Source organism: Mesorhizobium sp. M0340 (genome assembly GCF_040321535.1).
Taxonomy (GTDB): Bacteria; Pseudomonadota; Alphaproteobacteria; order Rhizobiales; family Rhizobiaceae; genus Mesorhizobium.
Map to the genome: position 1 here is coordinate 334,362 of NZ_JAMYRR010000004.1, position 55,246 is coordinate 389,607.

Consider the following 55,246-nt stretch of genomic DNA (forward strand, 5'->3'; position numbering starts at 1 on the left):
CATCGCCTGAAGGACATTGCGGTCGCGAACGCCACGGCGGCTTAGGTGAATGTCGACCATTTGGTTGCGGGCATGGGAGAGATCGAGCATTTTTTGCTCCTCCTACGGGCCTCCGCCACAATCGCCCAAGCTGCTCAAACGGCACTTTGGCCAGTCGATGTCCCCGGGGCCTCGGCAGTCCCCTTGGATTCATGCAATGCGGTGCATCTTCCTAACCGTTGGCAAGCCCCGAGGTTCCTCAAAAGACCGACCCGCTTTTTATCGGGCGAGGCGGATTGCAGGATCGGCGAGCGGGAGCTGGCCGTGCCCGCCCAAACTTATTTCGAGGCAAATCCTTTCTCCGAGGCGACGCCACTCCAGATAACGACGGACGAGGGTATTCCGGAGGCATTTCCATGAACGACGAGGCCCGCACCACTGCGCAAACAACCGGCCTTGACCAGATGAATCTGATGGACCGCTACTGGCGCGCCGCGAACTACATTTCGGTTGGCCAGATCTATCTGCTCGACAATCCGCTCTTGCGCGAGCCCTTGCGGCCCGAGCACATCAAGCCGCGGCTGCTCGGCCATTGGGGCACGACGCCCGGCCTCAATTTCATCTATGTGCATCTGAACCGGATCATCCGTGAACGTGGTCTCGATGTTCTGTTCATCTGCGGGCCGGGTCACGGCGGCCCGGCAATGGTCGCGAACACCTGGCTCGAGGGCACCTACAGCGAAATTTATCCCGAGGTCGGCAGGGACGAAGACGGCCTGCGAAAGCTGTTCCGGCAGTTCTCGTTCCCCGGCGGAGTGCCGAGCCACGCGGCCCCGGAGACACCCGGCTCGATCCACGAAGGCGGAGAGCTCGGCTATGCGCTGGTCCATGCCTTCGGCGCCGCCTTCGACAATCCGAACCTTGTGGTTGCCTGCGTCGTCGGCGACGGCGAAGCCGAGACCGGCCCGCTCGCCGCGGCCTGGCATTCCAACAAGTTCCTGAACCCGGCATCCGACGGTGCCGTCGTGCCGATCCTGCATCTCAACGGCTACAAGATCGCCAGCCCGACGATCCTCGGCCGTATGGAAGACGAGGCGTTGCGCAGCCTGTTCCTCGGCTATGGCTACGAAACCTTTTTCGTGGAAGGCCACGAGCCTGCCCCGATGCATCGGGAGATGGCCCGCACGCTCGATACCGTGCTCGACCGGATCCACTCCATCCAGGAGCCTGCACGAGCCGCGGGCTGGAAGGGAGAGCGGCCGCTGTGGCCGATGATCGTGCTGCGCAGCCCAAAGGGCTGGACCGGGCCGAAAGAGGTCGACGGCAGACGAGTCGAGGATTTCTGGCGTTCGCACCAGGTGCCGGTGTCGAACGCGCGCGGCGACGCGGCCCACCGCCAGATCCTCGAAGACTGGATGCGCAGCTACGAACCGAAGATGCTGTTCGATGAAGGCGGGCATCTCCTGGCGGAGCTCGCGGCGCTGGCGCCCACAGGGCCAAGACGCATGGGCGCAATCCCCTACGCCAATGGCGGCCTGCTGAAGCAAGACCTCGTGCTTCCCGACTGGAAAGGCCTGGCGCTCGAGGTACCGCGTCCGGGCGGCACTGTTGGCGAGGCAACGCGGACCGTGGGGAGCTATCTTCGCGACGTGATCCGCTTGAACGCCGAGGCCAGGAATTTCCGGCTGATGGGACCCGACGAGACGTCCTCCAACCGCCTCGACGACGTGTTCGAGGTTACGGACCGGGTCTGGATGGAGCGGATCGAGCCTTACGACGTTCATCTTTCCCGCGGCGGCCGCGTCATGGAAGTGCTCAGCGAGCATCTTTGCCAGGGCTGGCTGGAGGGCTATCTGCTGACCGGCCGCCACGGCCTGTTCTCGTGCTACGAGGCGTTCGTCCACATCGTCGATTCCATGGTCAACCAGCATGCCAAATGGCTGAAGACCTCCGGCGAACTTGCCTGGCGCAAGCCGATCGCCTCGCTAAACTACCTGCTGACCTCGCATGTCTGGCGGCAGGATCACAACGGCTTCAGCCATCAGGATCCGGGCTTTGCCGATTTCGTCGCCAACAAGAAGGCCGACACGGTAAGGCTCTATTTCCCGCCGGATGCAAACACGCTGCTGTGGATCACCGACCATTGCCTGAAAACCTACAACCGCATCAACGTCATCGTCGCCGGCAAGCAGCCGGCGCCGCAATGGCTGTCCGCCGAGGACGCGGAAGCGCACTGCAAGGCCGGCGCGGGCATCTGGGAATGGGCCGGGACGGTTGCCAAGGGCGAAGATCCGGATGTGGTCCTGGCTTGCGCCGGCGACGTGCCGACGCTGGAGACGCTTGCCGCAGCCGACATCCTGCGCTCGGGCGTTCCGGACCTGAAGATCCGCGTCGTCAATGTCGTCGACCTGATGATTTTGCAGTCGAATTCCGAGCATCCGCATGGCTTTGCCGACGACAGATTCGACGCACTGTTCACCAAGGCCAAGCCGGTCATCTTCGCCTATCACGGCTACCCCTATCTCATTCACCGTCTGACCTACCGGCGCACCAACCACGACAACATGCATGTGCATGGCTTTCGCGAGGAAGGCACGACGACGACGCCGTTCGATATGGTCGTGCTCAACCAGCTCGACCGCTATCATCTGGCGCTCGCCGCGATCGCGCGTGTGCCGGGGCTGGCCGAGCGGGCGAAGGAGCTTGCCGCGGCGCTGCATGGGAAATTGGCTGAGCACAAAGCCTATGTCCGCGAACATGGCGAGGACATGCCCGAGATCCAGAAATGGTCCTGGCCGCAGGACGGCGCGACAAGGGCCGGCGATTGATGCGACGATCGATCCTTGCGTTGAATGCCGGCTCGTCGAGCATCAAGTTTAGACTTTACGACCTTGCAGCATCCGCCGAGCTGGATCTTGCGTCTCGCGGTTCGCTGGATTTGGGCGATGTGCCAAGGCTGACCGCGAAAGCCGCCGATGGGGAGCTGCAGTGCGATCGGCCGCTTGCCGCGGACGCATCACGCGACATGGGCCTCGGCCAGATGCTGCAATGGATCGAGAACGAACTTGGCGGAAGGAAACTGATCGCCGCCGGCCATCGCATCGTCCATGGCGGACGCGAGTTCGTCGAACCTGTCCGCCTGACACCGACAGTTATCGAGGCTCTCGACAGGCTGACGCCGCTTGCGCCACTGCACCAGCCGCGCAGCCTCGCGCCGATCCGGGCGCTTGCCGCGTTGCGGCCCGACTTGCCGCAGGTCGGATGTTTCGACACGGCCTTCCATCGGACCATCGAGCCTCTGGTCAGCCGTTTCGCGCTGCCGCGCCGCTATGAGGCAGACGGCATCCACCGCTACGGCTTTCACGGGCTTTCCGACGAATATGTCGCGGGCCGGCTCAAGCAGATATCGCCCGATCTGGCGGCGAAAAGAACCATCGTCGCCCATCTCGGCAACGGGGCGAGCCTGTGCGCCATGCGCGACGGGAGAAGCGTCGATACGACGATGGGCTTTTCGGCGCTTGACGGCCTGGTCATGGGCACACGCTGCGGCGCCATCGATCCGGGCGTGCTTTTGTACCTGCTACTGGAAAGAGGTGTTTCGGGAGAGGCGCTGCAAGACATGCTCTACGAGGAATCCGGCCTGCTCGGCGTGTCCGGCATTTCCGGCGACATGCGCACGCTGGAGGCCAGCGACGACCGCCGGGCGCGCGAAGCGGTGGAGCTTTTCGCCTTCCGCGCCGCCAGGGAAGTTGCCGCTCTCGCCAACACGCTGGGCGGGCTGGAATGCCTGGTGTTCACCGGCGGCATCGGCGAGCACTCTGCCGCGGCCCGCAAAGCGATTTGCGGCAGGCTTGGCTGGCTCGGCGTGGCGATCGACGAAGCCGACAACAGCTCCCATGAAGCGCTCATAAGCCAGGCGGACAGCAAGGTCGAAGTCCGCGTCATCGCGACCGACGAAGAAGGTGTCATCGCCCGCCACACGCGCAAGGTGATCGACGGGCCTGGCTGATGCGGATGGCCTTGATGGCGCTTGCTCGACCGGCTACGTCGCGACGGCGGCCGATCTGTTGAACACGATGGTCACGCGCGTTCCTTTGCCGGGGGCAGAATCCACCTCGAACCGGGCTTTGGCATTCTCAATAAGCGATTGAGCGATCAACGCTCCGAGCTTGCCGGGTTTCGGCCAGGTCTCGCCTTCGGGCAGGCCGATGCCGTCATCGGCGACTACGATGCGAAAACCGTCTCCGTCGACGACGCTGCGCAGCGTGATCGTCCCGCCTTCGCGACCCAGAAAGGCGTGTTTCAGCGCGTTCGTCAAAAGCTCATTGACCACCAGACCCGTTGGCATCGCCACGTTGATGGACACGGGATAGGCATCAACCTTCATGTCCAGCCGGATGCCCTGCATGGCGTGCGACGTCATCACGGCGGAAGCGATCTGGCTGAGATAGACGCCAAGGTCCACTTCGGCCTTCTGTTCGTCGACCGACAGCGTCTGGTAGAGAATTGCGAGCGCATCGACGCGGCCGGCGAGGCGCTCGAAGCGTTTCTGATCGGGTGACGCCGCACTGCGGGCCTCCAACCTGATGAGAGCCGTGATCATCTGGAGATTGTTCTTCATCCGATGCTGCAACTCGCGCAGCAGCATGTCCTTTTCCCGAATGCGTTGTTCGATGGCCTCGCTGTCGCTTGCCTTGTGCGCGGTCACGTCGACAAGGGCGACCAGTCGAAAGGACCGTCGCCCGCGCTCGTCCTCGATCAGGTTCGAATAGACATCGACGATGGCTGGCGCTGCGGCGGCACGTTGTATCCTGAATGTTCCCGCGCGATCGATATCCTCGACGATGGCCCGGGCCAGCGGCCGGTCCTTGTATTCGCTCAAGCCTTCTCCGCTCAGTGCGGCCCAGTTCCAGCGCTTGAGCTCGGCGACGGATACGGCTGACAATTTCTGGAACTCGGAATTGACATAGACGACACGTTCGTCGCCGCTGAGATCGGAAATTGCGATCGCGATCGGCAGCTGGTCGAGAAATCTCTTGAATTGTTCGCTATCCAGCACGCCCGCCAGATGCGGGGTATCGAGCAATTGCTGGAGCTGCTCGGTTTTTTCGACTTCGGCGGGCATTCCAGGCTTTCGATGTTTCTGGTGAAGCCATGATCAATATCAGGTCGCTCACCAACTGCGAAGTCCGCTCATTGCCGCGCGGCTACGAATGGCGGAGAGCCGAGATCATGGTTGAGAAGCGTCGGAAGACTCAGCTCGAATGGCTCTGCTCGACCAGATGGTATTTATACCGGTCGCGAATATGTTCGTTGAAGAACCGGCCCTTCGACAAAGCCTTGCGGAACGCGGCGTGGACCTGCGGCGGAACGTCCTCGTAATCATAGCGGTTTCCGCTCGGGACGAACCACACCGAGAGTACCCTCGTCGCCGGCTGGTAGTCGATGTTTCTGATCGCAGTTGAAGGCATCTCGACAGCTCCAATGCTCGGCAGTGCTCCAATCCACGCCATCGTGTGAATAACCCTGCACGGAGAGCGAGGTTCCTTGCTGCCGAAGCAGCCTTGCCGCTACGGGCCGGCTTCACCAAGTACAGTTGATGCCACCGCTCAAGACATCGGCTGCAGCCCGTCAGGGCGATCTCTTTGCCGCCACCGACGACCTGCCGGAAGGATTCCGCTACCGGCCCGAACTGATCACGCCGGACGAGGAAGCAGCGTTGGCAAGCCAGCTCGACGGCCTGCCTTTTCAGCCCTTCGACTTTCACGGCCATCTGGCAAACCGGCGGGTGGTCGGCTTCGGGCTGCGTTACGACTACGACCGGCGCGAAGTCGTCGAAGCACCGCCGATACCCGGCTTTCTGCTGCCGCTCAGGGACAAAGTTGCAGCCTTTGCCCGCCTGCCGGCCGAAACCTTCGTGCAGGTGCTGATCAACGAGTACCGGCCGGGCGCCGGTATCGGCTGGCACCGCGACAAGCCTCATTTCGAAGTGGTCGCCGGCGTTTCGCTGCTGGCCGCCTGCAGCTTCCGCCTGCGCCGGAAAAACGGCACGCGATGGGATCGCAAGACGGTCACCGTCGAGCCAAGATCAGCCTATTTGATGACGGGTGCTGCGCGCAACGAATGGGAGCACAGCATTCCGCCGGTCGCCGAGCACCGCTATTCGATCACATTACGCACGCTGCGCGCGCAAAATTCGCTTGGGATAGCGCCGTAAGGCAAGCCAGGCACCGCCCTGAAGTACTGAGCCGATACGATTTCATGGGTCGCCATGCCGACCGGCCAAATCCGCCAGCATGGCGCGCTGGCCTTTCAGTATCTTGAGGTTGGCTTCAGGCAGGGAGAACCAGCCCGCTCTGTCGACTTCGGCAAATTCCTTCATCGAGCCGGACCTTGGCGGCCATTCCATGACGAAGGTGTTGCTGCTTATGGCGTCGCTGTCGAAATCCGCTTCGACGCACCATGCGACGACGAGCTTGCCGCCCGGCTGCCGGTAGCTGCCAAGGTGTTCGAAAACTCCATCGATGGCGACCCCGAGCTCCTCTTCGGCTTCGCGTTTTGCCGCCGCCAGTTCGTCCTCGTTCTCGTCGACCAGGCCCTTCGGGATCGACCATGCGCCGTCGTCCTTCTTCGCCCAGAATGGGCCGCCGGGATGCACCAGCAGCACCTGAAGTGAACCTCGGCTTTGGCGATAAATGAGCAACCCTGCGCTGCGTTTGGCCATTCCGCTATTCCCCTGACGAAAATGAACCGAATGTTCTCGTCCGGGCCGGCGTACGGACCAGCCTGCCACGGCGGAACGATTTCGGCTCGCAGCCGTTCCGTCCGTTCGGCAAATGAGTGATTGACATGGCGACGCCGCGAGCTGCCTGGAAGGGCTTTATGAAAGTCGGATCGGTTTCCTGTGGCGTCAAGATCATCGGCGCCGTCAGCGAGGCCGAGAAAGTGCATTTCAGGATCCTGAACCGCAAGGACGGTCTCCCGGTCAAGAGCGCTTATATCGACGAGGAGACCGGCGATACGGTGGAGGCTGCCGACCAGGTAAAGGGCTATGAAGTCGAGAAGGGCGAATTCATCCGCATAGAGCCGGACGAAATCAAGAAACTAAAGATGGTATCGCAGCACACGCTCGAGATCGGCGAGTTTGTGCCCACCGCCGAAATCGACGCACGCTACCTCGAAAAGCCCTATTATCTGGTTCCGGCCGACGCGCCCTCCACTGAGGCCTTCGCGGTGATCCGGGACGCCATGGCCAGGAAGAAAGTGGCAGCCCGCTCCTGCGTCGTGCTGTACCAGCGAGGCCGAGAGGTGCTGATCCAGCCGCTGGGCAAGGGCATGGTGATGACGGAATTACGCAACCACAATGAAGTGGTCGCAACGGACGCGGTGTTCGAAGGACTGAAGGCTCGCAAGGTCGATCCCGAGATGCTGGAAATCGCGCAATTGCTGATCGACAAGAAGCCCGCCAAATTCGACCCGTCAAAGTTCGAAGACACTTATGAACAGGCGCTGGTTGCGATGATCGAAGCCAAGCGCAAGGGCAAGAAACCGCCCAAGCCGGCACCTGCGCCGAGGACGAATGTCGTCAACCTCGCCGATATTCTGCGCAGAAGCCTGGCGCAGGAAGGCGGCAAGGCTCGTAACAAAGGTCGGGGAACGGCCGCGAAACGCAGATCAGCCTGAATGTCCGAAAGCGGATCGAACGGAACCGAAAACGCTCGCGCGCATTTAGATGACGTAGCAATCCGTCGGCAAGCCAAGCGGAGCGGGGGACTGGTGGACGTCGTTGAACTAAAGACTGGCGGAATCCCGCAAGTTTCCTCCGCCGATCTGATGCAGGCGTTGCCTGTGGCTGTCTACACCACCGACAGACAAGGCTACATCTCGTTCTTCAACGAAGCCGCTGCCGATCTCTGGGGATATCGTCCGGTTATCGGCCAGGACCGCTGGTGCGGATCATGGAAGCTTCGCCACCTCGACGGACGGCCGATGGCGCACGACGAATGTCCGATGGCCGTTGCCTTGCTGGAGGAGCGGGACGTTCCTGGGGGCCGGGCGATCGCCGAGCGGCCGGACGGCCAGTTCATCCCGTTCAGCGCGCATCCGGTCCTGCTTCGCGATGCGAACGGCGAGGTCGTCGGCGCCATCAACACCTTGCTCGACCTGCGCACCCAGGCGCTGGCTGACGACGCCAGCATAAGGCTCGCTGCCATCGTCGAATCTTCGATGGACGCGATCGTGTCGAAAGACCTGAACGGCATTATCACCAGCTGGAACGACGCGGCACAACGCCTGTTCGGCTACACGCCCGCGGAGGCGATCGGTCGCCCGGTGACGATGCTCATCCCGCCCGACCACCTGGATGAGGAAGCCATGATCATCAGCCGCATTCGCGCCGGCGAACGGATTCCTTCATATGAGACTATCCGGCAGCGCAAGGACGGCACCCTGGTTCCGGTTTCGCTCACCATCTCGCCGATACGCGACGGCATTGGGCGTATCGTCGGCGCTTCCAAGATCGCGCGCGACATCAGCCCGCATAAGGACAGCGAACGGCGTATCCGCACACTCATGCGCGAAGTCAACCATCGCGTTAAAAACCAGTATTCGGTGATCGTCTCGATGATCCGCGAGACCAGCAAGCTGGCGGGTACGCCAGAGGCTTTCCTTTCCCAAGTCCGGGAACGCATCATGGCACTTTCGGAATCACACGATCTGCTGGTCGATGCCGAATGGCGTGGCGCGACCATCGGCGAACTAATCCATGCCCAGACCAAGGCCTTCGCGACACAGGCCAGGCTATCGATGAGCGGGCCGATGATCATGCTGCAGCCGAATGCGGTGCAATATCTCGGCATTGCCTTTCACGAGCTGGCCACCAATTCGGTAAAGCACGGAGCGCTGTCGCGCCTTGACGGGCGGGTCGAGGTCGAATGGACCGTGACGCCAGCCGCCGATGGCAGCGACGGCTTCCGCCTTGTCTGGCGGGAACTGGACGGACCATTGGTCGATGAAAACACGCGACGCGGTTTCGGAACGGTCGTGCTCAAACGCGTCACCCCGCAGGCGCTCAGCGGCACCGGCCGCCTGGAATTTGAGAGGCACGGCATCACCTGGACGCTGGAAGCGCCGCTGCGCTTCGTTCAGATGTCGATGGCTGGCATTGCGGCTGATTGAAGGCCGCTACCTCGGCCGCGGCTTGGAGGCCGTGTGCCAACGCAATCCCTATGGCAGCAATCAGGAGGAGCAGCGATGAGTTGGCTGGGCACCTGGCGGAACCAGTACGGGTCGGTCGTCGAACTGACCAGCGAAGAGGGCGGACGGATCAGCGGAACCTTCAGGACGGCGCTGGAGGACAGCGCCTTCTTCGGCACGACGGTGCCGCTGTTCGGAGCCTGCCATGGAGATGTCATCGGATTCACCTGCGCGGCCGAAGGGCGGGTCGGAGCCGCGGCGGTGAGCTATACCGGCATCCTCAGGAACGGGAAGCTGGAGATGCTGTGGCACACCGTTGCGGATGCCGCTTTGTCGGCGGAAAAGGAAGGGGCGCCGGCCCGAGCCAGGAAACTCCCCGCCTGGCGTGCCTTTGGAACCAGCCTCGACAGTTTTGAACGCGTCTCCTGACTATTCCGCCCGCCACCGCGGCATTCAGCTCGCAAGCGAGGCAGCAGGGTCCCGCGGCGCGTAGGAACTCGCACTGACAATGGCGCGTTGGTGCGCCAGGACATGTGCTGTTCGTTACGGGATCGACCCAATGAGCGTGCTTTATCGCGCAGCGAAAATCGCCGAACAGGCCCATGCCGGGCAGACGGACAACACAGGGCGGCCTTATATCGAACATTGCCGCCGGGTCGTCGATGCCGTCGAAACGCTCGATCAGAAAGCCATCGCCTATCTTCACGACGTTATCGAAAAAGGCGACGGCTGGAATCGCGACCGGCTTGAGGCGGCCGGGTTCGGGCCGTCCATCGTATCGGCCGTCGACGCACTGACACGGCGGCCGAACGAGGACGATTCCGTGTTCGTTCGCAGGGCTGCGGCCAACCCGCTGGCGTTGCCGGTCAAGCGCGCCGATCTTGTCGACAATCTATGGCAGGCACGGCAGATCGGTGCCTCGACAGAGAAATACGAAGCCGGCCTGCGCATTCTCAGAGAAGAGTTCGCGAGCTGACGGAAGGCTGGCGCCTGTCGCCGATGTGGGTCTATTCGGTGACGTGCGGCGTATGCCGCTTGTCCTCCGCGGTATCGGCCTCGATCCGCGCCCGGCCGGGATCGAACGCGCCGTGGCGGGCGATCGCCAGTGCCGGGGTGTCGGGCGTCTCGTAGGCCCACATGAAGTCTTCTGCCGACGAGCCGACCGCATGAACACGCCAATAGTTTGCCGTGCCCTTCAGCGGGCTGTGGCTCGTTGTGTTCGTCTTCTCCAGAAGGTCGAAATAGATGTCCTCGAAGGGTATGTAGAAGACAGGATCGTGACCGTCTTCGTAGAGCAGCTTTGCCCGCGCGCTCGATGCAATAATGGCGTCGGAGAACCGAACGGTTACGGTTCCATCGAACGGGACAATCCTGAGCGGGCCTGGCTGGGGGGCGGAATTTGCGGCTAAGGGCTGCATTCGACTTCTCCGTAGACTGCGCTGCCCTCCCGAAACGTGTTGTTGCCCGTCAGGGTTCCAGACCGCGGGCGCGCCGACGCCGGCGGTGGAACGGTTTTACAAGGTCGTCGTTGTTTCAGACCTCCGCACGCGCCATAATCGCAATGGCCGCCACTCGCCGACTCAAAAGCAAATGGATCAGATGCTGGATCGATCGCCTACCCTTCCAAGGTCGCTTGGCGCTGCGCTGCGAAGGGAAGTGCCGCGGTTTACGGCGCCCGGCAACGAAATTTCGTGCACCACGGTTGCATCCTACAATGTGCATAAATGCGTCGGCACCGATGGCAGGTTCGATCCGGAGCGGGTCGCGGCCGTGGTCAAGGAACTCGACGCCGATATCATTGCTTTGCAGGAGGCCGACGAAAGAACCGGAAGCAGGCAGGGTTTGCTCGATCTCGCAGCGCTCGAGCGGGACAGCGACCTCGTCCCCACACATGTCCCGGAAAACCGCCGCAGCCATGGCTGGCACGGCAATCTGATCCTGGCGCGCCGCGGCGTGGTCGAAAGCGTGAACCAGATCCGGCTGCCCGGCCTTGAGCCGCGCGGTGCGGTCATCGCGGATCTGGAGCTGAAGGGCGTCTCGCTCAGGATCATAGCCGCACATTTTGGCCTGCTGCGGCGGTCGCGCTCGCAGCAGGCCAACGCGCTGGTCGAAGCCACGCACCCGGTTCTGCGGCCAACAATCCTGCTTGGCGACCTCAACGAATGGCGCGTCCGCAACAGGTCTTCGCTGCTGGCCTTGCTGCCGCATTTCGGTCCGATCGATGCGGTTCTGCCGAGCTTTCCGTCGCGCTTTCCACTGTTTGCGCTCGACCGCATCCTGGCCAGGCCGCCCCACCTGATTTCCAGCATCGAGGTGCACAAGACGCCGCTGGCGCAGCGCGCTTCCGATCATCTGCCGATCAAGGCCCGGCTGAACCTGGACGCGATACGGCAGCCGCGACTGCAACCAGAATGAACCTGAAGGGTTGTTAGTCAGATTTCAGACGGTTTGCTTCGCTGATGTTTGTCGGTGCACTTCATGGATACAGCCATTTCGCGGTTTGCCCGGGACAAGATCGCGGCCGGCAATAGCGGGTTGCTGCTGATCGCCGACAATTATGACGCGTTTGCCGCGCGAATCCTTGCTGCGCGCAGTGCCACCAGCAGCCTCGACCTGATGTACTATCTCTGGCACGACGACCATAGCGGCCGGCTGCTGATGCAGGAGGTCGTCAAGGCGGCGGAGCGCGGTGTCCGCGTCCGCATGCTGCTGGACGATATCAATCCGCGCAACAGCGACGCCGCTTACCTGGCGCTCAACAGCTACAAGAACATCGAGCTGAGGCTGTTCAACCCCAGCGGCATGAGGAACGGCAGCATCTTTCGCTCGCTGGAGATGGTCGCCCGGCTGTTTGCGATGACCCGCCGCATGCACAACAAGGCCTGGATCGCCGATGAGGGCCTGGCCATTGTCGGAGGAAGAAACATCGGCGACGCCTATTTCGACGCTGCGGAGACGAATTTTCGCGATCTCGACCTGTTGCTTCTCGGTCCTGCCGTAGGGCAGACGATGCAGATCTTCGAGGCGTTCTGGAGTTGCGAGGCGGCAAGGCCGATCGAACTGCTCAACCCGGCTGCAGCGGGCTCGCGCGCCGATTTCCTCGACAATCTCGATGCGACCGCGGACGGCCAGCTTTTGAACAGCCTCAGTGCCTGGCGCACGATCACGGAGTTCATTGTAGCGCACAGCGACGTCTGCTGGACGAAAGGCGTTCGCGTCATTTCCGATCCGCCGGAAAAGGTGCGCGGCAAGAGGCGCAGAAACTGGCTGACAAAGGAGCTGCTTCCCGCTATCGCGGCGACCAGGCAGCGCCTCGAAATTGTCTCGCCCTATTTCATCCCCAGCCGCACCGGGTTGGCCATCCTGTCGAAGCTGGTGGACCGTGGCGCCGAGGTTGCAATCCTGACCAACTCGCTCGCCGCGACGGACGTCGCCGCCGTGCACGGCGCCTATGCCAAATACCGCCGCAAGCTGCTTAAAAAAGGTATCCAGCTTTTCGAATTGCAGCCCTTCGACCGCCAGGCCAACATCTCCGTTTTCGGCTCAAAGGGAGCCAGCCTGCATACCAAGGCCTTTACGGTCGACGACACGCTGGGGTTTGTCGGTTCCTTCAATTTCGATCCGCGTTCGGTGTCGTTGAATGCGGAAATGGGCGTGCTTTTCCACGATACCAATCTGGTGAGGGAGTTGCGCCGGCTGTTCGAGCACGAAAAGTCACCGCAGACGAGCTACCAGCTGGTCCTGGACAAAGGCGCCTTGCGTTGGCTCGGCTTGGCGGATGGCGAGATGCGGCAATATTCGCGTGAACCGGAGGCCAGTCTCTATCGGCGCATCATTTCAGCGCTGGTTGGCTGCCTGCCGATCGAATCGCAATTGTAGAAGCGACGGATTTGTCGGAACGCGACTCTTTGTCGGAACGGAAATGCGGGATCACGAGTTGTAATCCGGTCCGGAGCATGCCGATGAAGACCACGCTATACAGTTTTCTTGCCGAGCTCTTGCCGTTCTGGATGGCGCACAAACGCAAAATGCGCGCCGGACGTGTCGCTGAGCGGCCGACACGATCTGCCGCAGGTGACGATGTTCGGCCGTCAGGCGACCCGAACCGCGCAACACCGGCGCGACGGCGCAACGCGTCTTAGGGCGGGATGCCTGCAAATTACACCCCGCCCCAAATGTCTGGTTAGCGGCATTCTGCGACGCCAAATGATTTCGCTTGACTGCAAAGCTCTAGCTCCTTGGCGATCACGCTATCGTTAAGTATCTCTGTTTGAAATCCGGCGTTGCCAAGCATCCATTTTGCAGCACGTACGTTAATGACACTACAGTTTGCCGCTACAGGTGAGCACCATGAGTGCTAATGCGATAGAATTCTTGCAGGACTGGATTCACGAAAACGTTCATGTGCCGCCGCCTCCGATCAGGCTTGAAAAGGAGGCGGAAATCCTCGCTAGGGAATGCAAGCAAGAGGCGGCCAACGCTGGGGTACCCATCGAAGACATCGAGGAAGAGGTTGGCGACCTCAAGGATCTGCTCGTCGCCAAGCTCGAAGACGCAGCCGAGGACGAGGCCAGGCAACTCAATGGCAAGGGCAGCGACATGAATAGGACGGCTGGAGCCAGCGGTCGGGCGACACTGCAGAACAATCTGTGATTCAGGGCGGGCCGAACAAATGCGCCACTGAGGACGCCGCAATCTCCTGGGCATTTTCAGCGGGTTCGTACAGCGGGTTGCCGTGGCTCAGACTTCGCACGATCCGCTCCGGACTGAAGGAATGACGCCATGGCATAAACCTTTTCGCCGGACATGCGTTGTTGGGTTTCAAGCCAGGGAGATGACCATGCAGATGAAATCGGAAATCGCCGGCGAGGCCGCCAAGCAGCGGCATATCCAGCGCCGTATCGACGAGAAGGACAAGTCCAGGTCCAATGGCAAGCAAAAAGGCGCCATGCAGGCCGGCGCCCGCAAATATCCCGAACCGCCCTTCCCCGAGCAGCACCAGCCGAAGCCGGGGCATGAATGGGCGATCGAGCCGGCGCCGCTTTATGATGCGCCATTTTATATCGGATCGAAAAAGCTCGACGGCAAAGTGGCCGTCATTACCGGCGGCGATTCAGGCATCGGTCGTGCGGTGGCCGTGCTCTATGCGCGTGAAGGCGCCGATGTGGGGATCGTCTATCTCTCGGAGGACAAGGACGCCGAAGAGACCAAAAGGGCCGTCGAAGCCGAAGGCCGGCGCTGCATCCTGATCAAGGCCGATGTCAGCGAACGCGACCACTGCCACAACGCGGTGGCTGAGATCGTGCAGGAGTTTGGGCGCATCGACGTGCTGGTCAACAACGCCGCTTTCCAGATCCACTCCAGCGATTTCAGCGAGCTGACCGAGGAGCATTTCGACACGACGCTGAAGACCAACCTCTACGGCTATTTCCACATGGCTCAGGAGGCGGTACCGCACATGAAGCCCGGTTCGGCAATCATCAATACCGGTTCAGTGACCGGCATCGAGGGCTCGAAGCAACTGGTCGACTACTCCATGACCAAGGGCGGCATTCATGCCTTCACCCGCGCGCTCTCGGGCAACCTTGTCGACAAGGGCATAAGGGTCAACGCCGTGGCGCCGGGGCCGGTTTGGACGCCGCTCAACCCCTCGGACAAGGAAGCCGGCGATGTTTCGAAATTTGGCGCGGATACGCCGATGAAACGGCCCGCCCAGCCGGAGGAGATCGCGCCGGCCTACGTGTTCCTCGCCTCGCCGCACTGCTCGAGCTATATCACCGGCGAGATATTGCCGATCGTGGGCGGCTACTGACGGCATGTATTTCATTGCCTTGGCCACTGACTATGACGGCACGCTGGCGCATGAGGGGATCGTTGCCCAGAAGACGCTTGCGGCGCTTGAACGCTTCAAGAAGAGCGGCCGCAAACTCATTCTCGTCACCGGGCGCGAGCTGCCCGACCTCAAACGCGTCTTTCCCGAAGTCGCGATCTTCGACAAGGTCGTCGCCGAAAACGGCGCGTTGATCTACACGCCGGCCAGCGAGGAGGAGCGGACGATATCTCCGCCGCCCGTCCCCGAGCTCATCGCCAAACTCAGGAAACGCGGTGTCAAACCGCTTTCGGTCGGATGCTCGATCGTCGCAACCTGGGAACCGCATCAGGCTACCGCGCTCGAGGTCATCAAGAAATTGGGGCTGGAGCTGGAAATCATCTTCAACAAGGGCGCGGTGATGATCCTGCCCAGCGGCATCAACAAGGCGACCGGCCTGACAGCCGCGCTTCAGGACCTCAGATTGTCGCCGCACAACGTCGTCGGTGTCGGCGACGCCGAAAACGACCACGCCTTCCTCCGCGCCTGCGGCTTCAGCGTCGCCGTCGACAACGCGCTGCCGGCAGTCAAGGAAACGGCGGATCTCGTGACACGCGGCGCGCGCGGAAAAGGCGTCGAGGAACTGATCGCCAAGGTGGTGGAGCGCGATCGCGAGCTTGTGCCGAGCCGCGACGGCATTGAGCTTGGCTCGGAGGACGGCAAGGAGGTGTATCTGTCGCCAACCGATACGGTGCTGATCGCCGGGAGCTCCGGCATCGGCAAATCGACCCTGGCGACCGCACTGACGGAGCGCTTCGTCGAGAGAAAGTTCCAGTTCTGCATCTTCGATCCGGAAGGCGACTACGATGGCCTCGAAGGCGCGGTCCGGCTGGGCGACGGCTCGAACGCGCCGACGAAAACGCAATTGCTCGATCTCCTGGAGAAGCCCGACAACAATCTTGTCGTCAATGGCCTGGCGCTGCGCGTCAACGAGCGGCCGGACTTCTTTGCCGACCTGCTGCCGGGCCTTGGCAGTCTTCGTTTCCGTACGGCACGACCGCACTGGCTGATCATCGACGAGGCGCATCACCTCCTGCCGAAGCGGCGCGACGATACCCCGATGGTGCTGGCGATGGAATTGCCCGGCACGATCCTGATCACGGTTCATCCGGACGCGATCTCAACCGATGCATTGCGGCTGGTCACCGCCGTCATCGCACTCGGCCCCAAGGCAAAAAAGGTCATCAAGACGTTCTGCCGCGAGACCGGCACCGAACCGCCAAAGGACAAGGATCTGAGCTCTCCGAAAGACCAGCGCGTGCTGTTCTGGCGACCGCAGGCGCACAAGAAACCTGCCATGGTCGAGCCGATCGAGCCGCGGCAGTCGCTCAAGCGCCACAGCCGCAAATATGCCGAGGGCCAGCTCGACGAGAAGGGCAGCTTCTATTTCCGCGGCCCCGACAATGCAATGAACCTCCGCGCCCATAATCTGATGATTTTCGCCCAGATCGCCGAGGGGATCGACGACAGGACCTGGGAACATCATCTGCGCGCCGGCGACTATTCCGAATGGTTTCGCCACCAGATCAGGGACAAGGAACTGGCGCGCGAGACCGCGGAGGCGGAGAAAGACGGCACACTTTCGGCGCAGGAGAGCCGCAACCACATCCTGGACGCAGTGCGCCGCCGCTATACCGCGCCCGCCACCGCGCCAAAGGAATAGATGCAAGCGGCGCCCAGCCGTGGAACCTCATCCGCCAAACGAAATTGTGTTCTATCGGGCGCCAGATCCAATCAATGCCGAATAATTGCCCCGGAAAGAGACGATGGATGAGCAGCGACCCGGACCAGAATGATCCTGTCTTTTCGGCGGAGCAGGCGCGGCAGGGCGAGATCATCCTGCGGACGCGGGCGCGCCGGATCACTTTCATCGCCGGCCCGGTGGGTCTCGTCTTTCTGGTATGGCTGGTGTGGTGGATTTGAATTCCTGACGGCTGGAGCGAAATCATGAAATCACAGCTTGTTGCCGAAAGCGCCGGGCAGAGAACGTTCGTGGTTGTGCTTGATCCCGGCGAAGAGGCGTTTGCGCAGCTGACGTCGTTTGCGGTCGAGCGTGGCGTCGGCGGCGCGTCGCTGACTGCGCTCGGCGCTTTCGAAAGGGCAACCGTCGGCTGGTTCGACCCGGGAGAAAGGACCTACCGGAAAATCCCCATCCAGGAACAGTGCGAAGTGCTGAGCGCGATCGGCGATGTTGCCATCGGCGACGACGGCAGGCCCAGCCTGCACGTCCACGCAGTCCTTGGATTGAGTGACGGCACCACGAGGGGTGGTCATCTGCTGGACGGAATCGTGCGGCCGACGCTTGAGGTCACATTGGTGGAGACGCCTGGCCATCTGCGCCGCAGGCATCATCCCGAACTCGGCGTCGCCCTGATCGACCTGGAGCCTTGATCCGAGCCGATCACTTCGTTGATTTGACTGCGGCCGTTTCGGGTACGACCTCCCAACCGAAGACGCTGCGGCCGCCGAGCAGATGCGATTGCTCGAACTCCCCGGCGACGATTTCATTCAGGCTTGGGCCGGTGACATAGCGCTCGACCTGCCGCGACTGGTCGTCCAGCCGCCGCAAGGCGCCGATCTCTTCGTCACGGCCGAGCCTGGCCTTCTGGACAGCCGACTTCAGCACGCCGATCGTCTCGTCATAGACCTTCAGCGGCACAGGGAACGGGTGCCTGTCCTTGCCGCCATGCGCCAGCGAGAAGCGTCCTGGATCGGAAAAACGGCACGGCGCGCCATGCACGACTTCGGCGACCAACGCCAGCGCCCGCACCGTGCGCGCGCCGACATTGGGCACGAGGAGAAGCTCGGCGAAATCCGTCGGACCGCGCTCAGCCGCCGCGGCGATACTGCCGTGCAGGCGGCGCATGACGACATCGCTTTCGCGCACATCGTGGTGCGCCGGCATGACCAGATGCGGCAGCAGCTTTTGTGTCGGGTCCGGCGCTGGCGCCGAACCCCGCTCCAAAGCGGCAAGTTCCCTCACGATGCGATCCGGTCCAAGGTCGTGCAGAAGGTCCAGTTGTCCCTGGCGCGACGCTTCGGCGCGGCGGTCGGTCAGGTTGACGATCTCGCCCTGATTGGCGCCCTCGATGGCAGCATGCGGCTGGTCGACAAAGCTCTTCAGGCCCTCGGACAGCCAGTGATAGCGGCGCGCCACCTTGCTGTCGCCGTTCATGCCTTGCTGCACCACCACCCACTTGCCGTCGTCGGTGACGATAAAGCCGTGCAGATAGAGATCGAAACCGTCCTGGACCGCGGCGCTGTCCACCTTGGCGACAAGCCGGCTGGCAGTCGCGAGGCCTTGCCCGTCGAGACCGACACGCTCGCCGATCAGGGCGAGCTCATGCGGGGTCTTGCGCGAATGCGCGCCGCGGCCGCCGCAAACGTGGATGCCGAGTTCGCCGGAAAGCGGCGACAGACCGCGCTTCAACGCTCCGACGACGCTGGTGGTGATGCCGGAGGAATGCCAGTCCATCCCCATCACGGCGCCAAAAGACTGGAACCAGAACGGATGCGCCAGCCGGCGCAGCAATTCATCGCGGCCGTAATGGTGGATGATCGCCTCGCACATGACCGCGCCAAGCCGCGTCATGCGGTCGCCGAGCCATTTCGGTACGCGCCCGCCGTGAAGTGGGAGATCAGCACTTCCCGATCGCTGTGCCACGGTCTTTTGCTTGCTCCTTGAGTCCTGCCTCGACAGATAGGTATCGAAAGGGGTGTGGAGAAGCTATGGCCTGATTCAGGCCGCGATCGTTGCAAGCCGCCAGCTAGCGGGCAGGTTCGCTGAGGAGATCAAACTTCTGGATCTCGCAATGCTCGCCCACCGATTCCAGCAGATCTATTGGCGGTGCGCCAGTGTCCGGCCGCCTCCAACTGATCTCGAACGAGAAAACGGGGTCTTTGATATCCGGGCGCCTCTCTATCGCGACGAGGCGTGCCCGGTAACCAATCGGCCCGATCATCGTATCGAGTTCCTGTCGGGCTGCGGCCTTCCAGGTCACCGCCAACTGGGCGTGGTGTTCGCGCGAAATTCGAAGATCCACCCATTTCAGGACGAGCAAGGTGGCCAGCGTCAGTGCGGTGCCGGCCGCGCCCAAGCCGTATTGGCCACCACCGAAAGCCAATCCGATTGCCGTCATCACCCACAAGGTGGCCGCCGTGGTGACGCCGCTGACCAGACTGCCACGGCGAAGAATGGCGCCACCACCGATAAAGCCGACGCCGGTCAGCACGCCCAGCGGAAAGCGCAAGACGTCCATCGATGCAAACGAATCCGGGTGCTTGCCGACGGTTCCCAGCAGAATGCTGGCCTGGACCATTGCGATGGCGGCCGCCAACCCGACCAGCACGGTGGTGCGTAGCCCCGCCGCGTGCCCGCGCGCCTCCCGGTTGAGGCCTATCAACAAGCCGGCGAGCGCGGTCAGAAGTAGTCGTGCCGCGATGTCCTGCCAAACCGGAACAACGAGGAGCATCGCGGTCACCCGTTGGGCCAGGCGCTGCTGGGCAGGAATAGCGCCATGGTCAAAGCGAACAAGGGCAAGAGCGTCTTCATCGCAAATTCTTTTCGTCGATAAGCAACAAACGATGCGCCTGGATTTTGGTTGCACCGCCGACGATTCACCCCGGCGATGGGCAGCGGCGGAACAAAACCTTCGGCCTGCGGGTTGGTGGGTTCACGCCAACGAAGGATTTACAGTCATGGTCCGCTTGCTGCTTGCTGGAGCCGTCGCTTATCTGGCCTATCGCATCACCAAGGAGATCGGTGGGTCCGGCGAGGTCGATCCGCTGTCGCCTTCAGCCGACCAAGCCGGCCGCAAGGCGCCGAGGCGGCAAAGCGGGGCACAGAGGAATGGCCGACGGCGGTAGCGAATGGCATAGCGGCGGCACTGACCAGCCATGACCGCATTTCCGTTGCCGCTCGACCTTCGTCCGATGGAAGCCAAAGCCGCCGATGCAATTCCTGGCGGCGACGGGCTTTGGCAATACGAGCCGAAATGGGACGGGTTTCGCTGCCTCGCGTTCAAGGGCGACGATGCCGTCGACCTGCGAGCAAAATCGGGCAAGCCGCTTGGCCGCTATTTTCCCGAACTGGTCGCGGTGCTGCGCGATGTGAGCTCGCGACGGTTTGTTGCCGACGGCGAGATCGTCATCGAGGTCGACGGATCGTCCTCGTTCGAGGCCCTGCAAATGCGCCTTCATCCCGCCGAAAGCAGGATCCGCAAGTTGAGCCTCGAGACGCCCGCCATGCTGGTCCTGTTCGATATGCTGGCCGAACCCGGCGGCAGGATCATCATCGAAGAGCCTCTCACCACCAGGAGGCAGGCGATTGAGGCCTTTGTCGCGTCGGCGGCACGGCCCGAACTGCACCTGTCCAAATATACGCACGACGCCGCCACCGCCGAGCGCTGGCTGCAGGGCGCCGGCTACGGCTCCACCGACGGTGTTGTTGCAAAACTGATCGCCGGGCCATACCGGCCCGGCGAGCGCGCCATGGTCAAGGTCAAGCGACTACGCACTGCGGATTGCGTGGTCGGCGGCTTTCGCTATCTCGCCGGCAGCAACGAAGTCGGATCCCTGCTGCTTGGCCTCTACAATAACGAAGGCAGGCTGGACCATGTCGGGTTCACCTCGACCATCGGCAAGGACGACAGGGCAGCATTGACCAGACGGCTGGAAAAACTGCGGGCCAAACCGGGTTTCACCGGCAAGGCGCCGGGCGGACCAAGCCGCTGGAGCACGGAGCGGAGCGGACAATGGGAACCGATAAAGCCTGAACTGGTGGTCGAGGTTCGGTTCGACCATGTGACCGGCGACCGATTCCGGCACGGAACCAAGCTGTTGCGCTGGCGGCCGGACAAGGAGCCCCGGCAATGCACGTTCGAGCAGATCGAGTAAGTCCGCTTCGACGCACCGCTTCAAGACTCCAGCCGCCGGCTCTACCGTTCATGACGGACCAATGCAGAATTCACCGGTTCGCCGCGGCCAACCGAGCCTTGGCAACATTTCCGAGGCTCGGTTGCGGTTTTGAAATCAAGCGGCTTCTTGCATTGCGCGTTCGTTGACACCGCTTTCGCCGAGCTTGGAAAGCGCTTCGTCGGTCGCGACCTCTTCCTTGAGAGTTGCCCTGAGCAGCTCGACAACATCGCTCTTGCCAAGTTCTTCCGCCCACGCGATCAAAGTGCCGTAGCGAGCGATCTCGTAATGTTCGACAGCTTGCGCCGCACCGACAAGCCCGGCGTCGAGCGCGGGAGCACCATTATACTCCTCGAGCATTTCCGAGCCCTCTTCGATGATGCCGTCAATCGCCGGACAGGTTTTGCCGCGGGCCGGCTTGCCGAATTTCTCGAACACCTCCTCGAGGCGGTCGACATGTCCTTCGGTTTCCATGCGGTGTTTCTCGAAAGCGGCGGTCACTTCTTCCGACTCCGCTCCCTTGGCCATTTTGGGCAGCGCTTTCAGTATCTTCTTCTCGGCGTAGTAGAGGTCTTTGAGCCCGTCGAGGAACAGATCCTCAAGGCCCTTGCTTGCCGCCTTCGCGGCCTTTTTCGTGGTCGCCATGATCCTCTCCCGAATGGTTGGTGCCGCCTCGCAAAGTGGAGGTGTCCGATAACCCTCCGACGGGAAACAAGTTCCCTGACGCTACGGGAGCTTTGAAAATTTTTTCCGACCTGCGTGTGGTGTCGCAAGGGCCTTGACCTGCGGCAGCAATCGGCGAGGAAAGCGCCGTCAGCGCTCGCCGATATGCTCGAACAGGCGGATGTATTCGGCCTCGGCCAAGCCGTAGCCGCCATCTGCCAGTGCGACGAGACCATCGCGGTCGCGGATGATAATTTCGCCGCGGCGGGACCGGATGAGCCCTCGCCCCTCAAGCAGCTGCAGCGCGACCGTTACACCCGGGCGCCTTACGCCAAGCATGATCGACAGGAATTCGTGAGTGATCGTCAGCCGGCCGCCGTCCACCCGATCGTCACACATGAGCAGCCAGCGCGCCAGCCGGTCTTCAAGTTTCGATCGCGCGTTGACCAGCGCGGTAAAGCCAGTCTGTACATGCAGATATTGCACGTAGCGCAGCAAGAACAGCCGCAGCGTCGGGCTTTGTGTCAGCGCCGCTTTGAACGGCTCGGCGTCGATCTTGGCGGCTTCTCCCGCCAGCTGCACATAGCAATCATGGACCGTACGGTCGTCGCCCATTATCAGGGCCGAGCCGGTCATACCTTCCAAGCCGACAAGGCCAACTTCCGCATCGCTGCCGTTCGGCATTTTCGCAACCACGGAACCGATACCCTCCTCGAGGAAATAGATGGCCTCGATCGGCGATCCGGACACTTCGAGCGATTGCCGTAACTCCAGCGAACAGCGCTCGATGTGCGGCTCGAGAGATGCGAAATCGCCGGCGCTCATTCGGCGCAACAGCTTGTTTTTGTATGGATTTTTATTGGAATATGGATTCTTATTGGAAGTTGCTGGATCAGACATAGCTGGGCCCAAAACAGGGCAAGAGCTTTCTTATCTCCCAGCCGTCCGCGCCCGGTATAACCTGCGAACGATAGCGCCTATATAAGCACTGAAAGGTATGGAGCCTACTAAATAAAAAAATGAATCGATGCACGGCAGTTCTCCTGCCGCTTGCCTACGAAAACATCCGACTGAAAGTTAGAGTTGGAAACGTACCAAAGACGGTTTCGTACGAAAACGACAATTGAGATCGCCGGGCGCAAAAGAGCCCGTCGCGAGGGATGCAACGGGCTCCATTCGGGCGTCGTGGGCTACGCCCAGTGATCCAAATGAGGGTGGGTTGGATCGCAGCAACAATGCAGGTGCGAGACAGTCGTTCCCAAACTGTCTGCTTGGTAATTTCTGTACATTGAGTTTGGACGAGAGCGGCGCTAATTGAATTGGAGGCGTTCACACAGGCATGGCGAGTGGACGCTTGTAAGACGCTTCGCGCTTTCGCCCTTTTCAAGGGAGGATGGCATGTCGATGCAAGGTGCAGCAACTCCAGCCGAACTGAGCGTGCTGAGAAAAGCGCTCGACGACTGCTGCCGCGAGTTGGGTGTTGCGGACGACAGTCCTGTCCGCGAGCGGTTGGCAGCCCGTATCATGTCGCTGTTCAACGAGGGTGTGCTCAGCGCCGATCTGAAAGAAGCGCTGGCCGCCGATCGCCAACACTAAGCTGCTGCTATGGTGGCGTCCTCGGCGCCGAAAGGTTCGGCACCGAGTCGCCCTTTCTAGCCAGGGTCCCGGTTTGCCAAGGATACTTGGAAATCTTGTCTTTTCACGACAAAACGCCCGGCGCTTATTACCAAGCAGGCGTTTTTGTCGCGAGCGTGACACTAACGCGTGTCGCGCTTGACCGGCCTCATGCGACGCACTTTAGGTTCCTGTTTTATGCATGTCGTTATCACAAAACCGCTGCACACCCTCGGGTCAAGCCCGAGGGCATGCTTTTGCGCGACATGCATCAGATGCGCCCAAGCAGGACCAGGATAATGACGATAAGCAGCACCAGGCCGAGGCCGCCACCACCGTAATAGCCGGTGCCATAGAACGGTCCGCCGCCCAAGCCGCTGAAGCCGCCAAGCAAGGCAAGGACCAAGATGATGATGAGAATGGTTCCAAGGCCCATGATGTCTGCTCTCCTTGTTTGCGCTGCCGCCATTCGCATCAGCGCGTCGCATTGTACAAAGGTATGAACTCGCAAGAAGCATTCCTGTTCCGGCGGGACGGTAAGGCGTACACTCATGCGGCAAGCAAAATGCCGGGCCGTGCCGTCAGAAAAGTCCACAGATGCATGCCTGCGGAGAATGGCATGGCGGCCGCCTTGAACACCTGAGAACATGCTGAAATTCATGGGGAATTTGTCGGAACCTTCGCCCGCCCGAACGGTTGTTTTCGTAGTCGCAACGCGACGACCCTCGTAAAAAGGAGAAGCCTCATGCTCACGAAAATTCTCGCAGCTTCCGCGCTTACGATCGGTCTGGCCACGTCAGCGATGGCCCAGAACGTCGGCGATCCCTCCGGAGACGCTACCGACGGCAGCGGGCGGACGATCGTAGTCCCGGATAATGGCGGCCCTGACACCGGCACGGATTCGACCATCACCAACAGCATTCGCGATTTCTCAACGACGAATTCGAATGCCGACCGGAATTGCCCGCCAGGCCCGCAGGGGGCTCTGCCCGATGCGACCGGCAAGGCTCCTGGCACAATGGCCCCGACGGTGAACGACAACCACTGCGGCAAGTAAGCGCCCGGTGATCACAGCCTGACCAGGCCGCGGAGCAAAGGCTCCGCGGCCTGTCCGTTTTTGCCGCAAATTAGCGCCTAACGGCCGCGGTGGTCAAAACTGACCGCGATCTCCAGACCGTCCAGCGCGCGAACGATGAAGCCAACCAGCTCCTCGTCGGTTTGCCGGAACCAGGGAAAGCGTCTGCGCAAATCGGCTATGACGAGGGTGGTCGAGAGAATGTCGCCGGAATGGTAGTCGGCCATGACGGTATGAACGGCAGCGTCGGTATCAATACCGATTCCTAGCGGCGATTTGATCTGCCCACGGGGGCCTCCACCCATCTCTCCCGACCGACGATAGCAAGACTGCGGCAAAGCGAAAGAGCTTGTACGATTCCGTACGATCTCGCCGCGTGCGTTGCGATTTGCGGGACGCAGCCGGCGTCCTTTGTTTTGCGTTTCCAAACCATTGTCTGGCGTCGCGGCGGCTCTGGCGCCACGACCAGGCAACCTCGCTGCAGCTTCCGCGTTGAGCCATCGAGGGATGACATCAGCCTCGGAGAACCCCCATGAGAATACTTCCATCCATCACTGCGGCAGCGATGGTGGCCGGCGCGCCTTTGGCTGCTTTTGCCCAATCGGCGACGCTGACGCCTCTAACGACCGACACCATGAGCAAGGTTGACACTGCGACGTTTGTCAAGACGGTGCCCATCGCCAATACATTCGAAATCGAATCGAGCCGACTTGCGCAGACGCAGGCGAAGGCCGACGACGTAAAAGCCTTCGCGGCGCAAATGGTCACGGACCACACCAAGGCCGACGAGGAGTTCAAGGCGGCGCTGAGCAAGGGTCAGACGACTTCGGCCACCGCGCCAGCCGGCCCGCCGCTGGACACCAAGCACCAGGCGCTGCTCGACCAACTCAAGGAGGCCAGCGGGGACAGCTTCCAATCGAAATACATCGACATGCAGACCCAGGCGCATAAGGAAGCGGTGGCGCTGTTTTCCGCTTACGCAAATTCCGGCGACGATCCGGCGATGAAGGAATTTGCCAAAAAGACGCTGCCGGTGCTGCAAATGCACGAACGTCACGTGAAGGATCTCGCTGCCGCGCATCAATGAGGGCGACGACCGCCAGCGGTTTCGCCAACGGAGACGCCGGGCTTGAAGGGAGCGGCCGTCGTCGGCCCCGGGAACAAAGTACCGAGAGTGCCGTTATTCACTTGGCCTATTCCCGGGAGGATCCAATGGGAGGCGGCATTCGCGAGGCGCCGAGGGCAGTAGAGCTGGGTTTCGGCACCGTTCCGATTGCCGCTGTCACAGGCTGAATCGATTTCCGGCCGGGACAGGTTACCATGCGCTACGGCGAGATATTTGCAAACGCAACGGCGCTCTTGTTGCTGGCGCTGATGGTTGGCGGCATCTTCATCTTGTTTGGAGAACCGCTGTGGCCGCGGCACTACGCGAGAATGGTGCTGGTCCCGAATATTGATGCCATGGCCACCGCGTCATTCCGAACAAGGTGCGCTCCAAGTCCATGCCTGCCCGACACCATCGATCAGACCATGCTGGCTCCTCGCCCCGAGGACGGGCCGTGATCTGCGATTTGCAGACGCTGCAACGCTGTGGAGCGGGATGCGGTAAGGCCCGCCGCGCAAGTCGCGCCGCGGGCTTACCGGTGCAATCAAACGGTCTTGCAAACCGTCCGGCTACAACTAGGTCAGGATAAGCACGATCTTGTAGGTATTCGGATCGACGATGACGATTCGGCCATCGGCCAGCACGAAATATTCATAGGATTCGTAAGCCGGAACAATCTTGACGATGCGCGCCGGCAGACGATGCAGCCGGACCTTCTTTCGCGGAACCTCGATGCCGACAGAGATGTCGAAATCGACATTGGAAACCGGTTGGACATTCGTTTCCTTGATGACCTGGGTAATCTCTGTCTTCTGTTCAACGGTCACATTGCTGATGGAAGCGGTCGAACTCTGGTCCTGCGTCTGCGTAGAGGCGTTGCCCTGAGTCTGCTCGCTGGTCGTGGTCCCAGTCTTGCCCTGAGCATGCTCCTCGGTCTTCATTTTCGTGTTGCCTTGGGCCTGCTCGGTAGTGGTGGTTCCGGTTTTGCCCTGGGCCTGCTCGTCGGTTTTCATTTTGGTGTTGCCCGTGGCCTGCTGGTCAGTCGTGGCGCCAGCCTTGCCCTGAGCTTGCTCGTCGGTCTTCATTTTCGGCTTGCCCTGAGCCTGCTGGTCAGTCGTAGCGCCAGCCTTGCCCTGGGCTTGCTCGTCGGTCTTCAGCTTTTTGTTGCCCTGCGCCTGTTGTTCAGTCGTAGCGCCGGCCTTGCCCTGAGCCTGCTCGCCCATCTTGGCGCCATTTGGACAGTTGGCAGTGCCGGCTGCGCAATTGGCGCCGGACTGGTCGTCGGTCGACTGCTGCGTCTGGGCAAGTGCCGCTCCGCAGCTGACGCTGATTGCTAGCATGCTGGTAATCAGAACGCCTTTCATGAGAGATCTCCTTGGAAAATGCGTCCCTTCACCGCGTAAAACTGTGGCTAAAAAACTTTGTTCCAAATTAACCGAGCGAAACGGCAAGCGATCCGAGCGGCGGAACAAGCTCTACCCGGTGACGTTACCGACCTAGCGACCCCGTTGCGAACGGCATGACGCGGCGCAGCGCAGAGGTGGCTCAGACGAAAGGAGACGATCATGAGAATGCATCTTTCCGCAGCCGCGGCTGGGTTCTTGTTGCTAGCGGGCGTCGGCGCCGCTGCCGCCCAGGACGTGGTCATCGAACCGCAGCAGGAGACGATCGTACGCGAGTATGTGAAAAAGCAGCCTCTGGCGTCCGTCCAGCTTCCCGGCGTGGAGCTCAATGTCGGCTCGACACTGCCCGATACCGTCGAGCTTCATGAAGTTCCCAGCGTCAAATACCGCTACGTCGTCGTCGACAATCGGACCGTCCTGGTCGATCCTGGCACGCGCAGGATCGTGAAGGTCATCGAGTGAACAAGCGCGTCGCTTTGAAGGGACATGCGGCGCGTCCAGCATTGTCGACATCCCAGACTGCTGCCCTTGTTGGGCATTCCGACGCAGAAAGGGCCCGCCGTTCCGACGCACGGCGGGCCACATAGCGAGTCACCACCCCGGCTCCTCATCTGGTGTGAAATACTGTTCTTTGATCTGGCGATCAGCATTTCCGATGATGCCCGCAAGGCTTCGCATTCCGCTTGGCCGCAACGATTGCAAAAACCGATGAGATTGACCATGCCTCGGAACACCAACACTTTGCTTCAATTCTTCTCGGCAACTATAAGCCGGCGCGCCGGCTTCGCTGTACTTCTTGCATCAGCGGTTGCGATTGTCAGCCTTGCTGCGCCGTCGTTCGCCGAGGACAAGACGGCGGTCAAGGTCGGCATCATGAGCGGCGAGGACGAGGACGTCTGGCGCGTCGTCACCGCCCAGGCGGCGGAGAGGGGCCTGACGATCGAGACCGTGGTGTTCAACGACTATACCCAGCCGAATGAAGCGCTCGAGCGTGGCGAAATCGACGCCAACGCCTTCCAGCACAAGCCCTATCTCGACAACCAGATCAAGACGCAGGGCTATCACATCGTCCCGGTCGGCTATACCGGGGTCTGGCCGATCGGCCTTTATTCCAAGAAGTACGCGAATATTGCCGACCTGCCCGAAGACGCGGTCATTGGCGTGCCGAACGACCCGTCCAATGAGGGCCGCGCACTGCGCGTCCTGCAGAGCGAACATCTGATCAAGCTCAGGGAAGGCACCGGCATTCTGGCGACGACCACCGACATCGCCGAAAACCCGAAGCACTTGGTCATCAAGGAGCTGGACGCAGGCATCGTCGGGCGCTCGGTGGAAGACCTCGACGGGGCCGTAGTCAACACGGATTGGGCGCTTAAAAGCGGCCTCACACCGGAGAACCGCATCGCCCAGGAGGCGGTGGCCGACAATCCCTATCGCAATTTCATCGCGGTCAAGGCCGGCAATGAAAACCAGCCCTGGGTAAAGACATTGGTCGCTTCCTATCAGAACGAAAAGGTGAAGGCCGAATTCGACCGGGTCTACAAGGGAACCGGCATCAGCGCCTATTGATGCCGAGCTCAACTGGGCGCTGAAGCCCGGCATGATAAAGCGGTCCGCGCTTCAACGCGGACCGCGATCGCGTTTGCGGGACACCAATACAGGAACTTTTATGAACCAGCATTTCGCCTCGGTCACGGAAGTCACGCATCCCGTCGGCGGCCCCTCCGCGGGACCGAACGATGTCGTGCGCCTCATCGAGCTGAAGCGCCGTTTCGGCGCGACAGCGGCGCTGGACGGCGTGTCGCTCAGCGTGCGCCAGGGCGAGATCCTCGGCATCATCGGCCGCAGCGGCGCCGGCAAGTCGACGCTGATACGCTGCCTGAACGGCCTGGAGCGGCCGGATTCAGGACAGGTCTTCATCGAAGGCCGCGACATCAGCCGGCTCGGCGAGCGCGAATTGCAGCCGCTGCGCCGGCGCATCGGCATGATCTTCCAGCATTTCAACCTGCTGTCCGCCAAGACGGTCGAAGACAATGTAGCGCTGCCGCTCAAGATCGAAGGCCGGCCCAGGGCCGAACGCCTGGCGCGCGCCGCCGAGCTGCTCGAGCTTGCCGGCCTGTCGGAAAAGGCGAAAGCCTATCCTGCGTCGCTGTCGGGCGGGCAGAAGCAGCGCGTCGGCATTGCCCGGGCGCTTGCGGGGCGCCCGGCGCTGCTGCTGTCGGACGAAGCGACCTCGGCGTTGGACCCGGAGACGACGCGCTCCATCCTTGCCTTGCTCAGAGACATCAACCGGCAGCTCGGCCTGACCATCCTGCTCATCACGCACGAGATGGAGGTGATCCGTTCGATCGCCGATCGTGTCGCGGTGATCGACGCTGGGCGGATCGTCGAGCAAGGCCCGGTCTGGTCGGTTTTTGCGGACCCCAAGTCGGCGATCACGCAGAGCCTGCTCGGCGGCATCCGGCCGCAATTGCCGGCAGAGATCGCAAGCCGGCTAACGCGGAACGCCGGCGTGGAGGCGATCCTCAGGATCGACGTGGCCGGTGAGGCCGCGCGAAGCCCGCTTTTGTCCGATCTTGCCTCGGCAGTTCCCGGCTCGTTCCGCCTCGTGCATGGCGGCATCGATCACGTCCAGCAGCAGCCGGTCGGGACACTGTTCGTTGCGGTCGCCGGCAGCAATGAAGCTCACCTGGCAGAGGTGATCGCGTTCTTGAAAGCCCGCCAAGCGCGGGTGGAGGTGCTTGGCCATGTCGCCGGTTCTGTTTGAGCTTCTCGTCCGTTCGATCTGGGAAACGATCCTGATGACGGCCGCCTCCGGCCTCGTCTCGCTGGTTTTCGGGCTGCCGCTCGGCCTGGCGCTGGTCGCCACCGACCGCGGCGGCATCGCCGAAAACCTGTGGGTGAACCGCGCGCTTGGCGCTGTCATCAACGGCTTCCGCTCTGTGCCTTTCATCATCCTGCTGGTTGCGCTGATCCCGGTGACGCGGCTGATCGTCGGCACCTCGATCGGCACCTGGGCAGCGATCGTTCCGCTGTCGATCGCCGCGACGCCCTACTATGCCCGGATCGCCGAAGTGTCGCTGCGTGAGGTCGACCACGGGCTGATCGAAGCGGCGCGCGCCATGGGCGGCAACCGCTGGACGATCATTCGCGAGGTGCTGGTGCCGGAAGCGCTGCCCGGCATCGTCGCCGGCTTCACGGTGACGCTGGTGACGCTGATCGGCGCCTCGGCGATGGCCGGCGCCATCGGCGCCGGCGGGCTCGGCGACCTCGCCATCCGCTACGGTTACCAGCGCTTCGAAACGTCAGTCATGATCGCCGTGGTCATCGTCCTGATCGTCCTGGTCTGCGGCATCCAGTGGGCCGGCGACCGGCTGGTCGCGAGGCTGGATCACCGCACCTGATCGTTGGCCGCAAATGAGGGAAATCCGGGGTCGCGCCATCAGCCGGCGCGCCTCTTTTCCGTGGCTGCCCGGTCGATCCCCAATCCATCCGCCGAGAGAGCGACCCCGAACCTTTCGGCGGCTTCTGCGGGCGTGTAATAGCCCAGCGCGACATCCCTCGCCACAAGATCGGCGTCCCGCTGCAACGGATCGCCATAGCCGCCGCCGCCCGGCGTGCCGACGCGCACGCGGTCGCCGGCTTTCAACGCGATGTCCTGCTCCTTGGACAGGTGCGGCGGCACATGTTCCTTGCCGTCGCGGAACACGGTCACCGTGTTGACCGCGCCATCCTTGCCGCCGAGCGCGCCTTGCGGGCCGAAGCGGCCGTGGTCCATGACGAAAGAGGCACGTGCATCACCGCGCAGGATTTCCACCTCATAGGCAAGCCCAAAACCGCCGCGATGCTTGCCGGCGCCACCGGAGCCTTCGCGCAGCGCATAGTGGCGGTAGAGCACCGGAAAGGCCTGCTCCATAATCTCGACCGGCGGCGACTTGGAGATGCCTATGGTCGAGCAGCCATTGGTCAGGCCGTCGTGATCGGCATTGCCACCATAGCCGCCGCCCGAGATCTGGTACATGACATAATCGCGGCCGCGCGCCGGGTCGTTGCCGCCGAGTGCGAAATTGCCGCTGGAGCCAGCCGGAGCCGCCGTCACTCTGTCCGGCAGAGCCTGCACCATCGCCGCGAACACCGCCTCGGCGATGCGCTGCGAAACCTCGGCTGCGCAGCCCGATACAGGGCGCGGATATTTGGCGTCGAGGAAGGTGCCTTCCGGCCGCTTGACGATCAGCGGTTCGAAGGCGCCGGCGCTAATCGGCACATCCGGGAAAATATGGCGCATGGCGAGATAGACCGAGGACAAGGTCGTCGCCAGAACGCTGTTCATCGGCCCGGCGCAGGGTTTTGATGAGCCCGAGAAGTCGAAGCTGAGCGTGTCGCCTTTTTTCTCGACTGCCAGCGCGATGATCAGCGGCTCGTTTACCACCCCGTCTGAATCGACGAAGGCCTGCGAGCGATAGATTCCGTCGGGAATGGTCGATATGTTGACGCGCATCTGTTCAGCGGCGCGGCGCCGCAATTCGGCGATCGCTTGGACAACCGTTTCGTGTCCGTAACGATCCAGGATTCCATTGAGCCTGTCCTGGCCGATCAGCAGTGCCGCCGCCTGCGCGCGGATATCGCCAATGCGCTGGTCGGCAACACGGATGTTGGAGCAGATGATGGCGTAGATCTCCGGGTCGAGCACGCCCTTCTTGAACAGTTTCACCGGCGGCAACCGCAAGCCTTCCTGCTCGACCGCCGTTGCCGAGGCGGAGAAGCCGCCCGGCACCGAACCGCCAATGTCAGGCCAATGGCCGGTGTTCGACAACCAGCAGAAGATCTTCCCGTCCCGGTAGACCGGCATGGCGAAGCGCACATCCATCAGATGGGTGCCGCCGAGATAGGGATCGTTGACGATGTAAATATCGCCCGGCTCGGGCGGCAGGCAGCGTCCGTCGGCGATCATCTCGATCACCGTTTTGGTCGAATACTGCATGACGCCGACGAACACCGGCAGACCCTGGCTGCCTTGCGCGATCAGCGAACCATCGAGCGCCGAATAGATGCCATCCGAACGGTCATTGGCCTCGGCGATAACAGGCGAGAACGCGGCGCGCGAAAACGTCAGGTCCATTTCGTCGCAGACCTGCTGCAGGGCCGCCTGGAGGACCGAAAGCGTAATAGTGTCGAGCTGCGCCATCTCAGGCCTCGCCGATATCGATGATGATGTTGCCGTCGGCATCCGACCGCGCCCGGTCGCCGGGCTCGAGCACTGTGGTGGCGTCCATCTGTTCGAGGATCGCCGGCCCCATGATGACTGCGTCGAGCGGCAGCTTTTCCCTGCTGTAGACCGGCGTATCGTACCAGCGCCCGCCATACCAGACCGGCCGGATTTCGCGCCGCGCCTCTTCGAGTGTTTTGGCGCGCCCAGCCGGGTCGATCAGCCGGGACAGATCGATCGTCGGCCGCACGCCGGTGACCGACGTGTTGAGGTTGACCAGATTGGCGCGGATTTCCGGTAGCTCGACCTTGAAGCGGGCGAAATAGGCACTCTCGAACAGTTGCTGCAGTACCTGGCGTGTCACCGCAGACGAGGGCAGCAGCACGTTGATGATATGCGTCTGGCCGACGAACTGCATGTCGGCGGAATGCGTGACGCGGATTGCTTCCGGCTTCACCGCTTCCTTGCCGATCAGCTCCTCGCCTTCGTTTCGGTGCCGTTCCAATGTCTCGTGGAGTTGGGCTTCATCGAGACTGGCCACCGGCTGGTTGACCGTGTTGACGAAATCATGGCGCAGATCGGCGACGACGCAGCCGAGAGCATTGGTGATGCCTGGCCGCGCCGGCACCAGCACTTTCGGCAGGCCTAGTTCGCGCGCCAATGCCGTCGCATGCAGCGGACCGGCGCCGCCGAAGGCGAACAGCGCGAAATCGCGCGGGTCGTGGCCGCGCGACACCGAGACCATGCGGATGGCGCCGGCCATCTTCACGTTGCCGAGCCGCAGCACCGCACCCGCCGCCTCGACGCCGGACAAGCCTGTGGCGCGGCCGATCCTGTCCTCGAATATGCCGGTGACCCGTTCGACAGTGACCGGGTTTTCCACCGCGAGCAGCTTCTTCGGCGCCAGCCTGCCGAGCACCAGATTGGCGTCGGTGATGGTCGGCTCCAAGCCGCCGCGTCCGTAGCAGATTGGCCCGGGATTGGCGCCGGCGCTTTCCGGGCCAATCTGGATCAGGCCTGCCGCATCGATGCGGGCGATCGAGCCGCCGCCGGCGCCGACCGTATGCACCGCCACCATCGGCACGTGGATCGGCATCGCATATTCGATCTCGATCTCGTTCGACACTGCCGGCTCGGCGTTGCGGATCAGCGCCACGTCGGTCGAGGTGCCGCCCATGTCGTAGGTGACCAGGTTTTCGAAGCCGGCGCGTTTGCCGGTATAGGCGGCAGCAATGACGCCGGAAGCGGGGCCGGACATGACGGTCTTGGCCGACTCACGTGTGACAAAGCGGGCCGAGATCATACCGCCATTGCCGTTCATGATCAGGAAGTCGCGGGCGTAGCCTTTTGACGCCAGCTCCTTGCGCAGCCGCCCGACATAGCGTTCGAGGATCGGCTGCACCGAGGCGTTGACCGAAGCGGTCACGCCGCGCTCGAATTCGCGCGCTTCCGAAAGCAGGGCGTGGCCTGTCGTGATGTAGTCGTTCGGCCAAAGCTCGGCCGCTATCTCGGCGGCGCGCCGCTCATGCGCCGGGTTGGCGTAGGAATGCAGGAAATGGATGACCAGGGATTCGCAGCCGGCTGCGATCAGTTGTGAAATCGCTGTCCGCATCTCGGCCTCGTCGAGCGGAATGCGCACCGCGCCCGAGGCCTCGACCCGCTCCGACACTTCGAGCCGCAGATTGCGCGGAATGATCGGGATGAAGGTACCCGTCATGCCATAGGCCTGCGGCCGTGTCCGCCGGCCAAGCTCGATGACGTCGCGAAAGCCGCGCGTGGTGATCATGCCGGTCTTGGCCAGCCGGCGCTCCAGGACCGCGTTGGTGGTCGTCGTCGTGCCGTGCACGATGAGGTCGATGCCGTCGACCGGAAATCCGGTGGCGCCAAGTGCCGAAACGACGCCGAACGCCTGGTTGTCGACTGTCGTCGGGGTCTTGGCGATGTGCACCCGGCCACCGTCACGGCCGTCGATCAGAAGGAGGTCGGTAAAAGTTCCGCCGACATCGATACCGGCGACGACGCTGCCAGTCGAATCCAGCGCTTGCGCCGAAAAATTCTGTCCCATTGTCGAAACCCGAAATGCCCGAACTGCCTACATGCCTTAGTTTGGAAAGCTGTTTTACGGCGGCGTCTTGACGCAAATATCGTTTGTATACTAATAAATTCCGGACACAAGAGCTTACCGCTTCGGAGTGTGCAAACGGCACGCTGGAACCTGACCGGTTCGGGCGCGCAGGTGGAGATTTGGCGCCGGCGCTGAGCCGGCCCAGAAGGTTAGGTTTGATGAACACCACATCCGCGTTCAACACAGCCGGCGCCCGGCCGTTGCAGTTCCCGATACCGGCCAATGTCTATGCCGAAACCGTGGTCTCGGTGAAGCATTATACCGACCGGCTGTTTTCGTTCCGCATCACCCGGCCGCAGTCGCTGCGCTTTCGCTCCGGCGAATTCGTCATGATCGGCCTGCCCAATGCCGAGAAGCCAGTGTTCCGCGCCTATTCGATCGCCAGCCCGTCCTGGGACGACGAACTCGAGTTCTTCTCGATCAAGGTGCCGGACGGCCCGCTTACCTCGGAGCTGCAGAAAATCGAGATCGGCGATACCGTCATCATGCGGCAGAAGTCGACGGGCACGCTGGTGGTCGACGCGCTGACGCCGGCCAAGCGCCTGTTCATGATCTCGACCGGCACCGGCATTGCTCCCTTCGCCAGCCTGCTGCGCGATCCCGATACTTATGAGAAGTTCGAGCAGGTTATCCTGACCCATACCTGCCGCGACAATGCCGAGCTCACCTACGGCCAGGAACTGGTGGCCGCACTGGAGAACGATCCGCTGATCGGCGAGCTTACCGGCGGCCGCGTCACGCTGTATAATTCGACGACGCGCGAGACCTCCGAGCGCATGGGCCGCATCACCGCGCTGATCGGCTCGGGCAAATTCTACACCGATCTCGGCATCGACAGGCTCAATCCCGAGACCGACCGCATCATGATCTGCGGCTCGATGCATATGCTCAAGGACGTCAAGGAGCTGGCTGAAAGCCACGGCTTCCAGGAAGGCTCGCTGCATCATCCGGCAAGCTTCGTCGTCGAGCGCGCCTTCGTCGGCTGAGACGCGGCAGTTCAGAGTCTACTGGTTCGCGACCCTGATTTTGACCATACGGTCAAAAGTCGGCTGCCTCGACCGTCTTTTTCCGCTATGACCGCTTGAAGGACTCGTGAAGCGCTGCTTCACGGTCTATCTTCGGCATAACTCGCTGAACAAGGGGCAGGAGATGAGCAGCACAATCCGCGAAACCGATCTCGGCACGTCCAAGATCACGCCGCTGCCGGCGCGCGCCGCCGCCAATGCGCCGATGCCGCAAGCCCATGGCATTGCCCGCAATCCCGGCATGAGGCTCGATCTCGGCTTCATGGAATCGATGCGCAGCGTCAACCGCTCGGCGCTGGAACGCCGCGTCGCCAGCCTGACCAAAAGACGCTCGATCAAGGCCGATAACCAGGCGGCCTGGCTGCTGCGCGCCGTCGCCTGCATGGACCTGACGACGCTGAACTCGAATGACACGGAAGAGCGCGTGCGCCGGCTCTGTGCCAAGGCGGTCAACCCGTTCCGTCGCGACATCGTCGAAGGGCTCGGCATTACTGGTGAAAAGATCCGCCCGGCGGCGGTCTGCGTCTATCATCCCTTCGTCGCCACCGCCGTCGAAGCGCTGCGCGGCAGCGGCGTCCATGTCGCCGCCGTTTCGACCGCCTTCCCGCATGGACTTGCACCGCTTTCGACGCGCCTGCAAGAGATCGAAGCATCGGTCCGCGACGGCGCCGACGAGATCGACGTCGTCATCCCGCGCGGCTTGGTATTCGGGGCGAAATGGCAGGAGCTCTATAACGAGATCGTCTCGATGCGCGCAGCTTGCGGCGAGGCGCATCTGAAGGTGATCCTCGGTACCGGCGACCTCGCCACGCTGCGCAACGTCATGCTCGCCTCGATGGTGGCGATGATGGCGGGTGCAGATTTCATCAAAACCTCGACCGGCAAGGAAAGTGTCAACGCGACGCTGCCGGTCGGCCTTGCCATGGTGCGCGCGATCCGCGCCTATTTCGAGGAAACCGGCTATCTCATCGGCTTCAAGCCGGCCGGTGGCATTTCCACGGCAAAAGCCTCGCTCGATTGGCTGGTGCTGATGAAGGAAGAGCTTGGCCGGCCGTGGCTGGAGCCGGAGCTGTTCCGCTTCGGAGCATCGAGCCTTTTGACCGATATCGAGCGCCAGCTCGAGCATCATCTGACCGGCCACTACTCGGCCAATCATCGCCACGCGATGGCGTGATTCGGAGCGCTTCATGAACATCCTCGAACGCTATCACGCCATGGATTACGGGCTGGCGCCGGAAGCCCGCAACGAGGCCGATGCCTGGCTGGCCGCGCGGGATTTCGGCAAAGCGCTGTTCATCGGCGGCGACTGGAAGGCAGCCAGCGGAGGCAAAACCTTCGACACCAGCGATCCGTCCTCGGGAAAGCTGCTGGCCAAGGTGTCGGGCGCTGGTGCCGCCGATATCGACGCGGCGGTGTCGGCCGCCACAAAAGCGCTGCCGAAATGGAGCGCCAGCACCGGCTACAGCCGAGCCAAGGTGCTCTATGCCATCGGCCGCGCCATGCAGCGCCACCAACGGCTGTTCGCGGTGCTTGAGACAATCGACAATGGCAAGCCGATCCGCGAAAGCCGCGACATCGACGTGCCGCTGGCGATCCGCCATTTTATCCATCATGCCGGCTGGGCGCAGACGCTGGACAGGGATTTTCCCGGTCACAAGGGCGTCGGCGTCGTCGGCCAGATCATCCCGTGGAACTTCCCGCTCTTGATGCTCGCCTGGAAGATCGCGCCGGCGCTCGCCGCGGGCTGCACCGTGGTGCTCAAACCCGCGGAATTCACGCCACTCACCGCGATCCTGTTTGCCGAGATCTGCGCACGCGCCGGCGTGCCGAAGGGCGTCGTCAACATCGTCCAGGGCGGGCCGGAGGCGGGCGCGGCCATCGTCAACCATCCCGGCGTCCAGAAGATTGCCTTCACCGGTTCGTCCGAGGTCGGCAAGATCATCCGCAAGGCCACTGCCGGCTCGGGCAAGAAACTTTCGTTGGAGCTCGGCGGCAAGTCGGCATTCGTCGTTTTCGAGGATGCCGACCTCGACAGCGCCGTCGAGGGTCTGGTCGACGGTATCTGGTTCAACCAGGGCCAGGTGTGCTGTGCCGGCTCGCGCCTTCTGGTGCAGGAAGGCATCGCCGACGCCTTCATCGCCAAGGTCAAGACGCGGATGAGCCGGCTGCGCGTCGGCAGCCCGCTCGACAAGAACACCGATATCGGCCCGCTGGTCGATTTGACTCAGCTCGATCGCGTCAAGGGCCTGATCGCCGACGGCGCCAAGCAGGGCGCGATCTGCTGGCAGCCGGACTCGGCACTGCCCGCCGCGGGCTATTACCATCTGCCAACGCTGGCGACCGGTGTTTCGCCGGCTAACATCTTGGCACAGGAAGAGGTGTTCGGGCCGGTACTCGCCACCATGACCTTCCGCAACACCGAGGAAGCGATCGAGCTCGCCAACAACACACGCTATGGCCTGGCCGCTTCAGTGTGGAGCGAGAACATCAATCTTGCCCTGCACGTCGCGCCGCAATTGAAGGCCGGCGTCGTCTGGGTCAACGGCACCAATATGTTCGACGCCTCCTGCGGCTTCGGCGGCTATCGCGAGAGCGGCTTTGGTCGCGAAGGCGGGCGCGAGGGCATGTTCGAATATCTCTCGGCAAAACTGCCGCTTGGCCCGATCATCAAACCGGCAACGTCTTCTGCCCAACCTGTCGAGCAGGCGGAAGTTGGCGCCATCGACCGCACGGCAAAGCTGTTCATCGGCGGCAAGCAGGTCCGGCCGGACGGCAATTATTCCTTGGCCATCGCCAGCGCCAAGGGCAAGCTTGCCGGCGAGGTCGGTCTCGGCAACCGCAAGGATATCCGTGACGCCGTCGCGGCCGCGCGCGCCTGCAAGGCCTGGCCGGAGGCGACCGCCTACAACCGCAGCCAGGTACTCTACTACGTGGCCGAAAACCTTTCCGGCCGCGCCGACGAGTTTGCCGCCCGTTTGATCCAGCTCACCGGCGCGACCGGCAAGGCGGCGCGTGACGAGGTCGAGCTGTCGATCGAGCGCCTGTTCCTCTATGCCGGCCTGGCCGACAAATTCGAGGGCCGCGTCCACCAGCCGCCGGCCCGCGCCGTCACGCTGGCGCTGCACGAGCCAGTCGGCGTCGTCGGCATCATCGCACCGGACAATGCGCCTCTGCTTGGCCTGATCTCGCTGATGGCACCGGCGCTTGCCATGGGCAACACCGTAGTCGCAGTGCCATCCGAAAAATACCCGCTGCTTGCCACCGACCTCTACCAGGTCATCGAATATTCCGACGTTCCGGCGGGCGCCATCAACATCGTTACGGGCCGTAGCGCCGAGCTGGCCGGCGTGCTGGCCAAGCACGACGATGTCGACGGGCTCTGGATGTTCGCCGATGCCGAGACCTGTGCCAAGGCGGAGGCCGAGTCCATCGGCAATCTCAAGCGTGTCTGGACCGGCAACGGCCACAGTCTCGACTGGGCGTCGAGCGAAGCAGCCGGCGATGCCTTGCTGCGCCGTGCGATCGAAGTCAAGAACGTCTGGGTGCCCTACGGCGACTGAGTGTCCCGGAGGGGACGTCCGGGCTTGACGGGCCAACAGATGTTCTTTACCGAGAAAAAACATTTGGGCGGCAGGCGAATACCGAAACAGGCGGATGGTACTGTCCGCCTGGCACATTGCGCCCGGCCTTGTGCCGGTAAAAAGCCGAACGATTAGAGACGGGCGAGGAGAAAAGCATGGCAGATCTGACTGGCAAGGTCGTTGTCGTCACGGCGGCGGCGCAAGGCATCGGCCGGGCAAGTGCGCTGGCGTTCGCCAAGGCCGGCGCCGTCGTCCATGCCACCGACATCAACGAGGTGGTGCTCGCCGATCTCGGCAAGACGCCCGGTATCAAGACCCGCAAGCTCGACGTGCTGAACGACGAGGCGGTGAATGCCGCTTTTGCCGAGATCGGCGCCGTCGATGTGCTGTTCAATTGCGCCGGCTTCGTCCATTCCGGTTCGATCCTCGAGATGAAGGACGGCGATCTCGACTTCGCCTATGATCTCAATGTCCGCTCGATGATCCGCACCATCCGCGCCGTGCTGCCCGGCATGCTGGAGCGCGGCGACGGCTCGATCATCAACATGGCGTCGCTGGCCAGTTCGACCAAGGGCGTGCCGAACCGCTTCGTTTACGGGCTGACCAAGGCAGCCGTCATCGGCCTGACCAAATCGGTCGCCGCCGACTATGTCGGCAAGGGCATACGCTGCAATGCGATCTGTCCGGGCACGGTCGAAAGCCCGTCACTGCAGGATCGCATGCATGCGCAGGGCGACTACGAAGCAGCTCGTGCCGCCTTCATCGCCCGCCAGCCGATGGGCCGCCTCGGCACGCCCGAGGAAATCGCCGATCTCGCCGTCTATCTGGCCGGCGCCACCTATACGTCGGGGCAGGCTTATAATATCGACGGTGGCTGGTCGATCTAAGCTCATCTCAAATCAAGGAGAGGAATTCTATGAAACTGCTGCGCTATGGCGAGGCGGGGAACGAACGCCCCGGCCTGCTCGATGCCGATGGAACGATCCGTGACCTCTCCGCCCATGTCACCGACATTGCCGGCAAGGCGCTTGACCCGGCATCGCTCGAGACATTGTCGAAGCTCGATCCGAAATCGCTGCCGGCGGTTTCCGGCAAGCTGCGGATCGGCGCCTGCGTCGCCGGCACCGGCAAATTCATCTGCATCGGTCTCAACTATTCCGACCACGCCGCCGAAACCGGCGCTACCGTGCCGCCGGAACCGATCATCTTCATGAAGGCAAGCTCGGCTATTGTCGGGCCGAATGACGACGTGCTGATCCCGCGCGGCTCGGTCAAGACCGACTGGGAGGTCGAGCTCGGCGTGGTCATCGGCAGAAAAGCGAAGTATGTCACCGAGGCCGAGGCGCTGGATTATGTCGCCGGCTATTGCGTCGCCCATGACGTCTCCGAGCGCGCGTTCCAGGCCGAGCGCCAGGGCCAGTGGACCAAGGGCAAGAGCTGCGACACGTTCGGGCCGATCGGCCCGTGGCTGGTGACCAAGGACGAGGTCAAGGACCCGCAGAACATCCCGATGTGGCTGACGGTCAACGGCAAGACGATGCAAAACGGCTCGACCAAGACCATGGTCTTCGGCGTCGCTTATCTCGTGTCCTATCTCAGCCAGTTCATGTCGCTGCACCCCGGCGACATCATCTCGACCGGCACGCCGCCCGGCGTCGGCCTCGGCATGAAGCCGCCGGTGTTCCTGAAGCCCGGCGACGTCGTCGAGCTCGGCATCGAAGGGCTGGGCATCCAGAAGCAGACGTTCAGGGCTGACGTGTAGCGCACCCTTCCCTTCTCTCCTTGTGGGAGAAGGTGTCGCCGAAGGCGACGGATGAGGGGTGCTCCAGCTTGGCAACGACGGCACTCCGTCCAGCACCCCTCAACCGTCTTGGCGCTGCGCGCCAATCCACCTTCTCCCACAAGGGGAGAAGGAAAAGAGCAGCTACTTCAGCACCCTCCCATCGGCCCCAAACCGGTACGTCTTCGCCGGATCCGGCGTCGCGTACAGCGTGGCACCAGGTTCGGCGTTATAGACGCCAAAAATGCGCACGGTGATCAAGCCAGCCTTCTCGCAGTCGAGATAGAGATTGGTGTCGGCGCCAAGATGCTCGGCATGGACAACCGTGCCTTTCCAGGCACCGGATTTCGCATCGACGGTCAGGTGCTCGGGACGGACACCGATGGTCTTGGCCGTCTCGCCAAGCCTGGCCCCGTCGACGAAGTTCATCTTCGGTGAGCCGATGAAGCCGGCGACGAATTCATTTGCCGGCGAATTGTAAAGCTCCATCGGTCCGCCGATCTGCTCGATCTTTCCCGCGTTCAGCACGACGATCTTGTCGGCCAGTGTCATCGCCTCGACCTGGTCGTGGGTGACATAGATCATCGTGGCCTTCAGCCGGCGATGCAATTGCGCGATCTCCAGCCTGGTGTTGACGCGCAGCGCGGCATCGAGGTTGGACAGCGGCTCGTCGAACAGAAAAAGCTTGGGCTCGCGCACCACGGCGCGGCCGATGGCGACGCGCTGGCGCTGACCGCCGGAAAGCTCGGCCGGCCGCCTCTCTAGGTAGGGCTCCAGCGACAGCATCGACGAGGCGATGCCGATGCGGCGGTCGATCTCCGCCGCCGGTGTGCCCGCCTGCTTGAGGCCGAGGCCCATGTTGTTCTTCACCGTCAGATGCGGATAGAGCGCATAGGTCTGGAACACCATGGCGATGCCGCGTTTGGCCGGCGGCGTGGCGGAGACGTCCGCCCCATCGATCACCACGCGGCCCGAGGTCGAGTCCTCCAGCCCGGCAATGACCCTGAGCAGCGTCGACTTTCCGCAGCCGGATGGACCGACGAAGACGACGAACTCGCCATCCGTCACCTCGAGGTTGATGCCCTTCAGCACCTCTACCGGCCCGAAGGCCTTTTTGACATTCTCGATGTTCAGCGAGCCCACGGCTTCGTCCCTGTTCTAGAGTTTCACGGCGAGGCCGCTGCGCACGCTCTCGTCGGCGGCAAGGCAGACGGCGAGCGACTTCACCGCGTCGTCCATATGGCGGGTCAAGTCGAGATCCTCGCGGATCGCCTTGAGCACAAATGCCTGTTCGAGATCGCAGAGATCCTGATGGCCTGGTTCGCCCTCCATCGACAGCATCTCGTCCGGCTTGGCGAACTTGCCGTCCGCGCCGGTCGCCGCACTGTGCAGGCGGATGGTCGAGGTCTTGGTATGGGTGTCGATGTCGTCGGACCTGACACCCTCCTTCATGACGATCGACACGCAGCCATTGGGCGAGATCACGTCCTTCACGAAGAAGGCCGTCTCCGAGATCATCGGCCCCCAGCCGGCCTCGTACCAGCCGACCGAACCATCGTCGAACAGCACCTGCAGGTGGCCGTAATTATACATCGTGGGCGCAATCTCGTCGGTCAGCCGCAGCCCCATGCCGCGCACCTCGACCGGCCTGGCGTCGGTGATCTGCAGCATCACGTCGAGATAATGCACGCCGCAATCGACGATCGGCGACGTTGTCTGCATCAACTGCTTGTGCGTCTCCCAACTATGGCCGGAGGATTGCTGGTTGAGGTTCATGCGGAACACGTAAGGGCCGCCGAGCTTACGCGCCTCGGCGATCAGCCGGATCCAGGACGGATGGTGGCGCAGGATGTAGCCGATCACCAGTTTTTTGCCGTTGGCCTTGGCTGCCGCGACCACGCGCTTTGCATCGGCGACGGTGGTTGCCAGCGGCTTCTCGAGGAAGACATGGCAGCCGGCCTCGAACGCCCTCACCGCATAGTCGGCATGGCTGTCGGAATAGGTTGCGATGCAGGCGACGTCAGGACTCTCGTCGCGCAGCGCCTGGTCAAAGGAGCGCCTGATGCCATGACTGGCGAGCCCGGCCGGCAACGGCACGTCGGAGCGATTGACCAGTGCCGCGATCTCGAAGCCCGGATTGGTATGGTAGGCCAGCGCATGGCTGCGGCCCATATTGCCGAGACCGGCGACGACGACGCGCAGAGGTTGTTGCGAACTCACTTGACCGCTCCCGAAGTAATGCCGCGGATCAGCTGCCGCGAGAAGATGACGTAGAGGATCAGCACCGGCATGATCGCCAGCGACAGTGCCGCCAGAATGGCGTTCCAGTTGGTGACGAACTGGCCGAGGAACAGCTGGGCGCCGAGCGTCACTGTCTTGGTCTCCTCCGACGGCGCCAGGATCAGCGGGAACCACAGATCGTTCCAGATCGGGATCATGGTGAAGACCGCGACCGTCGCCATCGATGGGCGCACCAGCGGCAGCACCAGCCGGAAAAAGATGGTGTATTCGGACAGGCCGTCGATCCTGCCCGCATTCTTCAGATCGTCCGAGACCTGCTTCATGAATTCCGACAGGATGAAGACGGCAAGCGGCAGGCCCTGCGCCGTGTAGACCAGGATCAGCGCCGTCAGCGTGTTGACCAGCCCGCTCGCCACCATCAGCTGCAGGATGGCGACGGTGCCGAGGCGGATCGGGATCATGATGCCGAGCGCCAGATAGAGTCCCATCAGCGAATTGCCGCGGAAGCGGTATTCCGACAGCGCGAACGCAGCCATGGCGCCGAACAGAAGCACGAAGAACAGCGAGGCGACGGTGACGACAAGGCTGTTCTGGAAATAGTGGATGAAGTCGCCCTGGCCGATCACCGTGGCGTAGCCGATCAGGTCGAACGTCCCTGGCGTCGGCGGCGTCAGCGGCGCGCCGAAAATCCCTGCGCGCGATTTGAACGAATTCATGATGACGAGGATGACCGGAAACAGCGCGATGGCGGTGTAGGTCAACAGGATCGCGTGGGCGCCAATGGTGCGGGGCAGCGAGCGGGTTGCCGTGCTCATGTCGCGCCTCAGAACTGGTAGCGACGCAAGCGCGTCTGCACGAGGAACAGATAGACGCAGACGCCGCCGAGGATGATCAGGAACATCATCGTGGCGATCGCCGCGCCCATGTTGGGATCGCCGACCTGCAGCTGGAAACCGAAGAAGGCGCGGTAGAGGAAGGTGCCGAGAATATCCGTTGAATAGTTCGGCCCGGCCAGCGCGCCTTGCGCGGTGTAGATCAGGTCGAAAGCGTTGAAATTGCCGACGAAGGTCAGGATCGAGATGATGCCGATCGACGGCAGGATGAGCGGCAGCTTGATCTTCCAGAACTGCGCCATCCCGGTGATGCCGTCGCATTCGGCCGCTTCGATCACCTCTTCGGGAATGGACAGCAGTGCCGCATAGATCAGCATCATCGGGATGCCGACGAACTGCCACACCGAGATCAGGCTGAGCGCGGTCAGCGCATATTGCGCCTTGCCGAGCCAGGGCGTGAACAGGCTTTTCAGGCCGACAAGGTCCATCATATGCGGCGCCACGCCCCATAGCGGCGACAGGATCAGCTTCCAGGCGAAGCCGACAATGACGAAGGACAGGATCGTCGGCACGAAGATCGCCGTGCGGTAGAAGGCGGAAAACCGAAGCCTGGGGCTGGACAGAAGTGCGGCCAAAAGGACGCCGATCGGGTTCTGCACCAGCATATGGATGACGAAGAACCAGACATTGTTCCTGAGCGCGTTCCAGAAATTGACTGACCAGTTGGGATCACCGAACAGCATGCGGAAATTTTCCAGTCCGACGAAGACCTGCGACTGATTGATGTTGCGGAACAAGGAAAGCTGCAGCGTGCCGGCCAGAGGCAGGATCATGATCGCCGTATAGACCAGCAACGCCGGCGCCAGGAAAACGCCGATATGCCAACGGAACGGTCTTTTCGGTGCTGCGGCCATGCATTCGGTCCCCGGATCAGGTCTTGCAATTGCCGTCAAAGGGCGCGGCGCCTCCCTCTCCCTCGAGGGGAGGGTGCCTCGCACAGCGAGGCGGGTGGGGTCGGCCGATGCGGCCCGCCATCGTGGTTTCGACCGTGCTTTCCAGCAGCGATCAAGCCGCAGCCTGCCTCGACCGACCCTCTCTGTCGCCTTCGGCGACATCTCCCCATCGAGGGGGGAGACAACGCTTCGCCGCGCTCTTACTTCGCCGGCTTATACCAGCTGTCGAGGCCGTCCTGCAGCTTCTTGGCGGCAGCTTCCGGCGTGTCGGTGCCGTTGATGACGTTGGCCGATTCAACCCACGTCTCGTTTTCGAGGTTCGGCGTGCCGCGCGACAGGATCTGGTAGGTCGAGCGGATCGTCGACTTGCACTTGCCGCGCCAGGAGACGAATTCCTGGGCCAGCGGGTCTTCCATCTTCACCGGGGTGTTGTTCAGGCTGAAGAAGCCCGGCAGCGCGTTGGCGTAGATTGTGGCGAAATCCGGCGAGGCCACCCAGGACAAGAAGGTCTTGGCCGCATCCGCATTCTTCGAGGCCGCATTGAGGCCCATGCCGATGTCGGTGTGGTCGGAGATGTAGCAGGTGTCGCCGGCCTTCTGCACCGGCGGCGGGAAGGCGCCCATCTTGAACTGCGCCTGCGTGTTGAACAGGCCGATCTCCCACGAGCCGGCCGGGTAGATGGCGGCGCGGCCGAGCGTGAACAGGTTCTGGCTGTCCGGATAGGTCTGCGCCTCGAAGCCGTCGCCGAGATAGTCCTTCCACCTGGCCAGTTCCTTGAAGGGCTCGACCCACTGCGGATCAGTCAGCTTCTGCTCGCCCTTGATCAGCGCCAGGCGGCCTTCCTCGCCCTTCCAGTAGTTCGGGCCGATGTTCTGGTAGCCCATGGTCGCCGCTTCCCAGAGGTCCTTGGTGCCCATCGCCATCGGGATGTAGGTGCCGTCGGCCTTGATCTTGTCGAGCGCGGCGAAGAATTCGTCGCGCGTCTCCGGCACCTTGATGCCGAGCTTGTCGAAGGCGTCCTTGTTGTAGATGAAGCCATGGATGACGGAGGCCATCGGCACGCAGAAACTCGACTTGCCGTCGTCGGTCTGCCAGGCGGCCTTGGCGACGTCGGAAAAGTTCTCCATGCCGGGCAGGGTCGAGATGTCGGCGAGGTTGCCCTTCTTGAAGAGCTCCAGCGACTTGTCGAACGGGCGGCAGGTGATCAGGTCACCGGCCGAGCCGGCGGCGAGTTTGGCACCGAGGGCGGCGTCATATTCGGTTGGCGCCGACGGCGCGAACACCACCTTGATGCCCGGGTTCTTGGCTTCGAAGGCCGGGATCAGCTTGTCCTTCCAGATGGCAAGGTCGTCGCCGCGCCAGCTTTCGATGTTGAGCGTTACGTCGTCGGCGTAAGCCACCCCGGCGGAGCCGAGAATGCTGGTGCCGAGAAGAAGTGCCGTCAGTAGCTTCGTTGTCATGCTCAGTCTCCCTGTTGACCTTTTTCAGGTTCGGTTTTGATGAGAACAGAGGCATTGCGCCCCTTGCTCCCCTCGATTGCGGAAAGGGCTGGCCGCAGCTTGTGGCCGGTCCCTTCCAGTATCTTCTCGGCCGCATCGGCGCTGGTGGCGCCGGCGGCGAGCAGAATGGCGGTCTTGACGGCGCCGCCGCTCTTTTCGAGCAGGCGCGCCGCCTCGTCCTTGTCGCGCCCGCTGACGGCGGCAACGATGCGTGCGGCGCGGTCGCGCAGCTTGATGTTGTCGGCCATGAGGTTGACCATGTAGCCGTCATGGACATGGCCGAGATGGATGGCGGCCAGCGTCGACAGCATGTTGAGCGCGATCTTCTGGGCGGTGCCGGCGCCCATGCGCGTCGAGCCGGCAATCAGCTCCGGCGGCGTTTCGAGCAGGATGGCGATGTCGGCCAGCCGCAGCAGCGGCGCATCCCTGTTGTTGGCGATGGCAATCGTCGCCGCACCGCGGCGCCTGGCTTCCTCGATCGCGCGGACAGCGTAAGGTGTCGAGCCGCTCGCCGAGACGGCGATCAGGCAATCGCTATTGCCGATGCCGGCGGCGGCGACCGCTGCCGAAGCTTCGTCAACGTCATCCTCAGGCCCGCCGGCCAGTGTCCTGAAAGCTTCGTCGCCGCCGGCGATCAGGATGGCGATGCGGTCGCGCTGGATACCGAAAGTGCCCGGCAGTTCCAGCGCATCGGCCAATGCCATCAGGCCCGAGCTGCCGGCGGCCGCATAGGCGAGCTTGCCGCCGCTTTTCAGCCGGGTTGCGATAATTTCGGCTGCCGCGGCAATGGCAGGAATGGCGCCGCGTACGGCCTTGGCGGCCTCGATCTGTGCGTTGGCCAAAGAGGAAAGGATGGCGTCCGGGGCCTGGATGTCCAGTCCCTCGGCATTGTGGTGAAGCGCTTCGGTGCGCGTTTCGGCCATCCGCTTTCCTCCAATCCAGAAAACAATACCAAAAAAATACCACTTGTCCACACGCATTAATGAAATCCCTACGTTCGGGATAGGCCTGCAGACGAAATCCGCTGATTTCTCAACAAACTAGGCCTTAACTTTTTTGAAATGGAAATTAACCCTTGGCTATTGGTATTTTATTGGTATTATCCGCCCCGAGGAGAAATCGCGTGAAATTCGTGCTCGGCATCGATGGCGGCGGCACCAGCTGCAGGGCGGCCCTTGCAACGGCCGACGGCAGCGTCCTCGGCCGCGCCAAAAGCGGCGCCGCCAACATCCGCACCGATCTCACCGGCGCCAGGACGAACATCGTCGACGCGGCGCAGCAGGCCTTTGTCGCCGCGGGCAGGGATCCCGCACTGATCCCGCAAACGCCGGCCGTTCTCGGCCTGGCCGGCGCCAATGTCGGCACCTATAGGCAGCAGCTCGAAGCGATCCTGCCGTTCCGCATCAGCCGTGTCGAGACCGACGCCGAAATCGCGCTGGAAGGTGCGGTCGGCTCCGGCGACGGCGCCGTGGCCATCCTCGGCACCGGCACCGCCTATATGGCGCGCAGACAAGGCAAGTCGCGCGCCATCGGCGGCTGGGGGTTCCAGGTCGGCGACCAGGGCAGCGGCGCCCGCATCGGCCGCGACCTGCTTGAGCAGACGCTGCTCGCCTATGACGGCATCCGCGAAGGCTCGCCGCTGACGCAGGCCATGCTCGCCATCTTCCGCAACAATCCCGAGGATGTGGTCGAATTCACCACCAACGCCAAGCCCGGCGATTTCGGCGGCTTCGCGCCCAAGGTGTTCGAACACGCCGAAAAAGGCGACGTCGTCGCTATCTGGATCCTCGACAAGGCGGTCGCCGATGTCGAGGCAGCGCTTGGCGTACTCGACCTGGGCGGCGACGATCCGCTCTGCCTGCTCGGCGGGCTGGCGCCGCTTTACGCGCCGCGCCTGTCGGCCCGCTACCGGGCGCTGCTGAAACCGCCGCTCGACGACGCGCTGGGCGGCGCGGTGCAGATGGCGGTTCGGATTTTCGCAAACACGGCGGAAACAGCGCGATGAGCGAGGCCGCCGACCAGATATTCACGGCGCTGAAACAATCGTCGCAGAGCGGCGCGCCGCTCTATCTGCAGCTGAGGAAGAGCATCGAGGATGCGGTCAAACGCGGGCTGATCGGACCGGGCGATGCGCTGCCTTCCGAGCGCGACATCGCCAGCAAGGCCGACATTTCGCGCGTCACCGTGCGCAAGGCGGTGCAGGACCTGGTCAAGGGCGGCATCCTCGTCCAGCGCCATGGTTCCGGTACCTTCGTTGCGCCGCGCATGGAGCGCGTCGAGCAGTCGCTGTCGATGCTGACCTCGTTTACCGAAGACATGGCGCGGCGCGGCATGGCGGTGCGTTCAGCCTGGCTCGACCGCGGCCTCTATCCGCCGTCGCCCGACGAGATGATGGTGCTCGGCCTGGCGTCGAACGAATTGGTGGCGCGCGTGGCGCGCCTGCGCATCGCCAACGACACGCCGCTGGCGATCGAGCGCGCCTCGCTATCAACAAGCGTGCTGCCCGATCCGGCGGCGATCGGTTCGTCGCTCTACGCGGCGCTGGAAAAGACCGGCAACAGACCGGTGCGGGCCGTGCAGCGCATTTCCGCCACCAATCTCGGCGATGGCGATGCGCATCTGCTCGAAGTGCCGCCAGGCATTGCCGGCCTGCATATCGAGCGTATCTCCTATCTGGCGAGCGGCAAGGTGATCGAGTTCACCCGCTCCATCTACAGAGGCGACGCCTATGATTTTGTCGCCGAACTCCGGCTAAGCGGGCCGGGCGAAGAGGGCCGGTCATGAGCGCAACAATTACCCATATGCGGCGCGAGATCGACGAGATCCCGGAGGCCACCGCGCGCCTGCTCGACGGCTCGGCCGCGGTGCTGACCGAGGCCGGGCGCGGCATTCGCGAGCGCGACCCGAATTTCGTCGTCACCGTGGCGCGCGGTTCGTCCGACCATGCCGCAACCTTCATGAAATATGCCGTGGAGCTGACCGCCGGGCTGGCGGTTGCATCGGTCGGCCCGTCGATCGCCTCGATCTATGGCGCCAAGCTGAAGCTGGGCGGCTCGGCCTGCCTGGCGATCTCGCAGTCCGGCAAGAGCCCGGACATCGTCGCAATGGCGCAGGCGGCGCGGGCCGGCGGGTCGCTGACCGTCGCCATCACCAACACTGCCGATTCGCCGCTCGCGCGAGCCTCGGATTACGCCATCGATATCTTGGCCGGACCGGAGCTCAGCGTCGCGGCGACGAAGACCTTCGTCAATTCGGCGGTCGCCGGCCTCGCCTTGATGGCGCACAGCACCGGCGATGACAAACTTCTGGCAGCACTCGCCCGCCTGCCGGAGCATTTTCGCAAGGCGATCGCTTGCGACTGGATGGCGCTGGCAGCGGCACTCGAGACGCCGAAATCGCTGTTCATCCTTGGCCGTGGCCCGTCGGCGGCGATCGCCAACGAGGCGGCGCTGAAATTCAAGGAAACCTGCGCCATGCACGCGGAAGCCTATAGTGCCGCCGAGGTCATGCACGGCCCGCTGGCGCTGATCGGTCCCGGCTTCCCGGTGCTGGCTCTGGCTGCTCGCGATGCGTCCGAACCGTCGGTGGCCGATGCCGCCGACAGCCTGGCCGGCAAGGGCGCCGCCGTCTTTGTGACGTCGAACAAGGCAAGGAGCGCACAGCCGCTGCCGCATGTCGCAACCGGTCATCCGCTGACCGATCCACTGACGCTGATCGTGTCGTTCTATGGTTTCGTCGAGGCTTTTGCTCGCCATCGCGGTCTCGACCCCGACACGCCGCCCAATCTGCGCAAGGTGACGGAAACGCTATGAGCGATCGCTTTGCCCTGACCGGCGCCCGGATTTTCGATGGCGACGACTGGCACGACAATGCGGCGCTTGTCGTGCGCGACGGCCTCGTCGAGGCCGTCGTTGCCGCCGGGGCTATTCCACCCGGTGTTGCGCGTATCGAGACCGGCGGCGGCATGCTGGCGCCTGGCTTCGTCGATTTGCAGGTCAATGGTGGCGGCGGCGTCATGCTCAACGACCATCCCGACGTCGCCTCGATCGAGACCATCTGCCGGGCGCACGCACCCTTCGGCACGGCGGCGCTGTTGCCGACGCTGATCACCGACACGTCCGAGATCACCGCCGCGGCGGTTGCGGCCGGAGCCGAGGCGGCACGGAGGAAGGTGCGAGGGTTCCTGGGCCTGCATCTTGAAGGGCCGCATCTTTCGATCGCCCGCAAGGGCGCGCATGACCCGGCCCTGATCCGGCCAATGCTGGGCCCCGACCAGGCGATGCTGATCGCCGCACGGAAAAATCTGCCCGTGCTGCTGACGACGGTGGCGCCCGAATCCGTCGAGCCCGGCCAGGTGTCGGCACTTAGCAAGGCCGGCATTGTCGTCAGCATCGGCCATTCCGATACCGGCTATGCCACGGCTCGCGCCTTTGCCGAGGCCGGCGCAACGGTGGTCACCCATCTGTTCAATGCGATGAGCCAGATCGGCAATCGCGAGCCAGGGCTGGCTGGCGCCGCAATCGATACCGGCACATTCTATGCCGGCATCATCGCCGACGGTATCCATGTCGATCCGGCCACCATGGCGATCGCTTTGCGCGCCAAGCAGGGGCCGGGCAAGATCCTGCTCGTCACCGACGCCATGGCGACGATCGGTACCGACATGACCTCGTTCACGCTGAACGGCCGCACCATCCACCGCAAGGATGGCAGGCTGACACTTGCCGATGGGACGCTGGCGGGCGCCGATCTCGACATGATTTCCGCGGTGCGCTTCGTGCACCGCGTCGTCGGTCTCGACCTCGACGAGGCCTTGCGCATGGCCTCGCTCTATCCGGCGCAAGCGATCGGCCAGTCGCACCAGCTCGGGCGTTTCGCCAAAGGCACCACCGCCAACATCGTTTCGCTGTCGGACGATCTGGACATCAAAAGCGTGTGGATCGACGGCGCCAAAGTTTTTGCAGCCAACGCTATCCCTCCGGCTTAGCCGGCTTTGGACGTATAGAGGTCCTTATAGGTCTCGCGCAGCAGGTTCTTCTGCACCTTGCCCATCGTGTTGCGCGGCAGTTCGTCGACGAAGACCACCCGTTTCGGATGCTTGTACCTGGCGAGGCGCCCGGCGATGGCCTCGATGATCCCCGCGGCGCTGATGGTCGAGCCCGGCGCCCGCACCACGACCGCGGTGACGCCTTCGCCGAAATCCGGGTGGGCAACGCCGATGACAGCGCTTTCGGTGACGCCGGGCAGCGCGTCGATCTCGCTCTCGACCTCCTTCGGATAGATGTTGTAGCCGCCGGAAATGATCAGGTCCTTGCCGCGCCCGACGATGTGAACATAACCGTCGGTATCGATCAGCCCGAGATCGCCGGTGATGAAGAAACCATCGTCACGGAATTCCGCTTTGGTCTTTTCCGGCATGCGCCAGTAGCCGCAAAAGACGTTCGGGCCCTTGACCTCGATCATGCCGACCTCGCCCCGGGCAAGTGTTTCGCCGCTCTCGGGATCAGTGATGCGCAGCGAAACGCCGGGCAAGGGGAAGCCGACCGTGCCGGCACGCCGCTCGCCCTCGTAAGGGTTCGACGTGTTCATGTTGGTCTCGGTCATGCCGTAGCGCTCGAGGATGGCGTGGCCGGTGCGCTCTCGCCAGGCTCTGTGCGTCTCGGCCAAAAGCGGCGCCGATCCGGAAATGAACAAGCGGATGTTTTTCGCCGCTTGCCGGTTCAAACCGTCCTGCTGCAGCAGGCGGACGTAGAAGGTCGGCACGCCCATCAGGACGGTGGCGCGCGGCAGCAGCGAGACGATGCGGGCCGGGTCGAATTTGGTCTCGAACAGCATCGAGGCGCCGGCCATCAGGACGACATTAGTGGCGACGAAAAGGCCATGCGTGTGGAAAACCGGCAGCGCGTGAACCAGCACGTCTGCGGCGGTGAAGCGCCAGAGGTCGACCAGCACCCGCGCATTCGAGGCGAGGTTTTCGTGGCTGAGCATGGCGCCTTTCGAACGGCCGGTCGTGCCGGACGTGTAGAGGATCGCAGCAAGGTCGTCCGGTCCGCGCGCCACATCGTGGAAGTCCACGGCCGCCTCAGAGGCGCGATCGGTCAACGAACCCTCGCCCTGGCTGCCGAGTGTCACGACCGCAGCGCCCGAGGCCTGCGCCAAGGCGCCGATTTCGCTCACAAGCGCCGGGTCGCAGACGACCAGGCGTGGCTCGGCATCGCTGAAGAAATAGTCGAGCTCGGTCAGCGTATAGGCGGTGTTGAGCGGCAGGAAGATCGCGCCGGCACGCAGGCAGGCGAGGTAAAGGAAAATGGCCTCGGGGCTCTTCTCGACCTGAACGGCGACGCGGTCGCCGGCTTCGACGCCCAGCCGCGACAGCGCATGCGCCAGTTGTGCGGAGCGCGCCAGCATATCGCCATAGCTGATCGAGCGCCCGTCCTCTGCCTCCATCAAAAGCCGTCCGGGCGCGGGCATCCGGGCACGGAAAGCATCAAACAGATGGTTGCTCATGTTTACCCCGAGCGGCTGACTCCGGCCGGACGGCGGCGGTCAGCCGGCCGCCTTGTCCGCCGCTATCCTGATTGCCTCGATGTTTGCCCGGTAGGCTTCGACGCTGCCGCCCTTGAAGATGGCCGCACCGGCGACCAGCACGCTGGCGCCGGCGGCACTGACCAGGGGCGCAGTTTCGGGCGAGATGCCGCCGTCGATCTCGATCCTGATCGGCCTGCCGCCGATCAGCGCCTTCACCCGCTTCACCTTGTCGACGATCGCCGGAATGAAGGCCTGGCCGCCGAACCCCGGATTGACCGTCATGATCAGGATCAGATCAAGCCGGTCAAGCACGTATTCGATCATCGTCTCCGGTGTCGCGGGGTTGAGTGACACGCCGGCCTTCTTGCCAAGGTTTTTGATCGTTTGCAGCGACCGGTCGAGATGTGGCCCGGCTTCGGCGTGCACCGTGATGCCGTCGCAGCCGGCGTCGGCGAAAGCGGCCAGATAAGGATCGGCCGGGGCGATCATCAGATGGCAGTCGAAGAAGGCCTTGGTGCGGTTGCGGATCGCCTTGATCACCGGCGGCCCGAAGGTGATGTTCGGGACGAAATGCCCGTCCATGACGTCGAGGTGGATCCAGTCGGCGCCGGCGGCGGCCACCGCCTCGACCTCGTCGCCGAGCTTCGAGAAATCGGAAGCCAACACCGATGGCGCGATCAGGGTTTTTTGAGCCATGTCCGCTTCCCGTTGTTGAGCCCGCCTTCGCCCTAATCGTCTCAACGCCGCTTGTCGACAGGAATCCGGCGTCGATATCGCATCTGTGCAGAAGGAGAGAAGCGGTGGCGAGCCACTTCTCTCCTGTGCTGTTCCCTGAGACCATGGAGCCTCTGGATCTGTGGTCATGGGGCTTTCCTTTCCGGGGCCGCACCGCGCGGCACCTGAGCGTCTGTCGCGGGGCGAGGCGGAAAGGTTCATGGGCCGGGGCCGGGCCGGCTGGATCACCGCCGGAAAATACCGGCCTGCCGGTCCCGGATCCGATCAACCGCGATGAATGGTGAACGCCTTGCGCAGAATGCTTGCGCGCCACGCAGCCTGTTCTTATATACGCGCCAAGCCGTCCAGCGCCGAATGCCGGTTGCCGGGGCGGAATTTCTTGTGAACAGGGGCTTTCATCGGAACGCCTGTACGGGTCCTGAGAGCCTGCTTAGCGGAGAGATTAGAACAATGGCAAAAGTAATCGGTATCGATCTGGGAACAACCAACTCCTGTGTCGCCATCATGGATGGCAAGGAATCCAAGGTCATCGAGAATGCGGAAGGCGCCCGAACGACCCCTTCTATCGTCGCCATCAACAGCGACGGCGAGCGCCTCGTCGGCCAGCCGGCCAAGCGCCAGGCGGTCACCAATCCTGAAAACACCATTTTCGCGGTCAAGCGCCTGATCGGCCGCCGCTACGACGATCCGGTGACGGAGAAGGACAAGAAGCTTGTCCCCTACAAGATCGTCAAGGGCGACAATGGCGACGCCTGGGTCGAGGCCGGCGGCAAGAAGCAGTCGCCCAGCCAGATCTCGGCGATGATCCTGCAGAAGATGAAGGAAACGGCGGAGGCCTATCTCGGCGAGAAGGTCGAGAAGGCGGTCATCACCGTTCCGGCCTATTTCAACGACGCCCAGCGCCAGGCGACCAAGGATGCCGGCAAGATCGCCGGCCTCGAAGTGCTGCGCATCATCAACGAGCCGACGGCGGCCGCACTTGCCTATGGACTGGACAAGAAGGAAGGCAAGACGATTGCCGTCTATGACCTTGGCGGCGGCACGTTCGACATTTCGGTGCTCGAAATCGGCGACGGCGTGTTCGAGGTGAAGTCGACCAATGGCGACACCTTCCTCGGCGGCGAGGATTTCGACATGCGCCTGGTCGAATATCTGGCGGCCGAGTTCAAGAAGGAACAGGGCATCGACCTGCGGAACGACAAGCTCGCCCTGCAGCGCCTCAAGGAAGCGGCTGAAAAGGCCAAGATCGAGCTGTCCTCCACCACGCAGACCGAAATCAACCTGCCCTTCATCACCGCCGATGCCACCGGCCCCAAGCACCTGACGCTGAAGCTGACGCGGGCGAAGTTCGAGAGCCTGGTCGAGGATCTCGTCCAGCGCACGATCGATCCCTGCAAGGCGGCGCTCAAGGATGCCGGCCTGAAGGCCGGCGAAATCGACGAAGTCGTCCTGGTCGGCGGCATGACCCGCATGCCCAAGATCCAGGAGATCGTGAAGCAGTTCTTCGGCAAGGAGCCGCACAAGGGCGTCAACCCGGATGAAGTCGTCGCATTGGGCGCCGCCATCCAGGCCGGCGTGCTGCAGGGCGACGTCAAGGACGTGCTGTTGCTCGACGTGACGCCGCTGTCGCTCGGCATCGAGACGCTGGGCGGCGTGTTCACGCGGCTGATCGAACGCAACACGACGATCCCGACGAAGAAGAGCCAGGTGTTCTCCACGGCCGAGGATTCGCAGTCGGCGGTGACCATCCGCGTCTTCCAGGGCGAGCGTGAAATGGCCGCCGACAACAAGGCGCTCGGCCAGTTCGATCTGGTCGGCATCCCGCCTGCGCCGCGCGGCGTGCCGCAGATCGAGGTCACCTTCGACATCGACGCCAACGGCATCGTCAACGTCTCGGCCAAGGACAAGGGCACCGGCAAGGAGC

56 protein-coding genes (2 of these 56 only partly in view) are annotated in these 55,246 nt (G+C 62.8%); 34 read left to right on the forward strand and 22 right to left on the reverse strand.

Annotated elements, in window-relative coordinates; all coding sequences use genetic code 11:
• Positions 1–90, reverse strand: partial view of a protein-L-isoaspartate(D-aspartate) O-methyltransferase gene (locus NKI79_RS08435; RefSeq protein WP_352800969.1) — the 5' portion only. The gene continues 1,911 nt to the left of window position 1, outside the view; 90 of the gene's 2,001 nt are visible here — the first part of the coding sequence; it begins with the start codon at positions 88–90; the stop codon falls past the left edge of the window.
• 305 nt (positions 91–395) lie between these two features.
• On the opposite strand from NKI79_RS08435, the gene NKI79_RS08440 reads away from it, so the two are divergent.
• Both NKI79_RS08440 and NKI79_RS08445 read left to right on the forward strand, forming a co-directional pair.
• Positions 396–2,807, forward strand: coding sequence for a phosphoketolase family protein (locus NKI79_RS08440; RefSeq protein WP_352800976.1), 2,412 nt, complete (start codon positions 396–398; stop codon positions 2,805–2,807).
• A complete protein-coding gene (locus NKI79_RS08445) occupies positions 2,807–3,988 on the forward strand; it encodes an acetate/propionate family kinase (RefSeq protein WP_352800978.1) in 1,182 nt (393 codons plus the stop codon). The genes NKI79_RS08440 and NKI79_RS08445 overlap by 1 nt, the downstream gene beginning before the upstream one ends.
• Before the next feature lie 33 nt (positions 3,989–4,021).
• On the opposite strand, the gene NKI79_RS08450 is transcribed toward NKI79_RS08445, so the two are convergent.
• Entirely contained in the window at positions 4,022–5,104 is a 1,083-nt protein-coding gene (locus NKI79_RS08450; protein WP_352800980.1) for a sensor histidine kinase, read from the reverse strand.
• A 130-nt stretch (positions 5,105–5,234) separates the two neighbouring features.
• Positions 5,235–5,450 carry a KTSC domain-containing protein gene (locus tag NKI79_RS08455; protein WP_352663801.1) on the reverse strand — a complete coding sequence of 72 codons (216 nt, stop codon included), beginning with the start codon at positions 5,448–5,450 and terminating at the stop codon, positions 5,235–5,237.
• 128 nt (positions 5,451–5,578) lie between these two features.
• Between NKI79_RS08455 and NKI79_RS08460 the strand changes: the two genes are divergently transcribed.
• On the forward strand, positions 5,579–6,196 hold the full coding sequence (locus NKI79_RS08460; RefSeq protein WP_352800983.1) for an alpha-ketoglutarate-dependent dioxygenase AlkB: 618 nt from the start codon (positions 5,579–5,581) through the stop codon (positions 6,194–6,196).
• A gap of 42 nt (positions 6,197–6,238) precedes the next feature.
• On the opposite strand, the gene NKI79_RS08465 is transcribed toward NKI79_RS08460, so the two are convergent.
• A complete protein-coding gene (locus NKI79_RS08465; RefSeq protein WP_352647946.1) occupies positions 6,239–6,703 on the reverse strand; it encodes an NUDIX hydrolase in 465 nt (154 codons plus the stop codon).
• 125 nt (positions 6,704–6,828) lie between these two features.
• Here NKI79_RS08465 and ku point away from each other — a divergent pair, with 125 nt between their 5' ends.
• From ku to NKI79_RS08485, 4 genes are all read left to right on the forward strand, one after another.
• Positions 6,829–7,662 carry a non-homologous end joining protein Ku gene (gene ku, locus NKI79_RS08470; RefSeq protein WP_352800985.1) on the forward strand — a complete coding sequence of 278 codons (834 nt, stop codon included), beginning with the start codon at positions 6,829–6,831 and terminating at the stop codon, positions 7,660–7,662.
• Between the two features lie 93 nt (positions 7,663–7,755).
• Complete coding sequence (locus NKI79_RS08475) at positions 7,756–9,156, forward strand: PAS domain-containing HWE histidine kinase family protein (protein WP_352647949.1); 1,401 nt, start codon at positions 7,756–7,758, stop codon at positions 9,154–9,156.
• A gap of 75 nt (positions 9,157–9,231) precedes the next feature.
• Positions 9,232–9,603, forward strand: coding sequence for an avidin/streptavidin family protein (locus tag NKI79_RS08480; RefSeq protein ID WP_254815773.1), 372 nt, complete (start codon positions 9,232–9,234; stop codon positions 9,601–9,603).
• A gap of 130 nt (positions 9,604–9,733) precedes the next feature.
• Positions 9,734–10,150, forward strand: coding sequence for an HD domain-containing protein (locus NKI79_RS08485; protein ID WP_352800987.1), 417 nt, complete (start codon positions 9,734–9,736; stop codon positions 10,148–10,150).
• A 31-nt stretch (positions 10,151–10,181) separates the two neighbouring features.
• Here NKI79_RS08485 and NKI79_RS08490 read toward each other — a convergent pair whose 3' ends face one another.
• Complete coding sequence (locus NKI79_RS08490) at positions 10,182–10,592, reverse strand: DUF427 domain-containing protein (RefSeq protein WP_352800989.1); 411 nt, start codon at positions 10,590–10,592, stop codon at positions 10,182–10,184.
• A 181-nt stretch (positions 10,593–10,773) separates the two neighbouring features.
• Here NKI79_RS08490 and NKI79_RS08495 point away from each other — a divergent pair, with 181 nt between their 5' ends.
• From NKI79_RS08495 to NKI79_RS08525, 7 genes are all read left to right on the forward strand, one after another.
• Positions 10,774–11,589: an endonuclease/exonuclease/phosphatase family protein gene (locus tag NKI79_RS08495; RefSeq protein ID WP_302893445.1), complete on the forward strand. Its 816-nt coding sequence runs from the start codon at positions 10,774–10,776 to the stop codon at positions 11,587–11,589.
• A 63-nt stretch (positions 11,590–11,652) separates the two neighbouring features.
• Positions 11,653–13,053, forward strand: a complete 1,401-nt coding sequence (locus NKI79_RS08500) for a phospholipase D family protein (protein ID WP_352800991.1) — start codon at positions 11,653–11,655, stop codon at positions 13,051–13,053.
• Between the two features lie 471 nt (positions 13,054–13,524).
• A complete protein-coding gene (locus NKI79_RS08505; RefSeq protein ID WP_352647955.1) occupies positions 13,525–13,827 on the forward strand; it encodes a hypothetical protein in 303 nt (100 codons plus the stop codon).
• A 187-nt stretch (positions 13,828–14,014) separates the two neighbouring features.
• Positions 14,015–14,986, forward strand: coding sequence for an SDR family oxidoreductase (locus NKI79_RS08510; protein ID WP_352800993.1), 972 nt, complete (start codon positions 14,015–14,017; stop codon positions 14,984–14,986).
• 4 nt (positions 14,987–14,990) lie between these two features.
• A complete protein-coding gene (locus NKI79_RS08515; protein ID WP_352800995.1) occupies positions 14,991–16,706 on the forward strand; it encodes an HAD family hydrolase in 1,716 nt (571 codons plus the stop codon).
• Positions 16,707–16,813: 107 nt separating this feature from the next.
• Positions 16,814–16,966 (forward strand): peptide ABC transporter permease, encoded by a 153-nt coding sequence (locus tag NKI79_RS08520; RefSeq protein ID WP_352800997.1) that lies wholly within the window; start codon positions 16,814–16,816, stop codon positions 16,964–16,966.
• 24 nt (positions 16,967–16,990) lie between these two features.
• A complete protein-coding gene (locus tag NKI79_RS08525; RefSeq protein ID WP_254815764.1) occupies positions 16,991–17,434 on the forward strand; it encodes a PPC domain-containing DNA-binding protein in 444 nt (147 codons plus the stop codon).
• A 10-nt stretch (positions 17,435–17,444) separates the two neighbouring features.
• On the opposite strand, the gene NKI79_RS08530 is transcribed toward NKI79_RS08525, so the two are convergent.
• The gene (locus NKI79_RS08530) at positions 17,445–18,707 is read right to left on the reverse strand and encodes a DUF763 domain-containing protein (RefSeq protein WP_352800998.1); all 1,263 of its coding nucleotides are present in this window, start codon (positions 18,705–18,707) and stop codon (positions 17,445–17,447) included.
• 103 nt (positions 18,708–18,810) lie between these two features.
• Positions 18,811–19,515 carry an MgtC/SapB family protein gene (locus NKI79_RS08535; RefSeq protein ID WP_352801000.1) on the reverse strand — a complete coding sequence of 235 codons (705 nt, stop codon included), beginning with the start codon at positions 19,513–19,515 and terminating at the stop codon, positions 18,811–18,813.
• Between the two features lie 226 nt (positions 19,516–19,741).
• Between NKI79_RS08535 and NKI79_RS08540 the strand changes: the two genes are divergently transcribed.
• Positions 19,742–19,909: a hypothetical protein gene (locus NKI79_RS08540; RefSeq protein ID WP_254815761.1), complete on the forward strand. Its 168-nt coding sequence runs from the start codon at positions 19,742–19,744 to the stop codon at positions 19,907–19,909.
• Positions 19,910–19,939: 30 nt separating this feature from the next.
• Entirely contained in the window at positions 19,940–20,938 is a 999-nt protein-coding gene (locus NKI79_RS08545) for an ATP-dependent DNA ligase (RefSeq protein WP_352801002.1), read from the forward strand.
• A 135-nt stretch (positions 20,939–21,073) separates the two neighbouring features.
• Here NKI79_RS08545 and NKI79_RS08550 read toward each other — a convergent pair whose 3' ends face one another.
• Both NKI79_RS08550 and NKI79_RS08555 read right to left on the reverse strand, forming a co-directional pair.
• On the reverse strand, positions 21,074–21,601 hold the full coding sequence (locus NKI79_RS08550) for a YciE/YciF ferroxidase family protein (RefSeq protein WP_254815759.1): 528 nt from the start codon (positions 21,599–21,601) through the stop codon (positions 21,074–21,076).
• 168 nt (positions 21,602–21,769) lie between these two features.
• Positions 21,770–22,519: a Crp/Fnr family transcriptional regulator gene (locus NKI79_RS08555; RefSeq protein ID WP_502909797.1), complete on the reverse strand. Its 750-nt coding sequence runs from the start codon at positions 22,517–22,519 to the stop codon at positions 21,770–21,772.
• Between the two features lie 498 nt (positions 22,520–23,017).
• Here NKI79_RS08555 and NKI79_RS08560 point away from each other — a divergent pair, with 498 nt between their 5' ends.
• Positions 23,018–23,215 carry a hypothetical protein gene (locus NKI79_RS08560; protein WP_254815757.1) on the forward strand — a complete coding sequence of 66 codons (198 nt, stop codon included), beginning with the start codon at positions 23,018–23,020 and terminating at the stop codon, positions 23,213–23,215.
• Positions 23,216–23,504: 289 nt separating this feature from the next.
• Here NKI79_RS08560 and NKI79_RS08565 read toward each other — a convergent pair whose 3' ends face one another.
• Positions 23,505–23,669 (reverse strand): DUF3309 family protein, encoded by a 165-nt coding sequence (locus tag NKI79_RS08565; RefSeq protein ID WP_023677107.1) that lies wholly within the window; start codon positions 23,667–23,669, stop codon positions 23,505–23,507.
• A gap of 309 nt (positions 23,670–23,978) precedes the next feature.
• Here NKI79_RS08565 and NKI79_RS08570 point away from each other — a divergent pair, with 309 nt between their 5' ends.
• Positions 23,979–24,290: a hypothetical protein gene (locus NKI79_RS08570; protein ID WP_352801005.1), complete on the forward strand. Its 312-nt coding sequence runs from the start codon at positions 23,979–23,981 to the stop codon at positions 24,288–24,290.
• A 77-nt stretch (positions 24,291–24,367) separates the two neighbouring features.
• On the opposite strand, the gene NKI79_RS08575 is transcribed toward NKI79_RS08570, so the two are convergent.
• Positions 24,368–24,856, reverse strand: coding sequence for a hypothetical protein (locus NKI79_RS08575; RefSeq protein WP_352801007.1), 489 nt, complete (start codon positions 24,854–24,856; stop codon positions 24,368–24,370).
• Between the two features lie 17 nt (positions 24,857–24,873).
• Here NKI79_RS08575 and NKI79_RS08580 point away from each other — a divergent pair, with 17 nt between their 5' ends.
• Both NKI79_RS08580 and NKI79_RS08585 read left to right on the forward strand, forming a co-directional pair.
• Entirely contained in the window at positions 24,874–25,395 is a 522-nt protein-coding gene (locus NKI79_RS08580) for a DUF4142 domain-containing protein (RefSeq protein WP_352801009.1), read from the forward strand.
• Positions 25,396–25,628: 233 nt separating this feature from the next.
• Entirely contained in the window at positions 25,629–25,871 is a 243-nt protein-coding gene (locus tag NKI79_RS08585; RefSeq protein ID WP_254815753.1) for a polymerase, read from the forward strand.
• 117 nt (positions 25,872–25,988) lie between these two features.
• Here the strand turns inward: NKI79_RS08585 and NKI79_RS08590 are convergent, their stop codons facing one another.
• Positions 25,989–26,777, reverse strand: a complete 789-nt coding sequence (locus NKI79_RS08590; protein ID WP_352801011.1) for a DUF1236 domain-containing protein — start codon at positions 26,775–26,777, stop codon at positions 25,989–25,991.
• A 201-nt stretch (positions 26,778–26,978) separates the two neighbouring features.
• Here NKI79_RS08590 and NKI79_RS08595 point away from each other — a divergent pair, with 201 nt between their 5' ends.
• The 4 genes from NKI79_RS08595 (at position 26,979) to NKI79_RS08610 (ending at position 30,220) form a co-directional block, all read left to right on the forward strand.
• Complete coding sequence (locus tag NKI79_RS08595; RefSeq protein WP_254815751.1) at positions 26,979–27,278, forward strand: DUF1236 domain-containing protein; 300 nt, start codon at positions 26,979–26,981, stop codon at positions 27,276–27,278.
• Positions 27,279–27,536: 258 nt separating this feature from the next.
• Positions 27,537–28,385 carry a MetQ/NlpA family lipoprotein gene (locus NKI79_RS08600; RefSeq protein ID WP_352801013.1) on the forward strand — a complete coding sequence of 283 codons (849 nt, stop codon included), beginning with the start codon at positions 27,537–27,539 and terminating at the stop codon, positions 28,383–28,385.
• 100 nt (positions 28,386–28,485) lie between these two features.
• On the forward strand, positions 28,486–29,583 hold the full coding sequence (locus tag NKI79_RS08605; RefSeq protein ID WP_352801015.1) for a methionine ABC transporter ATP-binding protein: 1,098 nt from the start codon (positions 28,486–28,488) through the stop codon (positions 29,581–29,583).
• Entirely contained in the window at positions 29,564–30,220 is a 657-nt protein-coding gene (locus NKI79_RS08610) for a methionine ABC transporter permease (RefSeq protein WP_352801017.1), read from the forward strand. The genes NKI79_RS08605 and NKI79_RS08610 overlap by 20 nt, the downstream gene beginning before the upstream one ends.
• A 38-nt stretch (positions 30,221–30,258) precedes the next feature.
• Here the strand turns inward: NKI79_RS08610 and NKI79_RS08615 are convergent, their stop codons facing one another.
• Both NKI79_RS08615 and NKI79_RS08620 read right to left on the reverse strand, forming a co-directional pair.
• Positions 30,259–32,001, reverse strand: coding sequence for a hydantoinase B/oxoprolinase family protein (locus tag NKI79_RS08615; RefSeq protein WP_352801019.1), 1,743 nt, complete (start codon positions 31,999–32,001; stop codon positions 30,259–30,261).
• 1 nt (position 32,002) lies between these two features.
• Positions 32,003–34,087 carry a hydantoinase/oxoprolinase family protein gene (locus tag NKI79_RS08620; RefSeq protein ID WP_352801020.1) on the reverse strand — a complete coding sequence of 695 codons (2,085 nt, stop codon included), beginning with the start codon at positions 34,085–34,087 and terminating at the stop codon, positions 32,003–32,005.
• A 218-nt stretch (positions 34,088–34,305) separates the two neighbouring features.
• Here NKI79_RS08620 and NKI79_RS08625 point away from each other — a divergent pair, with 218 nt between their 5' ends.
• From NKI79_RS08625 to NKI79_RS08645, 5 genes are all read left to right on the forward strand, one after another.
• Complete coding sequence (locus NKI79_RS08625) at positions 34,306–35,133, forward strand: ferredoxin--NADP reductase (RefSeq protein ID WP_352476915.1); 828 nt, start codon at positions 34,306–34,308, stop codon at positions 35,131–35,133.
• Between the two features lie 163 nt (positions 35,134–35,296).
• Entirely contained in the window at positions 35,297–36,346 is a 1,050-nt protein-coding gene (gene deoC, locus NKI79_RS08630; protein ID WP_352476913.1) for a deoxyribose-phosphate aldolase, read from the forward strand.
• 13 nt (positions 36,347–36,359) lie between these two features.
• A complete protein-coding gene (locus tag NKI79_RS08635; RefSeq protein WP_352801022.1) occupies positions 36,360–38,732 on the forward strand; it encodes an aldehyde dehydrogenase family protein in 2,373 nt (790 codons plus the stop codon).
• Between the two features lie 176 nt (positions 38,733–38,908).
• Entirely contained in the window at positions 38,909–39,640 is a 732-nt protein-coding gene (locus tag NKI79_RS08640; protein WP_352647991.1) for an SDR family oxidoreductase, read from the forward strand.
• Positions 39,641–39,669: 29 nt separating this feature from the next.
• The gene (locus tag NKI79_RS08645) at positions 39,670–40,515 is read left to right on the forward strand and encodes a fumarylacetoacetate hydrolase family protein (RefSeq protein WP_352801024.1); all 846 of its coding nucleotides are present in this window, start codon (positions 39,670–39,672) and stop codon (positions 40,513–40,515) included.
• A gap of 162 nt (positions 40,516–40,677) precedes the next feature.
• On the opposite strand, the gene NKI79_RS08650 is transcribed toward NKI79_RS08645, so the two are convergent.
• From NKI79_RS08650 to NKI79_RS08675, 6 genes are all read right to left on the reverse strand, one after another.
• Entirely contained in the window at positions 40,678–41,676 is a 999-nt protein-coding gene (locus tag NKI79_RS08650) for an ABC transporter ATP-binding protein (protein ID WP_352476910.1), read from the reverse strand.
• Positions 41,677–41,691: 15 nt separating this feature from the next.
• On the reverse strand, positions 41,692–42,753 hold the full coding sequence (locus tag NKI79_RS08655) for a Gfo/Idh/MocA family protein (RefSeq protein ID WP_352801026.1): 1,062 nt from the start codon (positions 42,751–42,753) through the stop codon (positions 41,692–41,694).
• Positions 42,750–43,589, reverse strand: coding sequence for a carbohydrate ABC transporter permease (locus NKI79_RS08660; RefSeq protein ID WP_254815738.1), 840 nt, complete (start codon positions 43,587–43,589; stop codon positions 42,750–42,752). The genes NKI79_RS08655 and NKI79_RS08660 overlap by 4 nt, the downstream gene beginning before the upstream one ends.
• Before the next feature lie 8 nt (positions 43,590–43,597).
• Entirely contained in the window at positions 43,598–44,521 is a 924-nt protein-coding gene (locus NKI79_RS08665) for a carbohydrate ABC transporter permease (RefSeq protein WP_352507070.1), read from the reverse strand.
• 239 nt (positions 44,522–44,760) lie between these two features.
• Positions 44,761–46,020: an ABC transporter substrate-binding protein gene (locus NKI79_RS08670; RefSeq protein WP_352476907.1), complete on the reverse strand. Its 1,260-nt coding sequence runs from the start codon at positions 46,018–46,020 to the stop codon at positions 44,761–44,763.
• Between the two features lie 2 nt (positions 46,021–46,022).
• A complete protein-coding gene (locus NKI79_RS08675; RefSeq protein WP_352476906.1) occupies positions 46,023–46,982 on the reverse strand; it encodes an N-acetylmuramic acid 6-phosphate etherase in 960 nt (319 codons plus the stop codon).
• 200 nt (positions 46,983–47,182) lie between these two features.
• On the opposite strand from NKI79_RS08675, the gene NKI79_RS08680 reads away from it, so the two are divergent.
• From NKI79_RS08680 to nagA, 4 genes are read left to right on the forward strand one after another with little or no spacing between them, the layout of a single operon-like run.
• The gene (locus tag NKI79_RS08680; protein WP_352801029.1) at positions 47,183–48,064 is read left to right on the forward strand and encodes a glucosamine kinase nucleotide-binding domain-containing protein; all 882 of its coding nucleotides are present in this window, start codon (positions 47,183–47,185) and stop codon (positions 48,062–48,064) included.
• Positions 48,061–48,843: a GntR family transcriptional regulator gene (locus tag NKI79_RS08685; protein WP_254815733.1), complete on the forward strand. Its 783-nt coding sequence runs from the start codon at positions 48,061–48,063 to the stop codon at positions 48,841–48,843. Before NKI79_RS08680 ends, NKI79_RS08685 begins: the two co-directional genes overlap by 4 nt.
• Positions 48,840–49,871 carry an SIS domain-containing protein gene (locus tag NKI79_RS08690; protein ID WP_352476903.1) on the forward strand — a complete coding sequence of 344 codons (1,032 nt, stop codon included), beginning with the start codon at positions 48,840–48,842 and terminating at the stop codon, positions 49,869–49,871. The genes NKI79_RS08685 and NKI79_RS08690 overlap by 4 nt, the downstream gene beginning before the upstream one ends.
• Complete coding sequence (gene nagA, locus NKI79_RS08695; protein ID WP_352801032.1) at positions 49,868–51,046, forward strand: N-acetylglucosamine-6-phosphate deacetylase; 1,179 nt, start codon at positions 49,868–49,870, stop codon at positions 51,044–51,046. Before NKI79_RS08690 ends, nagA begins: the two co-directional genes overlap by 4 nt.
• On the opposite strand, the gene NKI79_RS08700 is transcribed toward nagA, so the two are convergent.
• Both NKI79_RS08700 and rpe read right to left on the reverse strand, forming a co-directional pair.
• Positions 51,043–52,566 (reverse strand): malonate--CoA ligase, encoded by a 1,524-nt coding sequence (locus NKI79_RS08700; protein ID WP_352801034.1) that lies wholly within the window; start codon positions 52,564–52,566, stop codon positions 51,043–51,045. The genes nagA and NKI79_RS08700 overlap by 4 nt on opposite strands.
• 39 nt (positions 52,567–52,605) lie before the next feature.
• Positions 52,606–53,283 (reverse strand): ribulose-phosphate 3-epimerase, encoded by a 678-nt coding sequence (gene rpe, locus NKI79_RS08705; protein WP_352801036.1) that lies wholly within the window; start codon positions 53,281–53,283, stop codon positions 52,606–52,608.
• Positions 53,284–53,772: 489 nt separating this feature from the next.
• Here rpe and dnaK point away from each other — a divergent pair, with 489 nt between their 5' ends.
• Positions 53,773–55,246, forward strand: partial view of a molecular chaperone DnaK gene (dnaK, locus tag NKI79_RS08710; protein ID WP_023679851.1) — the 5' portion only. The gene runs 443 nt beyond the window's last position; 1,474 of the gene's 1,917 nt are visible here — the first part of the coding sequence; its start codon is at positions 53,773–53,775; its stop codon lies beyond the right edge, outside the window.

What these genes read in the sequence shown, in the direction of transcription:
- NKI79_RS08440 (WP_352800976.1), top strand. Translation starts at nt 396, where the DNA reads ATGAACGACGAGGCCCGCACCACTGCGCAAACAACCGGCCTTGACCAG.
- NKI79_RS08445 (WP_352800978.1), top strand. Translation starts at nt 2,807, where the DNA reads ATGCGACGATCGATCCTTGCGTTGAATGCCGGCTCGTCGAGCATCAAG.
- NKI79_RS08450 (WP_352800980.1), bottom strand. Translation starts at nt 5,104, where the DNA reads ATGCCCGCCGAAGTCGAAAAAACCGAGCAGCTCCAGCAATTGCTCGAT.
- NKI79_RS08455 (WP_352663801.1), bottom strand. Translation starts at nt 5,450, where the DNA reads ATGCCTTCAACTGCGATCAGAAACATCGACTACCAGCCGGCGACGAGG.
- NKI79_RS08460 (WP_352800983.1), top strand. Translation starts at nt 5,579, where the DNA reads ATGCCACCGCTCAAGACATCGGCTGCAGCCCGTCAGGGCGATCTCTTT.
- NKI79_RS08465 (WP_352647946.1), bottom strand. Translation starts at nt 6,703, where the DNA reads ATGGCCAAACGCAGCGCAGGGTTGCTCATTTATCGCCAAAGCCGAGGT.
- ku (WP_352800985.1), top strand. Translation starts at nt 6,829, where the DNA reads ATGGCGACGCCGCGAGCTGCCTGGAAGGGCTTTATGAAAGTCGGATCG.
- NKI79_RS08480 (WP_254815773.1), top strand. Translation starts at nt 9,232, where the DNA reads ATGAGTTGGCTGGGCACCTGGCGGAACCAGTACGGGTCGGTCGTCGAA.
- NKI79_RS08485 (WP_352800987.1), top strand. Translation starts at nt 9,734, where the DNA reads ATGAGCGTGCTTTATCGCGCAGCGAAAATCGCCGAACAGGCCCATGCC.
- NKI79_RS08490 (WP_352800989.1), bottom strand. Translation starts at nt 10,592, where the DNA reads ATGCAGCCCTTAGCCGCAAATTCCGCCCCCCAGCCAGGCCCGCTCAGG.
- NKI79_RS08495 (WP_302893445.1), top strand. Translation starts at nt 10,774, where the DNA reads ATGCTGGATCGATCGCCTACCCTTCCAAGGTCGCTTGGCGCTGCGCTG.
- NKI79_RS08500 (WP_352800991.1), top strand. Translation starts at nt 11,653, where the DNA reads ATGGATACAGCCATTTCGCGGTTTGCCCGGGACAAGATCGCGGCCGGC.
- NKI79_RS08505 (WP_352647955.1), top strand. Translation starts at nt 13,525, where the DNA reads ATGAGTGCTAATGCGATAGAATTCTTGCAGGACTGGATTCACGAAAAC.
- NKI79_RS08510 (WP_352800993.1), top strand. Translation starts at nt 14,015, where the DNA reads ATGCAGATGAAATCGGAAATCGCCGGCGAGGCCGCCAAGCAGCGGCAT.
- NKI79_RS08515 (WP_352800995.1), top strand. Translation starts at nt 14,991, where the DNA reads ATGTATTTCATTGCCTTGGCCACTGACTATGACGGCACGCTGGCGCAT.
- NKI79_RS08520 (WP_352800997.1), top strand. Translation starts at nt 16,814, where the DNA reads ATGAGCAGCGACCCGGACCAGAATGATCCTGTCTTTTCGGCGGAGCAG.
- NKI79_RS08525 (WP_254815764.1), top strand. Translation starts at nt 16,991, where the DNA reads ATGAAATCACAGCTTGTTGCCGAAAGCGCCGGGCAGAGAACGTTCGTG.
- NKI79_RS08535 (WP_352801000.1), bottom strand. Translation starts at nt 19,515, where the DNA reads ATGCTCCTCGTTGTTCCGGTTTGGCAGGACATCGCGGCACGACTACTT.
- NKI79_RS08540 (WP_254815761.1), top strand. Translation starts at nt 19,742, where the DNA reads ATGGTCCGCTTGCTGCTTGCTGGAGCCGTCGCTTATCTGGCCTATCGC.
- NKI79_RS08545 (WP_352801002.1), top strand. Translation starts at nt 19,940, where the DNA reads ATGACCGCATTTCCGTTGCCGCTCGACCTTCGTCCGATGGAAGCCAAA.
- NKI79_RS08550 (WP_254815759.1), bottom strand. Translation starts at nt 21,601, where the DNA reads ATGGCGACCACGAAAAAGGCCGCGAAGGCGGCAAGCAAGGGCCTTGAG.
- NKI79_RS08555 (WP_502909797.1), bottom strand. Translation starts at nt 22,519, where the DNA reads ATGTCTGATCCAGCAACTTCCAATAAGAATCCATATTCCAATAAAAAT.
- NKI79_RS08560 (WP_254815757.1), top strand. Translation starts at nt 23,018, where the DNA reads ATGTCGATGCAAGGTGCAGCAACTCCAGCCGAACTGAGCGTGCTGAGA.
- NKI79_RS08565 (WP_023677107.1), bottom strand. Translation starts at nt 23,669, where the DNA reads ATGGGCCTTGGAACCATTCTCATCATCATCTTGGTCCTTGCCTTGCTT.
- NKI79_RS08570 (WP_352801005.1), top strand. Translation starts at nt 23,979, where the DNA reads ATGCTCACGAAAATTCTCGCAGCTTCCGCGCTTACGATCGGTCTGGCC.
- NKI79_RS08575 (WP_352801007.1), bottom strand. Translation starts at nt 24,856, where the DNA reads ATGGAAGTATTCTCATGGGGGTTCTCCGAGGCTGATGTCATCCCTCGA.
- NKI79_RS08580 (WP_352801009.1), top strand. Translation starts at nt 24,874, where the DNA reads ATGGTGGCCGGCGCGCCTTTGGCTGCTTTTGCCCAATCGGCGACGCTG.
- NKI79_RS08585 (WP_254815753.1), top strand. Translation starts at nt 25,629, where the DNA reads ATGCGCTACGGCGAGATATTTGCAAACGCAACGGCGCTCTTGTTGCTG.
- NKI79_RS08590 (WP_352801011.1), bottom strand. Translation starts at nt 26,777, where the DNA reads ATGAAAGGCGTTCTGATTACCAGCATGCTAGCAATCAGCGTCAGCTGC.
- NKI79_RS08595 (WP_254815751.1), top strand. Translation starts at nt 26,979, where the DNA reads ATGAGAATGCATCTTTCCGCAGCCGCGGCTGGGTTCTTGTTGCTAGCG.
- NKI79_RS08600 (WP_352801013.1), top strand. Translation starts at nt 27,537, where the DNA reads ATGCCTCGGAACACCAACACTTTGCTTCAATTCTTCTCGGCAACTATA.
- NKI79_RS08605 (WP_352801015.1), top strand. Translation starts at nt 28,486, where the DNA reads ATGAACCAGCATTTCGCCTCGGTCACGGAAGTCACGCATCCCGTCGGC.
- NKI79_RS08610 (WP_352801017.1), top strand. Translation starts at nt 29,564, where the DNA reads ATGTCGCCGGTTCTGTTTGAGCTTCTCGTCCGTTCGATCTGGGAAACG.
- NKI79_RS08615 (WP_352801019.1), bottom strand. Translation starts at nt 32,001, where the DNA reads ATGGCGCAGCTCGACACTATTACGCTTTCGGTCCTCCAGGCGGCCCTG.
- NKI79_RS08620 (WP_352801020.1), bottom strand. Translation starts at nt 34,087, where the DNA reads ATGGGACAGAATTTTTCGGCGCAAGCGCTGGATTCGACTGGCAGCGTC.
- NKI79_RS08625 (WP_352476915.1), top strand. Translation starts at nt 34,306, where the DNA reads ATGAACACCACATCCGCGTTCAACACAGCCGGCGCCCGGCCGTTGCAG.
- deoC (WP_352476913.1), top strand. Translation starts at nt 35,297, where the DNA reads ATGAGCAGCACAATCCGCGAAACCGATCTCGGCACGTCCAAGATCACG.
- NKI79_RS08635 (WP_352801022.1), top strand. Translation starts at nt 36,360, where the DNA reads ATGAACATCCTCGAACGCTATCACGCCATGGATTACGGGCTGGCGCCG.
- NKI79_RS08640 (WP_352647991.1), top strand. Translation starts at nt 38,909, where the DNA reads ATGGCAGATCTGACTGGCAAGGTCGTTGTCGTCACGGCGGCGGCGCAA.
- NKI79_RS08645 (WP_352801024.1), top strand. Translation starts at nt 39,670, where the DNA reads ATGAAACTGCTGCGCTATGGCGAGGCGGGGAACGAACGCCCCGGCCTG.
- NKI79_RS08660 (WP_254815738.1), bottom strand. Translation starts at nt 43,589, where the DNA reads ATGAGCACGGCAACCCGCTCGCTGCCCCGCACCATTGGCGCCCACGCG.
- NKI79_RS08665 (WP_352507070.1), bottom strand. Translation starts at nt 44,521, where the DNA reads ATGGCCGCAGCACCGAAAAGACCGTTCCGTTGGCATATCGGCGTTTTC.
- NKI79_RS08670 (WP_352476907.1), bottom strand. Translation starts at nt 46,020, where the DNA reads ATGACAACGAAGCTACTGACGGCACTTCTTCTCGGCACCAGCATTCTC.
- NKI79_RS08675 (WP_352476906.1), bottom strand. Translation starts at nt 46,982, where the DNA reads ATGGCCGAAACGCGCACCGAAGCGCTTCACCACAATGCCGAGGGACTG.
- NKI79_RS08685 (WP_254815733.1), top strand. Translation starts at nt 48,061, where the DNA reads ATGAGCGAGGCCGCCGACCAGATATTCACGGCGCTGAAACAATCGTCG.
- NKI79_RS08690 (WP_352476903.1), top strand. Translation starts at nt 48,840, where the DNA reads ATGAGCGCAACAATTACCCATATGCGGCGCGAGATCGACGAGATCCCG.
- nagA (WP_352801032.1), top strand. Translation starts at nt 49,868, where the DNA reads ATGAGCGATCGCTTTGCCCTGACCGGCGCCCGGATTTTCGATGGCGAC.
- NKI79_RS08700 (WP_352801034.1), bottom strand. Translation starts at nt 52,566, where the DNA reads ATGAGCAACCATCTGTTTGATGCTTTCCGTGCCCGGATGCCCGCGCCC.
- rpe (WP_352801036.1), bottom strand. Translation starts at nt 53,283, where the DNA reads ATGGCTCAAAAAACCCTGATCGCGCCATCGGTGTTGGCTTCCGATTTC.